36 protein-coding genes and 3 pseudogenes are annotated in these 47,365 nt (G+C 67.1%); 22 read left to right on the plus strand and 17 right to left on the minus strand.

The annotated features are described in order from the left end of the window. Positions 1-143 precede the first annotated feature (143 nt). The 4 genes from ACYDAT_RS08285 to ACYDAT_RS08300 form a co-directional block, all read right to left on the minus strand. Positions 144-599 carry a cupin domain-containing protein gene (locus tag ACYDAT_RS08285; RefSeq protein WP_461449537.1) on the minus strand — a complete coding sequence of 152 codons (456 nt, stop codon included), beginning with the start codon at positions 597-599 and terminating at the stop codon, positions 144-146. A gap of 185 nt (positions 600-784) precedes the next feature. After that, on the minus strand, positions 785-2,296 hold the full coding sequence (locus ACYDAT_RS08290; protein WP_461449539.1) for a tryptophan halogenase family protein: 1,512 nt from the start codon (positions 2,294-2,296) through the stop codon (positions 785-787). Positions 2,297-2,410: 114 nt separating this feature from the next. Next, positions 2,411-5,314, minus strand: a complete 2,904-nt coding sequence (locus ACYDAT_RS08295) for a TonB-dependent receptor (RefSeq protein ID WP_461449541.1) — start codon at positions 5,312-5,314, stop codon at positions 2,411-2,413. Between the two features lie 274 nt (positions 5,315-5,588). Beyond that, positions 5,589-7,280 (minus strand): alpha-glucosidase, encoded by a 1,692-nt coding sequence (locus ACYDAT_RS08300; protein ID WP_461449543.1) that lies wholly within the window; start codon positions 7,278-7,280, stop codon positions 5,589-5,591. 260 nt (positions 7,281-7,540) lie between these two features. Between ACYDAT_RS08300 and ACYDAT_RS08305 the strand changes: the two are divergent. From ACYDAT_RS08305 to ACYDAT_RS08355, 11 genes and pseudogenes are all read left to right on the plus strand, one after another. After that, positions 7,541-8,932: pseudogene (locus ACYDAT_RS08305) on the plus strand (sugar porter family MFS transporter); the annotation flags it as partial. Between the two features lie 392 nt (positions 8,933-9,324). Continuing rightward, entirely contained in the window at positions 9,325-11,097 is a 1,773-nt protein-coding gene (locus ACYDAT_RS08310; RefSeq protein ID WP_461449545.1) for an autotransporter assembly complex protein TamA, read from the plus strand. Positions 11,098-11,107: 10 nt separating this feature from the next. After that, a complete protein-coding gene (locus ACYDAT_RS08315; RefSeq protein WP_461449547.1) occupies positions 11,108-14,854 on the plus strand; it encodes a translocation/assembly module TamB domain-containing protein in 3,747 nt (1,248 codons plus the stop codon). A 1-nt stretch (position 14,855) separates the two neighbouring features. Beyond that, complete coding sequence (locus ACYDAT_RS08320; RefSeq protein WP_461449549.1) at positions 14,856-15,608, plus strand: transcriptional regulator; 753 nt, start codon at positions 14,856-14,858, stop codon at positions 15,606-15,608. Continuing rightward, the gene (locus ACYDAT_RS08325; RefSeq protein ID WP_461449551.1) at positions 15,592-16,044 is read left to right on the plus strand and encodes a hypothetical protein; all 453 of its coding nucleotides are present in this window, start codon (positions 15,592-15,594) and stop codon (positions 16,042-16,044) included. Before ACYDAT_RS08320 ends, ACYDAT_RS08325 begins: the two co-directional genes overlap by 17 nt. 18 nt (positions 16,045-16,062) lie before the next feature. After that, a pseudogene (locus ACYDAT_RS08330) lies at positions 16,063-16,386 on the plus strand (hypothetical protein); the annotation flags it as partial. A gap of 125 nt (positions 16,387-16,511) precedes the next feature. Next, positions 16,512-16,670, plus strand: a pseudogene (locus ACYDAT_RS08335) (type II toxin-antitoxin system HicA family toxin); the annotation flags it as partial. Positions 16,671-17,046: 376 nt separating this feature from the next. After that, positions 17,047-17,706 (plus strand): class I SAM-dependent methyltransferase, encoded by a 660-nt coding sequence (locus ACYDAT_RS08340; protein WP_461449553.1) that lies wholly within the window; start codon positions 17,047-17,049, stop codon positions 17,704-17,706. Next, on the plus strand, positions 17,703-18,155 hold the full coding sequence (locus tag ACYDAT_RS08345; protein ID WP_461449554.1) for a GNAT family N-acetyltransferase: 453 nt from the start codon (positions 17,703-17,705) through the stop codon (positions 18,153-18,155). Before ACYDAT_RS08340 ends, ACYDAT_RS08345 begins: the two co-directional genes overlap by 4 nt. Before the next feature lie 77 nt (positions 18,156-18,232). Beyond that, positions 18,233-18,430, plus strand: coding sequence for a type II toxin-antitoxin system HicB family antitoxin (locus ACYDAT_RS08350; RefSeq protein ID WP_461449556.1), 198 nt, complete (start codon positions 18,233-18,235; stop codon positions 18,428-18,430). Next, on the plus strand, positions 18,427-18,681 hold the full coding sequence (locus tag ACYDAT_RS08355) for a helix-turn-helix domain-containing protein (protein WP_461449558.1): 255 nt from the start codon (positions 18,427-18,429) through the stop codon (positions 18,679-18,681). Before ACYDAT_RS08350 ends, ACYDAT_RS08355 begins: the two co-directional genes overlap by 4 nt. 31 nt (positions 18,682-18,712) lie before the next feature. Here the strand turns inward: ACYDAT_RS08355 and ACYDAT_RS08360 are convergent, their stop codons facing one another. From ACYDAT_RS08360 to ACYDAT_RS08380, 5 genes are all read right to left on the minus strand, one after another. Then, the gene (locus ACYDAT_RS08360) at positions 18,713-19,435 is read right to left on the minus strand and encodes a cytochrome b/b6 domain-containing protein (RefSeq protein WP_461449560.1); all 723 of its coding nucleotides are present in this window, start codon (positions 19,433-19,435) and stop codon (positions 18,713-18,715) included. A gap of 53 nt (positions 19,436-19,488) precedes the next feature. Continuing rightward, a complete protein-coding gene (murD, locus tag ACYDAT_RS08365; protein ID WP_461449562.1) occupies positions 19,489-20,856 on the minus strand; it encodes a UDP-N-acetylmuramoyl-L-alanine--D-glutamate ligase in 1,368 nt (455 codons plus the stop codon). Next, positions 20,853-22,211 (minus strand): UDP-N-acetyl-alpha-D-muramoyl-L-alanyl-L-glutamate epimerase, encoded by a 1,359-nt coding sequence (murL, locus tag ACYDAT_RS08370; RefSeq protein ID WP_461449564.1) that lies wholly within the window; start codon positions 22,209-22,211, stop codon positions 20,853-20,855. The genes murD and murL overlap by 4 nt, the downstream gene beginning before the upstream one ends. Positions 22,212-22,431: 220 nt before the next feature. Then, complete coding sequence (locus ACYDAT_RS08375) at positions 22,432-24,969, minus strand: bifunctional aspartate kinase/diaminopimelate decarboxylase (protein ID WP_461449584.1); 2,538 nt, start codon at positions 24,967-24,969, stop codon at positions 22,432-22,434. A gap of 300 nt (positions 24,970-25,269) precedes the next feature. Then, positions 25,270-26,763 (minus strand): leucyl aminopeptidase, encoded by a 1,494-nt coding sequence (locus ACYDAT_RS08380; protein WP_461449566.1) that lies wholly within the window; start codon positions 26,761-26,763, stop codon positions 25,270-25,272. A gap of 87 nt (positions 26,764-26,850) precedes the next feature. On the opposite strand from ACYDAT_RS08380, the gene lptF reads away from it, so the two are divergent. From lptF to ACYDAT_RS08395, 3 genes are all read left to right on the plus strand, one after another. Next, positions 26,851-27,963, plus strand: coding sequence for an LPS export ABC transporter permease LptF (gene lptF, locus ACYDAT_RS08385; RefSeq protein WP_461449568.1), 1,113 nt, complete (start codon positions 26,851-26,853; stop codon positions 27,961-27,963). Next, on the plus strand, positions 27,960-29,081 hold the full coding sequence (gene lptG, locus ACYDAT_RS08390; protein ID WP_461439562.1) for an LPS export ABC transporter permease LptG: 1,122 nt from the start codon (positions 27,960-27,962) through the stop codon (positions 29,079-29,081). The genes lptF and lptG overlap by 4 nt, the downstream gene beginning before the upstream one ends. A 180-nt stretch (positions 29,082-29,261) precedes the next feature. Next, complete coding sequence (locus ACYDAT_RS08395) at positions 29,262-31,658, plus strand: PKD domain-containing protein (protein ID WP_461449570.1); 2,397 nt, start codon at positions 29,262-29,264, stop codon at positions 31,656-31,658. Between the two features lie 426 nt (positions 31,659-32,084). On the opposite strand, the gene ACYDAT_RS08400 is transcribed toward ACYDAT_RS08395, so the two are convergent. From ACYDAT_RS08400 to nirK (ACYDAT_RS08425), 6 genes are all read right to left on the minus strand, one after another. Beyond that, positions 32,085-33,095 (minus strand): class I fructose-bisphosphate aldolase, encoded by a 1,011-nt coding sequence (locus ACYDAT_RS08400; RefSeq protein WP_461441460.1) that lies wholly within the window; start codon positions 33,093-33,095, stop codon positions 32,085-32,087. A gap of 79 nt (positions 33,096-33,174) precedes the next feature. After that, positions 33,175-33,666 carry an energy transducer TonB gene (locus ACYDAT_RS08405; RefSeq protein WP_461439565.1) on the minus strand — a complete coding sequence of 164 codons (492 nt, stop codon included), beginning with the start codon at positions 33,664-33,666 and terminating at the stop codon, positions 33,175-33,177. Between the two features lie 194 nt (positions 33,667-33,860). Beyond that, a complete protein-coding gene (pyk, locus tag ACYDAT_RS08410) occupies positions 33,861-35,333 on the minus strand; it encodes a pyruvate kinase (protein ID WP_461439566.1) in 1,473 nt (490 codons plus the stop codon). Between the two features lie 97 nt (positions 35,334-35,430). Further along, positions 35,431-36,018, minus strand: a complete 588-nt coding sequence (locus tag ACYDAT_RS08415) for an SCO family protein (RefSeq protein ID WP_461439567.1) — start codon at positions 36,016-36,018, stop codon at positions 35,431-35,433. Between the two features lie 2 nt (positions 36,019-36,020). Continuing rightward, a complete protein-coding gene (locus tag ACYDAT_RS08420; RefSeq protein ID WP_461441461.1) occupies positions 36,021-36,797 on the minus strand; it encodes a formylglycine-generating enzyme family protein in 777 nt (258 codons plus the stop codon). Between the two features lie 61 nt (positions 36,798-36,858). After that, positions 36,859-38,307 (minus strand): copper-containing nitrite reductase, encoded by a 1,449-nt coding sequence (nirK, locus tag ACYDAT_RS08425; protein WP_461449572.1) that lies wholly within the window; start codon positions 38,305-38,307, stop codon positions 36,859-36,861. A 164-nt stretch (positions 38,308-38,471) separates the two neighbouring features. On the opposite strand from nirK (ACYDAT_RS08425), the gene ACYDAT_RS08430 reads away from it, so the two are divergent. The 6 genes from ACYDAT_RS08430 (at position 38,472) to ACYDAT_RS08455 (ending at position 45,132) form a co-directional block, all read left to right on the plus strand. Further along, positions 38,472-39,227, plus strand: a complete 756-nt coding sequence (locus ACYDAT_RS08430) for a helix-turn-helix domain-containing protein (protein WP_461449574.1) — start codon at positions 38,472-38,474, stop codon at positions 39,225-39,227. Positions 39,228-39,327: 100 nt separating this feature from the next. Then, entirely contained in the window at positions 39,328-41,655 is a 2,328-nt protein-coding gene (locus ACYDAT_RS08435; RefSeq protein ID WP_461449576.1) for a nitric-oxide reductase large subunit, read from the plus strand. A gap of 62 nt (positions 41,656-41,717) precedes the next feature. Further along, a complete protein-coding gene (locus ACYDAT_RS08440) occupies positions 41,718-42,374 on the plus strand; it encodes a glutathione S-transferase family protein (RefSeq protein ID WP_461449578.1) in 657 nt (218 codons plus the stop codon). Between the two features lie 218 nt (positions 42,375-42,592). Next, positions 42,593-43,690, plus strand: coding sequence for a copper-containing nitrite reductase (gene nirK / locus ACYDAT_RS08445; protein ID WP_461449580.1), 1,098 nt, complete (start codon positions 42,593-42,595; stop codon positions 43,688-43,690). A 51-nt stretch (positions 43,691-43,741) separates the two neighbouring features. Beyond that, a complete protein-coding gene (locus tag ACYDAT_RS08450; protein ID WP_461449582.1) occupies positions 43,742-44,545 on the plus strand; it encodes a formylglycine-generating enzyme family protein in 804 nt (267 codons plus the stop codon). Further along, entirely contained in the window at positions 44,542-45,132 is a 591-nt protein-coding gene (locus ACYDAT_RS08455) for an SCO family protein (RefSeq protein WP_461440218.1), read from the plus strand. Before ACYDAT_RS08450 ends, ACYDAT_RS08455 begins: the two co-directional genes overlap by 4 nt. 74 nt (positions 45,133-45,206) lie before the next feature. Here ACYDAT_RS08455 and ACYDAT_RS08460 read toward each other — a convergent pair whose 3' ends face one another. Then, complete coding sequence (locus ACYDAT_RS08460) at positions 45,207-45,449, minus strand: thioredoxin family protein (RefSeq protein WP_081129870.1); 243 nt, start codon at positions 45,447-45,449, stop codon at positions 45,207-45,209. Positions 45,450-45,576: 127 nt separating this feature from the next. On the opposite strand from ACYDAT_RS08460, the gene ACYDAT_RS08465 reads away from it, so the two are divergent. Together ACYDAT_RS08465 and ACYDAT_RS08470 are read left to right on the plus strand one after the other, a co-directional pair. Continuing rightward, positions 45,577-45,999: a hemerythrin domain-containing protein gene (locus ACYDAT_RS08465; protein WP_461449586.1), complete on the plus strand. Its 423-nt coding sequence runs from the start codon at positions 45,577-45,579 to the stop codon at positions 45,997-45,999. Between the two features lie 88 nt (positions 46,000-46,087). Further along, entirely contained in the window at positions 46,088-46,534 is a 447-nt protein-coding gene (locus ACYDAT_RS08470; protein ID WP_081127065.1) for a biotin/lipoyl attachment domain-containing protein, read from the plus strand. Between the two features lie 238 nt (positions 46,535-46,772). Here ACYDAT_RS08470 and ACYDAT_RS08475 read toward each other — a convergent pair whose 3' ends face one another. After that, positions 46,773-47,234: a carboxymuconolactone decarboxylase family protein gene (locus tag ACYDAT_RS08475; protein ID WP_461441468.1), complete on the minus strand. Its 462-nt coding sequence runs from the start codon at positions 47,232-47,234 to the stop codon at positions 46,773-46,775. Between the last annotated feature and the right edge of the window lie 131 nt (positions 47,235-47,365).

Raw genomic sequence — 47,365 nt, forward strand, 5'->3', positions numbered from 1 at the left:
GCCTGGGCCTTGAAATCATCGGTATAGATACGACGCGGAATCGATTGCATGGTGAGCTCCAAGTAGCGGGAAAAGTATCGCTTCTTGGGCTCCGGTATGACGGGGCAGCTTCATCCTGCGGGTGATCCCTGCGGGCGTAGTGTTCAGTACGGCGTGCCGTCGCGATGCGTGAAATGCCGTGCGCCGCGCGGCAGGTCGAGATCGATGTCGGGGTAGTGCGCGCCGTCGCCGTCGGGATTGCGCGTGCCGACCTCCAGGATCAGCGCCTCGCGCCCGCTGCGATTCTGCAGGTGATGCGCGTTCGCCACGCCGGCCTTGAAGCCGGCGCAGTCGCCGGCACACAGCCGTTCCTCGCCGGCGCCGGTGACCAGCACCACCTCGCCCTCCAGTACGTAGATGAACTCGTCCTCGGTCTCGTGCCAGTGGCGCTGGCTGGACCACTCGCCTGCGGGCAGGCGCAGCAGATTGACGCCGAACTGACTCAGGCCGGCGGCGTCGCCCAGCTGCCAGCGGTGCCGCGCGCGGCAGGGTTGATCGTAGGGCGCCGGATAGCGGGTGCCGTGCCGGACCGGGGCTGTGTCGAGGTTGATCTTGGCCATGCGTGTGCGCTCCGCGTGGAGACTGTCAGGAAACCAAGATCAGGGTACCCGAGGAAGCCGCGATGCTTGTGGCCACGGCGGCGGCGCGATCGGCCGGCGGTGGCGTCGATGCGGGTGAGCCGCATGTCGAACAACGGGTCGCCCGGGCAGCGGACCGCGGTCATCGCCAACCCTGTGACCCTGGATCAGGCCGCAGCCGCCGCCATGCAGTGTTCGGCGACGAAGTCGGCGTGACCGGGCATGCCGGCCACCGCGCGCTGGATCAGCGTGCGCAGGTTGCCCATAAACTCGCGGAACTGCGTGGGCTCCAGGGCGTCGGCCAGGCGATGATAGGCCTGCGGCTCGATGCCCTGCCCCAGCAGCACCTGCTGCCAGCCCACCTCGGTGAACAGCTCCTCGCCGTCGCGGAAGATCTGCCCGCAGGCGCGGAATACCTCGATCTTCTGTTGCAGGGCCTCGGGCCGCGCGATGGCCGCGCAGTGGCGCCAGAACGGCGTGTCGCGGCGCTCGCTGGCGGTGTAGTGCAGGATCAGGAAATCGCGGATGCGCTCGTACTCGAAACGCGTTTGACGGTTGAACTCGGCGCACAGCGCGGCGTCGAATGCGCGATCTGGAAACAGCTTCAGCAAGCGATCGACGCCCGACTGCACCAGATGGATGGTGGTGGACTCCAGCGGCTCCATGAAGCCGGCCGCCAGACCCAGCGCCACGCAGTTGCGCGCCCACACTTGCTTGCGCATGCCGGCGGTGAAGCGGAATGGGCGCGGCGCGCCCAGCGCCTCGCCCTCCAGGTTGGCCAGCAGCGTGGCGGCGGCTTCGTCATCGCTGATGAATGCGCTGCAATAGACATGGCCGTTGCCGGTGCGGTGCTGCAGCGGAATGCGCCACTGCCAGCCCGCCGGTCGCGCGCTGGCCTGGGTGTAAGGCCGCATCGGCGGCACGCGCGCACTGGCCACGGCCAGGGCGCGATCACAGGGCAGCCACTGCCGCCAGTCGTCGTAACCGGCATGCAGCGCGCCTTCGATCAGCAGCGCGCGAAAACCCGAGCAGTCGATGAACAGCTCGCCGGCCACGCGGGTGCCATCGACCAGCTTCACCGCCGCGATGAAGCCGTCCTCGCCGCGCAGATCGACATCGACGATGCGGCCCTCGCGGTGCGCCACGCCCAGATGCTCGGCCACCCGGCGCAGATGCGCGGCGTACAGGCCGGCATCGAAATGGTAAGCCCAGCGCACGCCCGTCAGCGGGCTGCCGCCGACATGCTCCATGCGCGCGAAGCGGCCGGCGGCGGCGGCCTGCGCATTGAGTGAATAATCCCACAGGGCATGCGTGCCGCCTTGCGCGCGCTCACGCAGCCAGTAATGCTGGAACGGCACCCCACCCTGCGGCAAGCCGATGTCGCTGAAGGCGTGGATGTAGGAATGGCCGGGGCGCAACCAGTCGTTGAACTGGATGCCCAGCTTGAACGTGGCGCGCGCGGCGCGCATCACCTCGTTTTCGTCCAGCCCCAGGAACGCATTGATATGGCGTATTTGCGGAATCGTCGCCTCGCCCACGCCGATGGTGCCGATCTCTTCGGACTCCACCAGCTCGATGCGCGCCGTCCCGCCCAGAGCCTTGGCCAGCAGCGCCGCCGTCATCCAACCCGCGGTGCCACCGCCGACGATCACGATCCTCTCGATGGGTTGCGCACTCATGCCCTTGCTCCACGCCCGGCACGCCATCCTATGCCGACCTGTTCATGTCCGACCATGAAGAAATCAAAAAAGCCCCGCCGTGAAACGGCGGGGCGTGTTCCCAAGCACACGCAATCACTGGAACTTGTAAGACACCAGGGCTTCGTAGCTGCGACCGTAGTTTTCCCAGATCAGCACCTGACGCGGATCGTTGTTCTGATAGGTGACGAAGCGCTTGTTGGTCAGGTTGGAACCCTGCAGGATCAGCGTCATGCCCTTGAAGCGGCCGCTGTTGAATGCGTAGCTCACCTGGGCGTCGTAGGAACTGCCGCCCTGGATGGTCTGCAGGATGCGCGTGGCGCTGATGCCGCTGACCTCGCCCAGGAAGCTGCTGCGGTAGCTGCGGCTGACACGCGCCTGGAGACCGCCACGCTGGAAATAGACGGTTTCCTGGGTCACCCACTTCGACAAACCGGGCACCGTGATCGGCGTCGTGTTACCGGCATAGACCAGTGAGCTCTTGGTGTAGTCGGCGCTGAGGATCACGCCGAAATCATTCAGCACAGGCGTCAGCAGCTTCAGCGGAACGCTGGCCGTGGCCTGCGCGCCCTTGACGTTGCCAGAACCGTTGTTGACCGGCCCGGAGACGATGCCCAGCGGCGTACCCAACTGTTGTTGCTCCGCAGGGCTCAGATAGCTGCTGATGAACGGGGTGAAATTGGCCAGGTAGGCTGCATTGGGATTGATGTAGTCGTGCAACTCCAGGAAGTAGGCCGAGGCAGCGACATAGCCCTGATTGCCCTCGAAGTAGTGCTCCAGACTGATGTTGTAGTCGTCGGCCATGGTCGGCAGCAGTTTGGGATTGCCGCCCGACGCGCTGAAGTAAGCCTGGTTCGGGTTGGTCGAAAGCAGTTGCGTGATGTTGGTGTTGATGCTCATGCTGGCGTTCATCTGGTCCATGCGCGCGCGTGCCATCACCCGTGCCGCGCTGACGCGCAAATCGGTGTTGTCGGTCAGCCCGAAGATCAGGTTCATGCTGGGCAGATAGCGCGTGTAGCTGGTGCCACCGGAAACCGGCACCAGTTGGACTTGCGCACCATGGCCGCCTACGCCGTTACTGGGTGTCACACGCTGGCCGCTGGCACCCTGCAGCGTATGCGCCACCTGCAGTCCGAAATTGCCGGTCAGCGGGATCGGACCGACGTGCGTATCGAGGTTGAACTGGACATAGGGCGTCGTGTCGATCTCATGCACCTTCCAATTGGGTGGCACCCCGATGGAAGACAACGACGTGGGGAACACGGTGTAGTAGCCGTTGTTGAGCAGGTACAGCGGGTTGTAGCAAACCTGCGGACCCACTCCCATGAACGCCAGCGGATCGCAACTGCCGCCATTGACCAGCGCCGCCGCGGGGATGGGCGCCGTCTGCGCGCCGATCGGCACGGTGGTGTAAGTCTGGCTGCCGTTGGGCAGGGTCAGGAAGTACTGGTCGAGGTTGTAGGTCTTGTTGCGCGTCTTGCGGTCGATGCCGAATTGCACGCTCGAGAACGGGCCGCTCTCGAAATCACGCTTGAGGCCGGCGCGCAGATCCGCGATGTAGTCAGTCGTGCGCGGCGCGTTGATGAAGCCAGCCTGCACGATCGACGGAGAGGCACCCGCACCCCAGCCCTGCGGATCGGTCAACACGAACTGGTTGGACGCATAGTTCAACGTGGGATTGAAATACAGCAGGCCGCTGCCGAGCTCGGTGAAGCCGATGGTGTCGGTGGCGCCATTGGCCGGGGTATATCCGGTGCCGCTGTAGGACTCCATCAGAAAGCTGCGGCGATTGGCGCGCGAGTAGTTGGCGTCGACATCGGCCGACCAGTCTTCGTTGATGCGGTACTTGTTGTTCCAGTCGATGTTGTAGACCCTGGCGTAATTGCTGTTGTAGTCGTTGCGCACCACTGCCTTGACGTTGTTGTAAGTGCCGCTGGTGACGAAACCGTTGTTGACGGTGTAACCCGGCTGCAGGTGCGCCGCGCTCCAGAACAGCGGGAACTCGATGCCTTTCGCCTGCTGGTCCTCACGGAAGTCGTCGTAAGTCGTGGTCAGCGTGCTGGTGAAGTTTTTCGACGGGCGCCACTGCAAGGTACCCAGCAGACCGGTGCGGCCGAGCAGATCGGAAAAACCGTAGTTCTTGTCGCCGCCCACCACCACCGGGCCGCCGTTGCTGACATTGGGATAGCCCCACGGCTGCTGGTGCTCGATCTGCGTGGGACTCTTCTGCAAGTCCACGCCCAACGCCACGCCGAAGGTGTTGTTGAAAAACTGGTCCGCCCAGATTCCGTTGACCGAGTAACCCTGGTTGCTGAAACCCGGCGAAAGCGTGGACTGGCTGTTCCACATGTACCCCGCATTGAAGGCCGCGATACTGTGGGGCTCGTCCAGCGGCTGGATGGTGCGCAGGTCCACCGTGCCCGCCAGGCCCTGGCCCATCAGGCTGGCCTTGGGTGTCAGGTACACCACCACGCTGTTGAACCAGCTCGCCGGGTACTGGTCGTATTGCACGCCGCGGCTGTTGCCGGTACTGACTTGCTCGTTGCCGTTGACCAGCGCGGTGCTGAAGTCCGGACCGAAGCCGTGGATGGACACCACCTGCGGACGGCCGTTGAGCGTCTGCACCGCCAGGCCCGGCATGCGGCCCAATGTGTCGGCGATACTGATGCCGGGCAGCTTGCCGATCTGCTCGGCCGAAACCGCTTCGACGATCTCGCTGGAGTAGCGCTGGATGGCGGTTGAATTGGTGATGCTGCTGACGAAACCAGTCACCGCGACCACGCCCAATTGCTTGGCCTTGGCTTCTTCTTCCTTCTTGGTCTCGCGTGCGCTGGTTTTGGCGCCGGTCTGTTGCGAATCCTGGGCACTGCCCGCGGTCGCGGCGGCAGTATCACTCGCGTTCCGCGGTAGCGGCGTCGGCGCCGCCTGCGCCATGCCATAGGCACAGACACCGATCGAGGCCAGGGCCATGGCGAGTACGTTGCGCTTGAGCTGGATCATTTCCCCCTCCGGGAATCATGTTGGGCAGTGCGGGCGGTGCGCAGCTTGCACTGGCATCGCGAGTTGTTGCGCGGGCGCATGCGATTGGTCACGCCGGCGTTAAATGGATGGTAGGACTCGCGGCGCGCGCTGGAAGACCTGTGCATACGTATTCATGCCGCGCACCTTGGGAATCCGACCATGTCGTGCGCGGCGGTCACGCGCATGCATGCTGGCCACGCGAACCAACGCGCGGATGCGGATGCAGCAAGTCGCTCGGCGCGCCGCGCACGGCTCAGGCGCCGCGCGCGAACAGCACGCCGAACGCGGGCAGATGCGCCGTGTTGCGGTCGATGCGGCCCGCATCGGGACCGGCGTGGGCCAGTGCCTGCCATGCGCCCGCGGGCAGCGTGACGCTGCGCGGGTTGGAATCGAGATTGAACAACACGAGGATTTCATCGCCGCCCGCGCTGCGCACGAAACCCAGCAGCGGCTCCGGCAGATCGAGCAAACGAATCGCGCCGCCGCGCAGCGCCGGCTGCCGCTTGCGCCACGCGACGAATGCGCGAAAACGTTGCAACGGCGACTGCGCGTCGCGCTCCTGTACCGCGACCGCGAGACTTCGATGCGCCAGAGGCAGCGGCAACCACGGTGCGCCGTTGGTGAAGCCGGCCTTGTCGCTGTCGTCCCATGGCATCGGCGTGCGGCAACCGTCGCGACCCTTGAAGTTGGGCCAGAACGCGATGCCATAAGGATCGCGCAACGCCTCGAACGGCACCTCGGCCTCGGGCAAGCCCAGCTCCTCGCCCTGATACACGCAAATCGAGCCGCGCAGGCACAGCGCCAGCACGCTCATTTGCGTGATCTGCGCGGAGCTGGGATTGGCGCCGCCCCAGCGCGTGGCCACGCGTGCGACATCGTGGTTGGAGATCGCCCAGCATGGCCAACCCGCGCGCAAGCTGGCTTCCAGCGTGCTGACGGTTTCGCGCACATGGCGCGCGGAAAATTCCTCGGTCAGCAACTCGAAGCTGTAGCCCATGTGCAGGCGCCCGGGCTGGGTGTATTCGGCCATCGTCGCCAGCGAATCCTCGGACGCGATCTCGCCTAGCGCGGCGGTTTCTGGATAGCGCTCGAGCAGCGCGCGCAGTTGCTCCAGAAACGCCAGGTTCTCGGGCTGGGTGTTGTTGTACCAGTGGTACTGGAACGCATACGGATTGTCGGCGCTGAAGCCGCGCCCTGTGCGCGCGTGCGCCGGCTTGGGCGGGTTGTCGCGCAGCAGCGCATCGTGAAAGCAGAAGTTGATCGCATCCAGACGCACGCCATCGACGCCGCGCTCCAGCCAGAAGCGCACGTTGTCCAGCGCCGCCGCGCGCACCGCCGGGTTGTGGAAGTTCAGATCCGGTTGCGCATCGAGGAAATTGTGCAGGTAGTACTGCTGGCGGCGCGGCTCCCAGGTCCACGCCGGGCCACCGTTGTTGGACAACCAGTTGTTGGGTGGCGTGCCATCGGGCTTGGCGTCGGCCCACACGTACCAGTCGGCCTTGGGGTTGTCGCGGCTTTGGCGGCTTTCGCGAAACCAGGCATGCTCGATCGAGGTGTGGCTGAGCACCTGATCGATCATCACGCGCAGTCCGCGCGCGTGCGCCGCGGCCAGCAGCCGATCGAAGTCGTGCAGCGTGCCGAACAGCGGGTCGACGGCATGGTAATCGGCGATGTCGTAGCCGAAATCGGCCATCGGCGATTTGAAGAACGGCGCGATCCAGATCGCATCCACGCCGAGGCTGGCGATGTAGTCAAGACGCGCCAGGATGCCGGGCAGATCGCCGACGCCATTGCCGTCGCTATCGAGAAAACTGCGCGGATAAATCTGGTAGATCACCGCGCCGCGCCACCACGGCGTGGCCGCGGTGGCGGCATGTCGCGCGTTTTCACCCTGTGCGGTGGCGGCGGCATTCGCATCGGCGAGCGCGGTAGGTTCGACGGCCATCGGTTCCCCGTGAAGACCCGCACGCGATCATCGGGCGCGAGCCGCAGTGGTTGCGGGAATCCATGCCCATGTCGACTGGCGTCCCGATGGTCTGCACTTTAGCCGCGTGCACTACACTTGCCGCCGCTGATGAATACGTATTCATCGCCTGCGCGAGCGAGTACGCCCGCCACGCACACCACACTGCTATATAACGCCAGCGTCGCGGCGGCAGGCGCCGTACAGCGTCAACGCGCAGCGCCCCCCCCCTCGAGGAATCCACCATGAGTGCAGTCATGTCATCCAGCGCCGCGCAAGCGCGCCGCCACATTGTGTTCACCGCCACCCTCGCGGCGCTGGCGGGGCTGATGTTCGGGCTGGATGTGGGCGTGATCTCCGGCGCGCAGCAGTTCATCCAGCGCGATTTCGCCATCGACGACCGCGCTATCGAGCACATCGTCAGCAGCATGATGCTGGGCGCGGCCCTCGGCGCGGCATTGGCGGCATGGCTGTCCGGCCACTTCGGACGCAAGCGCTCGCTGATCTTCAGCGCGACGCTATTCGTGATCGGCTCCGCGCTGAGCGCGGCGGCGTGGTCGCCCGATTCACTGATCGGCGCGCGCCTGGTGCTGGGCCTGGCCATCGGCGTGGCCGCGTTCACCGCGCCGCTATATCTGGCCGAGATCGCGCCCGAGGACAAGCGCGGCGCGATGATCTCGACCTACCAGTTGATGATCACCATCGGCATCTTTCTGGCATTCCTGTCCGATACCGCCTTCAGCTACAGCGAAAGCTGGCGCTGGATGCTGGGCATCATCGCCCTGCCCGGCGCGCTGTTTCTACTCGGCGTGCTGAGCCTGCCGGAAAGCCCGCGCTGGCTGCTGATGCGCGGGCGCAAGGACGATGCCCGCCAGGTGCTGGGCAAGCTGCGCGGCGACGCCGCCGTGGTCACGCGCGAGGTCGCCGCGATCGAGGAACAATTGCGCACGCCGCAACAGGGCTGGCACCTGTTTCTGCAGAACCGCCATTTCCGCCGTTCGGTGGGCCTCGGCATCCTGCTGCAGGTGGTGCAGCAGCTCACCGGCATCAACGTGGTGATGTACTACGCGCCGCGCATCTTCGCCGACATGGGCTATGCCACCAGCGCGTCGATGTGGTTCACCGCCGTGGTCGGCCTGACCAACGTACTGGCCACCTTCATCGCGATTGGTTTCGTCGACCGCATCGGGCGCAAGCCGATCCTGTACGCCGGCTTCGTGGTGATGGCCGTGGGTCTGGGCGTGGTCGGGTTGCTGATGCATCTGGGCATGGCCACGCAGGTCGAGCGCCTGTTGGCGGTCGGCATGCTGCTGGTGTTCGTCATCGGCTTCGCGTTTTCGGCCGGTCCCCTGGTATGGACGCTGTGCTCGGAGATCCAGCCGCTGAAGGGCCGCGACTTCGGCATCGGCGTGTCCACCGTCACCAACTGGGTCGGTACCTTCCTCGTCGGCGTCACCTTCCTGACCCTGCTCAACCACCTTGGCCACGCCTACACGTTCTGGTTGTACGCCGGCTTCAATGTGCTGTTCCTGCTGTTCACCTGGGCGCTGGTGCCCGAGACCAAGGGCGTCACCCTCGAACACATCGAGTGCAAGCTGATGGACGGCGCACCGCTGCGCGATATCGGGCGCTGAGCGATCGCGTCACTGCGTATATCTCGGCATCACACCGCGACCCGGTACACTCGGCGCATCGAAGGAACCGATCGCCGAGCGATGCGCCGCAAGCTGTCCAGCACCCCGGTGCACCGCGAAAAACCCCGTGTTCGTCGTTCCCGCGCAGGCGGGAACCCAGGCCTGTTTCCGTGGATGACCCACTTCGCTGTTGCTGAAGCGCCTCCCGCCTGCGCTGGGATGACATTGGCGGGGGATTGGCCCCCTCTCCCCTCGGGAGAGGGTTGGGGTGAGGGTTGGCTTGCGTGGCGGTTGTGGCAAGCGCCGTACCCTCACCCCCCACCCCTCTCCCGGCGGGAGAGGGGGAGTCAAGCGCGGGCATGACGGGGCAGATGCATCCGCACGCGCGTCGCATGCGACGGATTTCCGCCTGCGCGGGAATGACGGGTTATTCAAGGCGTGTCCTGCTGTCCCTCCTGATGCTGTTGCTGCCGGCGCTGGCGCAAGCTGGCGTGCGCATCGAGATCAGCGGCATCGACAAACCGCTGGCCGCAGCGTTGCGCGCCAATCTGGCGCTGACGCCCTACGCCGATCGCGCGGTCAGCGAGGCGCAGATGCATCGTCTCTACGCCAGCGTGCCCGGCGAGGTGCGCAAGGCGCTGCAACCCTACGGCTATTTCGATGCACGGCTCGTTGCGGGCAGCTACAAGCGCGTGGCCGGCAAGACCGCCGATGAAAACTGGACGGTGACGCTGCGCATCGCCACCGGCACGCCGGTGCGCGTCACCGCGCTGCATCTGGACATGCCCGCTGACGCATTGAAACTGCCAGCGATACGGCGCAGCGTGCGTGCGTTCGCGCCCAGGACCGGCGCGGTCCTCGATCAAGCCATGTACACGCGCTCCAAGCAGGCGGTGACGGCCGCGCTGCAGGCCGATGGCTTTCTCGACGCCAGGGCCACGCAGCATGAGATCGCGGTGAATACCGAAACGCACAGCGCAGTGATCACGCTGGCCTGGGCGCCGGGGCCGCGTTACAGACTGGGCGCGGTCACCTTCACCGGCTCGCAGTTCGTGTCCGGATTTCTGCAGCGCTACGTGCCATGGCGCGTGGGTGAGTTTTACAGCCAGGACGCGCTGCTGCAGTTGCAACAGCGTCTGACCGGCGCGGATTATTTCGCCATGATCGAGGTGAACCCCGAGCCGCGACAAGCGCGAGAACTGGTGGTGCCGGTCGCGGTGCAGGTGACGCCGGCCAAGCGCACCGTGTACAGCGCCGGCGTGCTGTATGGCACCGACACCGGCGCCGGCGTGGAGAGTGGCGTGCGCCGCCGCTGGCTGAACCGCTACGGGCACAAGGCCGCGCTCAATACGCTGCTCACGCAGCATCTCAAAACGGCCAGCCTCATCTACACCATTCCGCGCCCCGGGCAGGACAACCGGAATTTCAATTTCGGCGCCAACTGGCTGGATGAGAACACCGCGACCTCGCGCTCGCGCACCTTGGGACTGGCCGCCAACGAGTCGCGCGAATGGCATGGTTTCAGCAGCAGCTTCGGACTGAATGCCCTGTCCGGCGATTACGTCGTTGGCGGCGAGAACGGCAACTCGACGCTGCTCTATGCCGAGGCCAGTGTGATCCGGAAAAAAGGCGCCAATCCCATCTACGTGCGCAACGGCTGGGCGGTGAGCGTCACCGCCCGCGCCGGCGCGCCGCTATCCACCACCGCGTTCACGCAGATGACCCTGGATGGCACCTGGATACACACCCTGGCGCCGCGCAATCGCATCATCCTGCGCGGCAGCGCCGGCGCCACCTGGGTGCGGAACTTCAACGCGCTGCCGCCGCAACTGCGCTTCTTCGCCGGTGGCGATCGCTCGATCCGCGGCTACGGCTACCAGACCATCGGCCCGCGCAACGCGCAAGGGTTGGTGATCGGCGGCCGCGATCTGCTGGTGGCCAGCGCCACCTTTGAGCACTACTTCCTGCCCAAGTGGGGCGTGGCGCTGTTCGCCGACGGCGGCGATGCCTTCAACGGCAGCGATTTCCAGATGCACCAAGCCGTCGGCTTCGGCCTGCGCTGGATCTCGCCGGTGGGACCGGTGCGCGTGGACTTCGGCTTTCCCATCGACGATCGCTACGCGCACGGGATGGGTTTGAACATCAGCATCGGACCCGATCTGTGAGTGCCCATCGATGAGTGCGTCCGTGGACACACCGCGCGACCCCGCCGCCGCGACCACACCGCAGCCGCGCAAGCATCGTCTGCGCTGGCTGCTGGCGCTGCCGGGCGCAGCCTTGTTGTTGCTGATCGCGGCCAGTGTCTGGCTGCTGGGCACGCAAAGCGGGCTGGACTTCACCCTGGCGCGCGCACGTGCGCTCACGCATGGCGCGCTCACGGTGCAGCAGGCGCAAGGACGATTGTGGGGGCCGCTGCGACTGCGCGGCGTGCGCTGGCGCGGCGCGGATGGATTGCGCGTGAGCATCGCCGCGGCGCGGCTCGACTATGCGCCGCTGGCGCTGCTGCGCAAACGCCTGGACATCACGCGGCTCGACGCCAGCGGCCTGCGCGTCAGCCTGCCCGCGCCGCAGCCGTCCAGCAACCAGCCGCTGGATCTGCGCGCGCCGCTGGACATCCGCATCGCGCAAGCCACGCTGCGCGACGGCGTGATCCTGCGCCAGCAACAGCGCGTGCTGGTGCTGACCTCGCTGAGCCTGCGCAATGCGGCGTGGACTGACTCACGCCTGGCGCTGGGTGCGCTCACGCTGGATTCGCCACGACTCGCGCTGCGCGCGCAAGGGCACGTCGGCTTCGACGACGGCTGGCCCGGCGAGTTCAGCGCGCAACTGCGCGTGCCGCGCCGGCCGCATGCGCTGGCGCTGACGCTGGGCGCGCGCAGCGACGGCCGCACCGCCACACTGGTGGTCACAGCGCAGTCGCCCATCGCTGCCACATTGCGCGCACGACTGGCCACGCGCGCGCCGTATGCGTGGCAGGGTGCGCTGAGCGCACCGCGCTTCGCCTTGGCCATGCTGCTGCCGGGCAACGCGCACACGCTGGCGCTGAATCTGCAGGGACACGGCGACGCCGCGCAGGCCATGCTTGCCGGCACGCTCGATATCGATGCCTGGCCGCTGCTGATGCGCACGCTGGACGTGCGGCGCGCAGGTCACACGCTGGTGCTCAGGCAACTCGCGCTGAACTCGCCGCGCGTGCCCGGAAGCCTCGACGCACAGGGCCGTATCGCACTCACCGCACAACCCGTCACCGCCGATCTGACTTTGCGCTGGCAAGGCGTGCAACTGCCGGCGGCGCTGGTCGGGCAAACCCTGACCAGTGCCGGCAGCGCGCGGTTCCGGGGCAGCGCGCAGGCTTACCGCGTGCAGTCGGGCTTCAGCCTCAGTGCCAACAGCACGCGCCGCGCGCAATTCAGGCTTGCCTTGCACGGCGACACGCACACGCTGGATGTGGACAGCCTGCGCCTGCTGCAGGCGCGCGGCGGGCTGGACATCAAGGGCGACCTGGCACTGACCGCGCCGCATGCTTGGCGCATCGCCGCCACCGCCACGCACTTCGATCCGGCGCCGCTGGCGCCAGCGTGGCCGGGCGATCTGAGCTTCGCCCTCGGCAGCAGCGGCCAACTCGATGCGCGCGGCGCCGCCGGCACGCTGGTCCTGCACGATCTGCGCGGCACGCTGCGCGGGCGCGCGCTGCGTGGCAGCGCCAATCTCGGCGTGCGGGGGCGGCAGTTGCCGCGGGGCACGCTGGATCTGGCCTCGGGCGCCAGCACGCTGCGCTATGTCGGCACCAGCGCTGGCGCCAGCGCGCGCATCGACGTGCGCAGCCTCGCCGATTTTCTGCCGCGGGACAGCGGCCGCATCCAGGGCACGATCGCCGCGCGCGGCACCTGGCCCAGGCTGGATATCGATACCCAACTTGTGGCCAGCGATCTGCGCTACGCCAGCCTGAGCCTCGCCAGCGCCACGCTGCGCGCACGCGTGCATGACTTGACCGCGCCGCGCGGCGATGCGCAGCTCAGCGCGCGTGCGCTGCAGCTCGGCACGCGGAGGCTGGACACGCTCGACGTGCGCGTCGCCGGCCGCCAGCAGGCGCTCACCCTGCATGCGGATGCCAGCGGCACGCTGGGCCGCGTCGCGCTCGACGCCAGCGCCGGCGGCACCAGCGCGCGGGATTGGCAGGGCGAACTGCGCAGCCTGCAACTCACGCCCGCGCGGCAAACCGCGTGGACGCTGCGCGCGCCGGCCGCGTGGCGTTATCACGCCGGCGCCTTCAGCCTGGCCGATGCCTGTCTGGCGCAGGCCGCCGCGCAACTGTGCGTGGCCGGCAGCCGCGCCGCGAACGGCAGCGGCACGCTCGATTACCGCCTCAACGCACTGCCGCTGGCCAGTCTCGCCGCGCTCGCCACCCTGCCCGCTGGCCTGCGCGTGCAAGGATTGCTCGATGGCGCTGGCGCACTCAGCTTCGATGCCGCCCTGCATCTGCGTGGCCACGCGCAACTGCAATCGCCCGGCGGCAACCTGAGCCTGCCCGGCTACGCCGCGCAACCGCTGGGTTGGCGTGATTTCAGCGTGCAGGCCACGATCGGCGCGCAGTCCGGCCAGTTCAGCGCGCACGCGGCGCTGCTGCCGGCCGGCACGCTGGATGCCAACGCCACGCTCAGCGGTGCGCAGCAGGCGCTGACCGGGCGCATCCGGTTGACCCTGCCGCAGTTGCACATGATCGAGCCCTTCGTGCCGCAATTGGCGCGCGTCGAGGGCACGCTGAGCGCCGACTTCGCGCTGGCCGGCACGCTGCGCGCACCCGCACTCAACGGCGCCGCCAACGTCAGCGGCTTCACCGCCGAGCTGCCGCTGCTGGGCCTGCACTTCAAGCGGGGCGCCATGAGAATCTCGCGCGCCGCCAATGGCGCGCTCAGCATCGATGGCAGCCTGCAATCCGGCGGCGGCACACTGGCCATGCAAGGTACGGGCACCACGCAGGATTTCGCGCTCACGCTCAAGGGCCAGAATATCCTCGCCGCCGATCTGCCCGCCGCGCGCGTGCAGGTCAGCCCTGATCTGCGCTTCACGCGCAGCGCAACGGGCTACGTGCTGGACGGCTCGGTGCTGATCCCCAGCGCGCAATTGGACCTGGCCAAGCTGCCCGGCGCCGGTGCCGCGCAGTCCTCGCCCGATGTAGTCATCGTCAACGCGCCGCCGCTGGCCAAATCGGCGCCGCTGCCGCTGCGCGCCAGCGTACTGGTGCAACTGGGCGATGCGGTGAAGCTGCGCGGCTTTGGCCTCGACGGCAAGCTGAGCGGACAACTGCGCGTGGACGAGCAACCCGGCCGCGCGCCCACCGGCCGCGGCGAGATTGGCGTCAGCGGCACCTACCGCGCCTACGGCCAGGATCTCACCCTGAAGCAAAGCCGCCTGCTGTTCGCCGGCACGCCGCTGGACAACCCCGGCCTCGATCTGACCGCCGAGCGCGTGCTGCCCGATGTCACCCCTGGTCTGCGCATCACCGGCACCGCGCAGCAGCCGGTGCTGCAGGTGTTCTCGACGCCGGCGATGCAGCAGAGCGAGGCGCTGTCGTACCTGATCACCGGCAAGCCGCTGTCGGCGCTGAAAAGCGGCCAGGGCAACATGCTCAACTCCGCCGCGCAGGCGCTGGGCAGCGCCGGCGGCAACCTGCTGGCCAAGGAAATCGGCGCGCGCATCGGCGTGGATGCCAGTGTCGGTGACAACACCAACCTCGGCGGCGCCGCGCTGACCGTGGGCAAATACCTCTCGCCGCGCCTGTACGTGGGCTACGGCGTCGGCCTGTTCACCCCCGGCCAGATCGTGACCCTGCGCTACAAGCTCTCGCGCCTGTTCGATTTCGAAGCGCAGTCCTCGGCGCTGTACAACCGCTTCAGCCTGAAATACCGGGTGGAAAAGTAGTGTGGCCCAGGTGCGCATCGCGCGCGGCGCGCCCGATGCGGCGGCAGGCACCCGCATCCAAAACTTGCATCTGCCCATATTGGGCAATCTCGTGCCCAGTATGGGTATCAAGTCGGCCCGCCATCACCGCCAGCCCCGGATCAGCGAAGCCGCGGCGTTGTACGCCAGTGCCAACCTGTCCGACGCGCTGTTCACCACCACCCAGCAGCGTGTGCTGGCCTGTCTGTTCAGCGCGCCCGGCCGCAGTTACACCGTGAGCGAATTGATCCAGACCACCGGCGCCGGCAGCGGCGCGGTGCAGCGCGAACTGGCGCGCCTGACCGGCAGCGGTCTGCTGACCATGGCGCAGTCTGGCAACCAGAAGCGCTACCGCGCCAATCCCGATTCGCCGATCCACGACGAGCTCGCCGCCATCGTGCGCAAGACCTTCGGCCTGGCGGCGCCACTGCGCGCGGCACTGGCGCCGCTGGCCGATCGCATCGATGCGGCCTTCGTGCATGGCTCGGTCGCCAAACGCAGCGATACCGCGGCCAGTGACATCGACCTGCTGATCGTTTCGGACCCGCTCACCTATGCCGACGCCATGACCGCCCTGCACCCGCTGATGCAGCGACTTGGGCGCGAGATCAACCCCACGCTCTATAGCCGCGATGAACTGCGCAAGCGCATCGCCGCCGGCAACAGCTTCGTCACCCGCGTGCTGGCACAACCACGACTCTGGCTGATCGGGAGCGACGATGCCCTCGCCGCTTGAGCACCTGACCGGCACCGGCAAACCGCTGCATGCGGAAGCGGCTGACGCCGCCGAAATCGCCGGCCTGATCCGCTCCGGCCTGGCCCGCCTGGCGGATGCCCGCAACGAAACGCTCGCGCCGGAAAGCCGCTTCGACCTGGCCTACAACGCCGCACGCGCCCTGTGCCTGGCCGCATTGCGCAAGCATGGCTACCGCGCCCGTCACCGCTACATCGTGTTCCAGGTTCTGCCGCACACACCGGGGCTCGGCCCCGAGGTCTGGCGCGTACTGGCCAAGGCCCACGACCTGCGCAATTTGACCGAGTACGAAGGCCATGTGGATGTCCAGCCACGGCTGCTGCGCGATGTGCTCGCGGCCTGCGCGACGGTGGCCGCGACACTGCATGCAGCCAGCAACCGCCACGACAACCCCGACCTGCCGCCGGGCAGGTCCTGACCGGAACCAGGAACACGCATGCCCACCTTGAACTGGATCGGCAAGGACGCCGTCGTCACCCATCACCAGGACGTGCCCTACCGGCTGCTGGAGCCGGTGGCGGAGTTGTCCTGCGGCGATGGCGTCCAAACGGGCGCCGACAGCGGCGCCGATTCGCCGGGAGCGAATCGGCGCGCCAGCCCCGCAGGGGTGAGGCGCATGGATGCGTCGAACAACCTGATTGTGCAAGGCGACAACCTGCTGGCGCTGAAGGCGCTGCTGCCGCGCTACGCCGGGCAGGTGAAGTGCATCTACATCGACCCGCCGTACAACACCGGCAACGAGGGCTGGGTCTACAACGACAACGTTAACTCGGCGCAGGAAGCCATGACCAAGGCCGAAGCGCTGGCCCTGCGCGTGCTCGCCGAACGCCTTGAACATGGCGAGGCGCAACCGCTCGACATCAGCATCTCGGTGTCCGCCGCAGCATGAGCCAGTGGCCTTCGACCAAGGCCAAACGCGTACTGTCCGCCTTGCTCCGGCTTGGCTGGACGATCAAGCGCCAGTCCGGTTATCACCGCACGCTCGCCCGCGAGGGCTGGCCCGATTTCGTCTTCGCATTTCATGATGGCGAGGAACTGGGCCCGCGCATGCTCGCGCATGGCCAGACACACCGGGTTGCAGCCGGAAAACCTGTGATGCGAGGGCAGCAAACCCTGCCGACCCCGCGCGCTCGCACACATGCACCGATCCAATTCAATACGCCGCCACCGCCTGGCCCCAGCGCACGATGGCCCAGAGCAGCAACGCCAGCGCGGACGCCAACAGCAGCGCGCCACTGATGTTGACGAAGCGCAGGACGGGGTCGCGGCGCATCGGTGTCACCTGGCGCGAAACGTCCGCCATTCCGCCCCAAGTGCGCGACTTGTTCAGGCCAATGCCTGATCGTGCACTACGCATTCCGATTGACAGCCCCGCGGCTCGATACGAGCATCCGGCAAAACGAGACTTCGGCTTAGTCCCATGCTGGCGCCAGATTCTTCCATGCAGTCGTACTACGCCGCGCGCGCATCCGAATACGACGCTGTGTACCGGAAGCCCGAGCGCCAGGCCGACTTGCGCGCCATCGAAAGCTGGTTGCCGCCGCGCTTCGCGGGCCGCAGCGTGCTGGAGATCGCTTGCGGCACGGGCTACTGGACGCAATTCATCGCACCGAATGCCGCGGCGATCGTGGCGATGGATTCTGCCCCCGAGACCCTACGCATCGCAGCGAGTCGCATAGCCGCAGCCACGGTGCGTTTCATCACCGGCGATGCCTGGATGCTGCCATCCGATCTCGCCACGTTCGATGCCGCGTTCGCGGGCTTCTGGTTCTCGCATGTTCCGCGCAACCGGCGCCGCGAATTCCTGCTGGGCCTGGGCAGGCACCTGCGCCCGGGCGCGCGGGTCGTGCTGCTGGACAACCGCTACGTCGAAGGCAGCAGCTCGCGCATCACCGAACAGGACACAGATGGCGACACCTGGCAAACGCGAACGCTCGCCGATGGTTCGACATACCGTGTACTAAAAAACTTCCCCACCGAATCCGAATTGCAGACCGCGATCGCCGGACTCGGCACGCACGGCGCGCTCACGCTATGGCCGCACTACTGGGCATTCGAGTATGTGGCGGTACGCGCGTGACCGCGGACATCGCCATGCGCATCCGCGCGGCAGGCATCGATGACAGCGCACTGCTGTTGCCGCTGCTGCATGAGTTGGGCTATCCGGGCACGCCGCAATCGGTGTCCGCGCAGATGGCGATCTACGCGGGCAGCAACGCCTCGCGCGTGCTGGTGGCCGATGGTGAAGCCGGACGTCTCGCGGGACTGATCGCCGGGCACCGGATTCCGCTGCTGCACCAGCCCGGCAACCTGGGCCGCATCACCGCGCTGGTGGTGGCGCGCGACGCGCGAGGGCGCGGCGTCGGCACGGCCCTGCTCGCCGCCATCGAACGCTGGTTCGCGGCGCAAAACTGCCTGCGCCATGAGGTCACCAGCGGCGATCAGCGCGCGGCCGCGCACCGGTTCTACGCGTGCAGAGGCTACGTATCCGATGAGCGTCGCTTCATCAAGCGCAGCCCTGCGTCTTGATGCGGCGTGGTTTGCACGCCGACGTTGCGCCACATCAGGATACTGACGCCAGACTCCACGCAGTTCAGGAGGCTCCAATGAAATTCACGCTCGATTGCGAACGCGAAGATGACGGCCGTTGGCTGGCCGAGGTCGCACAACTTCCCGGCGTACTCGCCTACGGAAACTCGGCGCAGGAAGCCATGACCAAGGCCGAAGTGCTTGCCCTGCGCGTGCTCGCCGAACGCCTTGAACATGGCGAGGCGCAACCACGACGACCTGAAACGCTGACATGAGTAATTACATCCCTGCCAAAACGCGCATTGCCGTGACACCTGGCGAGTCGGTGCGCATCATTCGTGAGTTGCAAGGTTTCAGCCAGACGCAGCTTTCCGCGCGCTGCGGCATTCCGCAAACCACGATTTCCAGCATCGAGAACGGGCGCGTCAATCTGGGTGTCGAACGCGCGAAAATCCTTGCACGCGCGCTGCGCTGCCATCCGGCCGTGCTGGTGTTCCCGGGTTGGCAAGTGGATTCGGCAGCCTGATGCGATGCTGCGCAGGCGTCCTCTGGCCAGATCAATACGCCGACACCGCCTGCCCCCAGCGCACCACGGCCCACAGCAGAAACGCCAGCGCGGCGGCCAGCAGCAGCGCGCCGCCGATGCTGACGAAGCGCAGGCCGGGGTCGTGGCGCAGGCGTTTCCAGCCGGTGATCATGGCGACGACCAGGTTGTTCTCGCGGCGCACCAGCACGTGCAGCAGCACGGCGGCGATATGCAGGCCGATGAAGGCCAGCAGGATGTTCTGATTGATCTCGTGGATGCGCGTCATCAGGCGCACGGTGGCGTCGGACACGCGCCCGCTGAGCGGGCCGAACACGGTGATGGCGTCGCTGGCGAACAACCCGCTGACGCCCTGGATCAGCAGCAACGCCAGCAGCGCCAGTACCGACAGCGCGCCCAGCGGGTTGTGCCCCAGCGGATGCCCGAACTTGCGCCACAACGTGCCGCGCATGTACGCCGCGATGCCGCGCGGGCCATGCACGAACTGGCTGAAGCGGCTGCTGTCGGAGCCGACGAAACCCCACAGCACGCGCACGCCCACCAGCACCAGGATCGCGTAGCCGAAATAAAAGTGCCACTGCATCGACAGCCAGCCCCATTCGGCGGTGGCGTATTGCAGCAGCACCAGCAACACCAGCGCCCAGTGGATCATGCGCGTGGTCAGATCCCACACGCGGTAGCGCTTCAGCGGCGCGGTGTCGCCCCCGGGGGGCTCGGGTTGGTCGCACTCGTTCATCGTGGAATTCCGTGTTGTCTGGATTGGTCCGAGTCTAGCCGCGCGCGCGGCGCTCAGGCGATGCCCAGCCCGCCGATTTCGCCCGGCGTCGCCGGATCGAAGCCGGCCAGTTCGGCGAAGCGTCGGCCGCGCGCGGCGTAGTCGCGGAACTGATCGAAGCTGGGCGCGCCGGGCGACAGCAGCACCACGCCACCCGGCGCGGTGAGCGAGCGCGCCAAGCGCAGCGCCGCTTCGAGATCGTCCGCGCATGGTGGTGCCAGGCCCGCCACGTGCAGCGCGGCGGCGATGCGCGCGGCGTTGGCGCCCTGCGCGATCACCGCATGCGGCGCATGCGCCGCCAGCCAGGTGGCGAACGGCGCCCAGTCGAGGCCGCGTTCGTGGCCGCCGAGAATCAGCGTCACCACCGCGCCGGGCAGGCTTTCCAGCGCCGCGCGCGTGGCATCCGGCGTGGTGCTGATGGAATCATCGATCCAGGTGAGCGCATCGCGCGCGCCCAGCCACTGCAGGCGATGCGGCAGGCCGCGGAAACGCGCCAGCGCGGGCGCCGCGGCCACGGCATCGCCGCCGAGTATCTCCAGCGCGCCCAGTGCCGCGCAGGCATTGCGCGCGTTGTGCGCGCCGGGCAAGGCGAATTGCGCGAGGTCAAACACGCGCGTGTCGGCGCGCCATAGTGCACCCTGCGCCACGTGCCAGCCTCGCGCCTCGCCGTACAGCCTGCGCGCGGGATGCACTGCGGTGGCATCCAGCAGCGCCGGCTGCGCGGCATCGACCAACAGCGTGCGCGCGGCGGCGGCGAGGCGCAGCTTGTCGGCGCGGTAACGCTGCGGCGTGCCGTGCCAGTCCAGATGTTCCTCGTGCAGATTGGTGATCACGCCCAGCGTCAGCGGCCCGCTGTCGCCGGTCTGAAAACTGGACAGCTCCAGCACCCACAGCGCGGCGTCATCATCGAGCAATTCCAGCAGCGGCAAACCGATGTTGCCGGCCAGCGCGGTGCGCCAGCCCAGCGCGCGCGCTAGATGCGCCAGCAGCGCGCTGGTGGTGCTCTTGCCCTTGGTGCCGGTGACGCCGACCACGCGCGCCTCCGCGCGCTCGCCAAACCACAGCGCGGTGCCGGAGATGAAGCGCGTGCCTTGCGCCTGCGCGGCGGCGATCTCGGGCCGATAGGCGCTGATGCCCGGTGATTTGATCACCCAGTCGAATTGCGTCAGCGCGGCGGCATCGGGCGCGGCACCGAGCACCGCGAGCGCGGGATGTTCGGCGCGCGCCACGGCGGCCTCATCGGCGCCACACCACAGCGTCAGCGGCTGCCGCGGCAGGCGTAGCGCCAGCGCGCGCAGCGCGGCGCGGCCTTCGCGGCCATAGCCCCACACCGCCACGCGCCGCCCGGCGAGATCGGCGAAACGCGGCAGCGGCGTGTTCACGCGCGCAGAAAATCCAGCGCCGCGCGCAGGCGCGCGGGCACGCCATGCGCGCCCGCAGGCGCGAGCCACGGCTCCAGCGCCAGCGCACCGGCATCGAGCTGCGGCAGGATCTCGCCGCGAAAGCGCGCCACCAGCGCGTCCTCGCGCCACTCCGGACGCCGTGCCAGCGCGGCCATCGCGGCACGCGCCTCGGCGCCCTCGCCCACGCACTCGAAAGGTTTGTGATCGCGATATTCCAGCAGTGCATCGAAGCCCGCGCTCTGGGTGTCGTCATCGAGCAGATTGCGCCCGAAGATCGCCAGCAGACGCGGCTTGGACAGGAACGGCGCCAGCGCCAGAAACACGAAATGGCACTTCGGACATTGCCCGCACCAGCGATCGGACGGCTGTGGTCCGAGGATGCGGAAGTTGCGATTGCAACTGGAGAACACCTCGAAATACTGCGGCAGCTTGGCGAATGTGCGCGTGATCGCGAGTTCGGCATACGGACGCAACAACGAGCAATAGCGCAGATCGGCCGCCACCGTGCGCCGCACGAGGCGCGCGAAGTCACGCTCGAAATCCCAACCCTTGCTCCACTGGTGATTCACCTGCTGACCGTCGTATTCGAGCGTGGCGCTGGACGCCGAGCGCTCGTTGGCGAAGGCGATGCTGTCGTGGCCGTACAGGATCGCCGCGCACGCCAGGATCGCCGAATTCACCGCGGTCACCGGCACGTGACCGTTCCACGCGCCCATGCGGTTGTAGGCGAACAATTCCGGCGCCAGCGTGCGTTCGATGTTCAGCTCCGGCAGTCCGGTGCGCGCCGCGCAGGCGGCGATCAGCGGCGAATTGCCCACCCAGGCCGCGGTGCATTCGGCGCCGATCGTGCGCAGCGCCTCGATCGCCACCAGCGAATCCTTGCCGCCGCCGATCGGCACCAGCGTGCGCGCCGGCAGGCCCAGCGCAGGCGCGGCGACTGCGGCGGCATTGTGCACCCGCCAGTGCATGCGCCCACGCAAATCCAGTCCGTTGCGATAGGCGAACTCGGCCAGGCCGTGCGTGTACACAGCGCGCAGCAGATCGAGCATGGCGCCGTCCACGCCAGCGCCATCGATCACCAACTCGGGCGCCACCCCGGCCTTGTAGTAACTGACCCCGGCAAGCAGATGCAGCAGGCGCAGCGCGCACTGCAACGCCTCGGCGTGAGTGCCGGCGAGTGTTGGCGCATTAGGGAAACGGATGCGCTCGACCAGCTCGGGACCGTCGTCGAAGGCATAGCGCAACAGCGCCTCGCCCTGCGCGTAATCGCAGCCGACAAAGCGGAACGTGCGCGCCTGGCGCGGATCGGGCAGTTCAGTCACGGGGCTGGGCATGGGCATTCATTCGTTGTTGCGCGGGAGGATGTTCGCCTTGGCACTGGCGCGGCATCGCGCGCGTGAGTGAACGCGTGCATTTTCCCTCTCCCCCTGCCCCTCTCCCGGGGGGAGAGGGAGGAAGAACATGCGTTCAAACGCATGGCGCCAGCGCGCACTCGCGCACCCTGCCCTTCTTGCAGCGAAAAAGCGGAACAAAACAACGCAGGCGCGCGCGCAGTCACTCGAACACCTCCTCGACCGGCAACCCACGCAAGTTGTAGTTCGAGGCCATGGCGGCGCCATACGCACCGGCGTGCTCGATCAGCATCACGTCGCCTTCCTGCGCGACGGGCAGGCGCCGATCGCTGCCCAGCACATCGCCGCTTTCGCAGATCGGGCCGACGATCTGATACAGCACCTCGGCTGGCGCATCCAGGCGCGTCAGATTGACGATGCCGTGGCGCGCGCCGTACAGCGCCGGACGCAGCAGCGTGTGCATGCCAGCGTCCACGCCCAGATAGGCGCGCGCGTCCTTGCCCTTGAGCTGGGTGACGCGCGCCAGCAGCACACCGGCTTCAGCCACCAGAAAACGTCCCGGCTCCATCCACAGCTCGAACTGCGGATAGGCGCGCTTGATCTCGCCGAGCCCGGCATCGAGCGCGGCCAGATCCAGCGGCTGCTCGCCGGCGCGCTGCGGCAGGCCAAGCCCGCCGCCGATGTTGAGCGCGCGCAGCGTGCCGATGCGCTCGCCCAGGCTGGCGAGTTGTGCGTACACGCCTGGCCAATGCGTGGCGTCGAGCACGCCCGAGCCCAGGTGCGCGTGCAGCAGCACCACGCGTGCGCCGATGCCCCGCGCCAGCGCGAGAAATTCAGCAAGATCAGTCAGCGGCAATCCGAATTTGCTGGCGTTGCCGCCGGTGCGCACTTTCTCGTGGTGGCCGACGCCGCTGCCCAGATCCACGCGCAGTCCGATCTCGCGACCGGCGAACAACGCGCCCCACTGCTGCAGCGGATGCAGCGCGTCCAGCGTGACCAATTCGCCGGCGTCCAGCGCAGCAGCGTAATCGGCGCGCGGCGCGAAGTTGGGCGTGAACAGGCGCGGTGCCCGCGGCGCGGCGGCGCGCGCGGCATCCAGCTCGCCCGGTGCCACGCATTCGAGGCCGAAACCTTCCGCGCCGAGCGCCGACAACAGGGCTGGATGTGGATTGGCCTTGAGCGCGTAGTGCCAGCGATCCACCGCACCGAGTGCACGCAGCGCGCGCGCGCGCGCGCGCACCGTGGGCAAGTGATAGATGTAGCGTGGCGTGCCGCGCGCGGCCGCATCCAGCAAGCGCGCGCGTGCTGCCTGCCACCACGGCGCGGGCTGCGCCGCGGGCGCGGGCGCATACAGCGCCTGCCAGCTCGACCCGCACAGCGCGACGTCATCGGCGCGCAGCGCGCCGGAGTGCAGCAGCAGCGCGTGCAGGCGCGGCAGCAGCGCATCGGCGACGGCTTCGTCGACGACGAAAGTGAGATTGAGGTTGTTGGACGACTGCGAGATCAGATGCACACGCTGGCTGCCCAGCTCCGCGAGCAGGCCTTCGAGCCGATGCAGCATGCTGCGCATGCCGCGCCCGACCAGGGTGATCGCCGCGCACGGCGCGATCACCTTGACCCGGCATACCCGCGCGAGATCGGCGGCCAGCGCCGCCAGCGCGTCGGAATCGAGCAGGTTCTCGGTGCTGTCCAGCGACACGGTGACGTTGGTCTCGGCCGAGCCGATCAGATCCACCGACAAGCCATGACGCTTGAACTGCGCGAACACGTCGGCGAGAAACCCGACCTGCTGCCACATGCCGATGGATTCCATCGCCACCAGGGTGATGCCCTTGCGCATGCTCAGCGCCTTGACGCTGGGGCTGGCGCTGACCGCCTCGGCGCCGATCACCGTGCCGTCCAGCGCGGGGCGCTCGGTGTCCTTGATCCACAGCGGCACGCGCGGCGCACGCAGCGGCGCGAGGCAGCGCGGATGCAGCACCTTGGCGCCGGTGGTGGCGATCTCCTGCGCCTCCTCGTAATCAAGCTGGCGCAGCAGGCGCGCGTCCGCGACCTGGCGTGGATTGGCGCTGAACATGCCGGCGACATCGGTCCATATTTCCACGCGCGCCGCGCGCAGCAGCGCGCCGAAGTGCGCGGCGGACGTGTCGGAACCACCGCGTCCCAGCAGCACGGTGGCGCCGGCGGCGTCGCGCGCGATGAAGCCCTGCGTGATCAGCACCTCACCGCGCCGCGCCAGTGCGGCGGCCACGGCCGCATCCGGCGCGGTTTCCAGCGTCGCCGACAAGCGCTGCACGCGCTCGCTCTGGTTGGGTTGCGCGTGCGCGTGCAGCACGCCGCGCGCGTCCAGCCAGTGCGCGCCGAGAAAATCCGCGCCCAGCGCGCTGCTCAGCAACTCGCCATGCGCCATCACCGCGGCCTGCCAGGGCAGCGCACCTTGCGACGACGCAGCCTGCGCCAGCAGCGCATGCAGGCTTTGCAACTGCGTGCGCCATGCCGCTTCGGGCGCAAGCCCCAGCGCGGCGGCCAACGCGGCGTGACGCGATTCGATCCGCGCCCACACCGCCAGACGCCGCGTGACATCAAGCTCGGCGCACACGCCCTTGAGCGTGTCGGTCATGCCCGACAACGCCGACACCACCACCAGCACGCGCGCGCCCTCGGCGCGGCGCGCGGCGGCGAGATCGCGAATGGTCTTCCAGCGCGCCGTGGTCGACACACTGGTGCCACCGAACTTCAGCACGATCCACGGGGCGGAAACAGGCAACGGTAGCGGTTCGGACACGATGGCATCGCAAGCAAAAGCAACACGCGAGTGTTGCCGCTGGCCGCGCAAATGGCAACGGCTCGGGACCGAGGTTCGGGGTTCGGGGTTCGGGAATGAAGAGTGTTTCACCTTGTCATCCCGAGCACAGCGAGGGATCTCGGCGATGCAAGCGCCATGTACGCATGCAGCACCGGGATCCTTCAGCCCGCGGCTTCAGGATGACAGCGAAAAACAGGCCGCGATGCTTCCATGCTCCCGGTTACCCGTTACCGGCTACCGGCTATCCGCATCCGCCGCCGCGCGATCGATCAACCATTGCGTCAGCAGTGGCACCGGGCGCGCGGTGGACATGCCCTTGCGGCCTTCGCTCCAGGCGGTGCCGGCGATATCCAGATGCGCCCAGCGCCGGCCTTCGGTGAAGCGCGCCAGAAAACAGCCGGCGGTGATCGCACCGGCGCCCTTGCCGCCGATATTGGCGAAGTCGGCGAAGACGCTTTCGAGCTGGCTCTGGTAGTCGTCCCACAACGGCAGGCGCCAGGCGCGATCGAGCGTGTTTTCACCGGCGGCCAGCAGCTCGGCGGCGAGATCGTCGTGCTTGCTCATCAGGCCGGAGGCATGCTTGCCCAATGCGACCACGCAGGCGCCGGTGAGTGTCGCGGCATCGACGATGGCCTGCGGCTCGAAGCGCTGCACGTAAGTCAGCGCATCGCACAGCACCAAGCGCCCCTCGGCATCGGTGTTGAGCACCTCGACGGTCTTGCCGGACATGCTGGTGAGCACGTCGCTGGGGCGGTAGGCGTCGCCATCCGGCATGTTCTCGACCGCGGCCACCACGCACACGAGATTGACCGACAGCCTCAGCTCGACCGCGGCGAGAAACGCGCCGAGCACGCCGGCGGCGCCGCCCATGTCGAACTTCATTTCCTCGATGCCACCCTGCACTTTCAGGTTGATGCCACCGGTGTCGAAGGTGATGCCCTTGCCGACCAGCGCGTAGGGCTTGGCCGCGCCACCGCCGTTCCAGCGCAGCACGATGAGCTTGGGCGCATTGGCCGAGCCGCGCGCCACCGCGAGCAGCGAACCCATGCCGAGTTTTTCCATATCGGCGCGCTCAAGCACTTCCACGGTGACACCGGGATGCTCGGCGGCGAGCTGGCGCGCGCGTTCGGCCATATAGGCCGGGTTGCAGATGTTGGGCGGCAGATTGGCCAGTTCGCGCGTGAAGTCGGCGCCGATGGCCATGCCGCGCGCCTGCTCCAGACCCTGCGCAGCCGAGGCTGCCGCGGCGAACACCAGGCGCTTGAGGCGCACGCCCGGCCCTTGCGGCTTGAGCGTGGCGGTGTAGCGATAAGCGTGCTGCGCGGCGGCCAGCGCCTGCGTGCGCAGCTTCCAGGCCGCGTCCTTGCCGCTGACCTCGATCTCGCCAAGAAAACTCGCCGCGAGTTGCGCCGGCAGGCCAGTCAGCGCACGTGCGGCTTCCTGCGCGATGCGCTGGAAGCGTGCGACATCGAGCGCGCCCGGCTCACCCAGCCCGACCAGCAGCACGCGCTCGGCGCGCACGCCGGGCAGCGCGTGCAGCAGCAGGCTGTTGCCGGTCTTGCCGGTGCAGTCGCCGCTGGCGATCAGGCGCGTGATGTGGCCGCCGCTGGCGGCATCGACGCGCGCGGCGGATGCGCCCAGCGCGCCCTTGTCGTGCATGCCAACAACGATGCAGCCAGCTTCGCAAGAATCGGCTTCGAGGGAATCAAGACTGAATTCGAGGGTCATGGGGAAGCTCCTGGGAACATCCGCGCTTGCCAGCGCAAGCTACACTTCGTGATTGGGCCGCGGGCGCGGCGCGGGGCATGTTAGTCGATGTTGCGCATCCTCGATCGCTACCTGCTGAAGGAACTCGCCTTCGGCACGCTGGGCAGCGCGGCGCTGCTGCTGCTGGTGACCATCGGCGGCACGCTCTCGGATGTGCTCTCCAAGGTCGCGGCTGGGCGCTACCCGGCCAGCGTGATGTTTCCGGTACTGGGCCTGCGCGTACTCGATGCGCTCTCGGCGCTGCTGCCGGTGGCACTGTTTCTCGGCGTGCTGTTGGGCCTGGCGCGCCTGTACCGCGACAGCGAGATGCACGTGCTGAGCTCCTCCGGCATGGGGCCGTCCGGACTGTTGCGCCCGGCAATGCTGCTGGCGGTGCCGGTGGCGATCGTGGTGGCGGTGATTTCGCTGTGGCTGGGGCCGTGGTCGGCGGCGGCATCGCAAGCCATGGTCGACAATGCCAATCGCTCGGTCATCGCCGCCGGGCTGGAGGCCGGGCGTTTCACCGAACTGCCCGGCGGCAACGGCGTGATCTACACGCAGGAATTGAGCCCCGACGGCCAGCGCCTGACGCGCGTGTTCGTGGCCAGCGAGCGCGCCCGCCCCGGCGGCGCGCCCGAGGTCAATCTGGTCACCGCCGCGCGCGGCAAGATATTCATCGATCCGCAAAGCGGCGACCGTTTTCTGGCGCTTGTCGACGGCCACCGCTACAGCGGCGTGCTGGGGCAGATCGACTGGCGCCTGCTCGACTATCGCCGCAACGATCTCTCGCTGGCCTCGGTCAACGCCGGCGCCAGCACTGCCGGTGCCGGCGCGCCGCATGAGCAGACCACGCTGACCTTGTGGCGCTCGGGCGTGCCCGCCGACCGCGCCGAGCTGGCCTGGCGCATCGCCGCGCCGGTGAGCGTGCTGGTGTTGGCGCTGCTGGCGCTGCCGCTGGCGCGGCAGAATCCGCGCGAACCGTTTTACGGGCGCCTGCTGCTGGCGCTGCTGGCGTATCTGGTGTTCGCCAACACGCTGGGTATTGGCCGCGCCGAGATCATGGCCGGCCGCCGCGGCGGTGACTGGCTGATGGCGCTGATCGAGATCGCGATCACGGCGTTCGCGCTGCTTTGGTTCCGCCGCCAGCACAGTGAGCGCCGCGTGCGCGGAGCGCGCGCATGAATGTGTCCTGGCTGCCGCCGCTGCCGCGCCTCAAGCGCGCCGACAAACTGCTGATCGCCGGCGTGCTCGGGCCGATCGTGCTGGTGTGGGTGCTGCTGGTGGGCTTCGATGCGTTTCTGCAGTTCGCGCGCCAGTTGAGCAATCTCGGCCGTAACGGCTACACACTGGGGCAGGCCGCGTATTTCATCATGCTGACTTTGCCGCGACGCTCTTTTGAAATGTATGGCAACGCCGCACTGATCGGTACGTTGCTCGGTTTGGGCGGGCTCGCCGCCAGCAACGAACTGACCGCGCTGCGCGCCGCGGGCATGTCGCGGCTGCGCATCGGCGGCGCCGTGTTGACGTTGGTGGCGCTGCTTAGCGTAATCGCACTGCTTGACGCCGAGTACGCCATGCCGCCGGCCGAGGCGCGCGCGCAGGGCATCCTGCTGGCGCTGACCGCGCGCAATATCGCCGCGGCCACCGGCACCGGGCTGTGGGCGCGCGACGGCGACGACATCGTCAACGTACGCAGCGCGCTGGCCACGCACCAGGTCATGGGCCGCGGCATCGATCTGCGCGACGTGCGCATTTACCAGTTCGATGCGCAGGGCCGGCTGCTGTCGATACGCTGGGCGGCTGGCGCCAATTATCGCGACGGGCACTGGCAACTCGAACACCTGCAACAAACCCGCTTCGGCGCAACTGGCGCCACGCGCAGCGTGCTGCCCACGGCGATCTGGAAGACCGGCCTGAGCCCGCGCCTGCTGGAACTGTCGGTGCTCAGCCCGAACACGCAGGCGATCAGCGATCTGCTGCGCAACATCGAGTATCTGCACGGCAACGGCCTCGACGCGCGCGTCTACACCGATGCGTTGTGGCAGCGCCTGTTCTATCCGCTGAACGTGCTGATGCTGGTGTTGTGCACGCTGCCGCTGGCCTTTGGCACGCTGCGCGCGGGCGGCCTCGGCAAGCGCCTGCTGATCGGTCTGCTGATCGCGGTGGGCTGGTTTTTTCTGCAGCGCGCGCTGGTCAATCTGGCGATCGTGTACAGCGTGCCGGCGTGGCTGGCCAATCTGGGGCCGATTCTGCTGCTGGCCGGGGTGGCAACCTGGGTTTTCCGCCGCCGCCATGCCTGATTCGAACAAGGCTCCGCGGCGGCCTGTGAAACCGTATGACACGTCCCGGCACGTCCAGCGTTGGTGTGGCTACACTCGCGCCAACCGTACGGTTCAGACAGGGATGCCGTGTTGACCCCCATCGACCACGGCGGCAGGCTTCGTCAAACTTGACCGGACATGCCCAAGGGGGGCGAACCCATGCAGCATCGACTGAAGTACGCATTGATCCTGGCCGCACTGCCGCTGTTGGCCAGTGCCGCCATGGCGCCAACCACGGCGCCCAAGACACCCACCACGCCCGCGCCAGCAGTGCTGGCCAAACTATCGCCGCAGATCGCGCACATCGCCGCCACGGTGGGTACCACCGAAGGCCGCGCCCTGCAGACGCGCGCGCTCACCGCGCAGCAGCAGCCCTACGGCCCCGCGCCACTGGCCGCGCGTTTCAACAGCAGCGGCCAGGTGCAGGTGTATTTGCACTACGACGCGCAGCAGGGCGCGCCGGCGCCGGCCACGCTGCAAGCGCTGGGCGCCACACGCATCCTCACCAGCCCTGAACTGGGCGTGGTGCAAGCTTGGGTGCCGAGCAGCGCGCTGTATCGGATCGCCGCGCTGCCGCAGGTCGCGCGCGTCACCATTCCGCGCTATGCCGTACCGGCGCGCAATCTGGCGCCGATCGGCGCCAAGCCGCGCATGGGCTCGGTGGATACGCAAGGCGATGCGTTGCTGGGTGCCGCGCAGTTCCGCACCGCCACCGGCCTCGACGGCTCCGGCATCTCGGTCGGCATCATCTCGAATGGTGTCGGCACGATCTCGGGCAGCACCTCCAGCGACATCACCCAGGACCAGGGCACCGGCGATCTGCCCACCAGCCCGGCGCCGTATGTCGATACCGCCGTCAACGGCGGCGGCAGCGGCAATGAAGGCGCGGCGATGATGGAAATCGTCTACGACATGGCGCCCGGTGCCGCGCTGGGCTTTTGCGGCCCCGCCACCACAGTGGATTTCATCACCTGCTTGAACAACTTCGCCGCGGGCAATGGCGGCTTCAAGCCGACCATCATCGCCGATGACCTGGGCTTCCCCGGCGTGGCCATGTTCACCGATGGCAGCTTCGCCACCGCGGTGAAGAACTTCGCCATCGCCAACCCCAATATCCAGTTGCTGACCGCGGCCGGCAACGATGCCGAGCAGTTCTGGTCCGGCACCTGGAACCCGATCACGATCAACACCACCATCAGCCCCTCTTCGACCAGCAACAGCAACGCCTACACCTACACGCAGGCGCAAAACTTCGGCACCGCCGGCAACCCGCTGCCATACATGAGCTTCCCGGTCGCGGCCAGCGATACGGTGACCTATATCGTGGAGTGGGATGACACCTGGCCGCTCAATCCGACCAGCAGCACGCCCAATGATCCCAATGACTACGACGTGTTCCTGACCGATAGCAGCGGCAATATCCTCGCGTGCAACATGGGCATCACCCCCAGCCCGGCGCCGACGTCGTCGTCGCCGCCGCCCGCGCCCAGTTATTGCAACCTTGGTAGCAACTACGGCACGCTGACCTCGCCCGGGCCGCAGCCGGTGCAGGGCAACCAGTACGTCAACGGCAGCACGCAGCAGACGCTGCAACTGCATATCTACAAGCGCAACGGCACGCCGGGCCAAAACCTCAAGGTGCTGGTCTTTGCCAACAACCACAGCTTTCAGTTGATCCCCAACACACCGGCCGGCAGCATCTATGGCCAGTCGGCGCTGCCGGCACCCTACGAGCTCACCACCACCGCGATCAGCGCCGCCGACGCCGCGGCCAACAACGACAGCATCGAGCCCTATGCTTCGGAAGGCCCGATATTTTTCTCGCAGCCCTCCACCGGCACCAGCACGCGACAAAAGCCTGACTTCACCGCCGTGGATTGCGTTGATGTCACCGGCGTCGGCGGCTTCGGGCAGAACAACAACACCACGCCTCCCAGCGCGACCTTCTGCGGCACCTCGGCCACCCCCGAGGCCACGGGCGCCGTGTTGGCATTGCTGAAGGGCGCTTTCCCCGGCAACACCCTGACGCCCTCCGCGATGCTGCAAGCCGGCGCGCAGGCACTGACCAGTTCGGCCAGTAACGGCAGCGGCAATCCCAACGGCGTGTTCGGCTACGGCATGGTCAATGCCTACAACTCGGCGGCGGCGATCGCGCCCAAGCCCGCCGCCACGATCAGTGCCCCCGCGGCCAACACCACCACCATCCAGCCCGGCGGCACGGTCAGCTTCAACGGCAGCTGCTCGGCCAACGGCGCGCCCGGCAGCATGGCGTTGAGCTGGGCGTTCGGCACCGGCGCCAGTCCCAGCACCTCGACCAGCGGCAGCGTCACCGTGACTTACGCCACGGCCGGCACCTACACCGCCACGCTGACCTGCACCAACAACGCCTTCAACACCAGCACGACGGCCACGCGCACCGTGACCGCGGCAGTACCCCCGCCGCCGCCCGCAGCAGGTGGTGGCGGTGGTGGCCTGGGTCTACTGAGCTTGAGCGCACTGGCTGCGCTGGGCGCCGGAGAAGCCATGCGCCGGCGTCGTGCCAACCCGAGCATCTGAGTCACCCCGGCGCGCTTGCACGCGCACGAAGAGACAAGAAGAAGGCGGGGGCGATCCCCGCTTTCTTCACTACTGCAGCCATGAGCCATCGCCGCGGCTCGCATCAATCCCACGCGAATCCGTGATCGTGGTTCTTTCGTGAACTGCCCAGCGTGAACTATCCGGGCAGGCACTGGATTCGATCCGCATCCTTCGGCAACGGTATCGGCCCGGGTCGGAACCGCACGTATCGCAGGGGCTGGAAGGATGGTTGCAGATGCGACTTCAGCGACCCGATGGCCACCGTCGAGCCGCGCTTCGACTGATCGATATGCAAATCCATGCGTTCTACGTCGTTTGCGCGACAGAACGCACCCCAACAAAACGGGCGCCATCAAGGCGCCCGTTTTCATCCGGCGCCGAGCAGCGCACCATGATGCGTCCCGCTCAGCCGCCGCTGCGCCATTGCCCCAGCGCGGCCAGACCGTTCTCGCGCGCGCGCTGCGCGACGGTCTTTTGCGCCTCGGCGTACTTGCCCTGCATGTCCTTGCTCCACAGCTTCAACGCCGCCTGCTGCATGGCGCGGCCGTAGCTGAAGCTCAGTGGCCACGGATGCGGACCCATCTGGTTCATGGCATTCAGGTGCGCGGTGGATTGCTCATCGCTCTGCCCGCCGGAAAGAAACACGATGCCCGGCAACAGCGCCGGCACGATGGACTTGAGACAGCGCACTGTCGCCTCGGCGACTTCCTCGACATCGACCTGCTCCTCGCAATCCTTGCCGGGAATGACCATGCTGGCCTTGAGGATGGTGCCCTCGAGCATGACATTGTGCTCGTACAGCGAGGCAAACAGCGAGCGCAGCACCGCCTCGGTCACCTCGTAGCACACGCCGATGTCGTGATCGCCGTCCATCAGCACCTCGGGCTCGACCACGGGCACGATGCCGGCTTCCTGGCACAGCGCGGCGTAGCGCGCCAGCGCGTGGTTGTTGGCCTCGATGCAGGTCGAGCTGGGCATGTCGTCGCCGATATGAATCACCGCGCGCCACTTGGCGAACTGCGCGCCTAGCCGCACGTACTCGGCAAGGCGCTGGCGCAGTCCGTCGAGACCCTCGGTCACCACCTCGCCTGGGAAACCGGCCAGAGGCTGCGGCCCCTTATCCACCTTGATGCCCGGCAGGATGCCCGCCGCGCGCATGACCTCGGTGAAGAGCTTGCCGGCGCGCGTCGACTGGCGAATGGTTTCGTCATACAGAATCGCGCCGGAAATGTGATCGGCGAGGCCCGGTGTGGTCAGCAGCAGCTCACGGTAGGCGCGGCGATTTTCCTCGCTGTCGGCGATGCCGACGGCATCGAAGCGCTTCTTGATGGTGCTGTTGGACTCGTCGATGGCGATGATGCCCTTGCCCGGCGCCACCATGGCCTGGGCGATGTCTTCCAACTGTTCGATGCTCATTGGCAAGTCTCCGCGTCACAAGATGGGCGCGGATCAGAACCCGCGCAGCCACTCAGTATAGCGACGCGCGGCGCGGCACTCAGCGCGGCGCGTAGCCCGGCAGCACGCAAGGTTCCAGATAGTGCTTGCGTTCGGCGGCGATGCGCGCGCGCGCGGCAGGCGGCGTACCGGCCTGCGCCTGCGGCAGATTGAATGGCACGATCAGATAGCTGGCGATCGGCTGCTGCACGGTATTGGCCGCCGCCGGCCGGTAATGCATCGACTCGATCATGCTGACCGCGGACGGGCCCAGATCGCTGGGCGGCGCCACCCTGGCCGCGCGCACGTCGAGGGTCTTGCCGTTGCTGCCGATGATGAAGCTCACCGCCACGCAGCCCGGCTTGTTGATATTGGTCCCGGTGTACGGCAGCGTGACCTCGACATGGCTGCTGTCGACCACCCAGTAGTGGTCGATGTGCTCGGGAATGACACGCTGGACATTTTGCGCCAGCGCCAGCGCGGGCAGCAGGGCCAGCGCGACGCCAATCAGCGCGACGCGTGCCCGCCACGTGGCGGAATACATGCAGATCATGGGCGTTCTCCGCGATGCGAGGACACCAGCATAGCCGCAGGTGCGCGCGCCGCGGCGAAGTTCCGCAGCGCGGTTCAGTGCTGCATCGGCGTGCCAGTCATCCTCCGCGCAATCAGGGCATGAAACGTGCGCGCGGCTATCGAGAATATCGGCCACGCGACGATTACGTATGAACTACTCGATCCACGCCGAGATCAAAGTTCGCGCGGATTTTCCACATCGCCCTGCGCGCCCACCGAGAGCAGCTTGAGCGTGTTGGTGCCACCGTGGCGCCCCACCTCGCCGTGGGTCAGCAGCACGCGCGATCCGCTGCCGAGCAGGCCCAACTCGGTGAGGTGTTGGATCGCCGCGCGCACCAGTGCCGCGGAATCGTCACCGACATCACCGCTGCTGAACGCCACCGGCTGCACGTCGCGCAGCAGGCGCATGCGCCGGCGCGCGGCGGGATTGTGCGACAGCGCGTAGATCGGCACCGTGGAGCGGTAGCGCGAAAGCCACTGCGCGGTGGCGCCGGATTCGGTCAGCGCGACGATAGCCGTGGCGTCGATGCGGTTGGCCAGGTCCATGGCCGCGTGGGCGATGGCCTGGTCGCTGCGATCCAGGCGCTGCGCGCCCGGCCAAGAGGCGTAATCCTGCGCCTGAAACTGACGCTCGGCGCCCAGGCAAATGCGGTGCAACGCGGCCACGGCCAGATCGGGATGCGCGCCCGAAGCGGATTCCTGCGACAACATCACCGCATCGGTGCCATCGAGGACGGCATTGGCCACGTCCAGCACCTCGGCGCGCGTCGGGATCGGCGCGCTGACCATGCTTTGCAGCATCTGCGTGGCGGTGATCACCGCGCGGTTGCGACTGACTGCCTGGCGGATGATTTTTTTCTGCAGGCCGGGCAATTCGGCGTCACCGATCTCCACGCCCAGATCACCGCGCGCGACCATCACCGCGTCGGAGGCATCGATGATTTCATCCAGCACCGGGATGGCATCGGCGCGCTCGATCTTGGCCACCAGCCAGGCATCGCCGCCGGCTTCGCGCAACAGGCGCCGCGCTTCCTCGATATCCGCCGCCGAGCGCACGAAGGACACCGCGAGAAAATCGGCCTCCATCGATGCGGCCAGGCGGATATCGGCGCGATCCTTGTCGGACAGCGCGTCCACGCTGAGCCCGCCGCCCTGGCGGTTGAGGCCCTTGCGATCGGATAGCACGCCGCCGACGCGCACCGTGCAGCGCACCTCGGCGCCGGCGACTTCGCGCACATCCAGCGCGACCAGGCCGTCATCCAGCAGCAGCACGTCGCCACCATGCACATCGCGCGGCAGTCCGGTGTAGCTGACGCCGACGCGCGTGGCATCGCCGGGCGGCGCATCGAGCCGGCAATCGAGCACGAAGGGCATGCCTTCCTGCAGCCGCACCGGCCCGTTGGCGAAACGCTCGACGCGGATCTTGGGGCCTTGCAGGTCGGCGAGGATGCCGATCTCGCGACCGCTGGCCGCGGCCCAGGCGCGCACGGCCTCGGCGCGGCGCCGATGGTCCTCGGGCTGGCCGTGCGACAGGTTGAGGCGGACCACGTCCACGCCCGCGGCCAGCGTGCGCGCCAGGGCTTCAGGCGCATCGGTGGCGGGGCCGAGGGTGGCGACGATCTTGGTGCGGCGCAGGAGGGTAGTCATCGCGCAAAGCTAACACGGCGCGGCGACGAAACGACATATCGGCGCAGTGGCATCGCGGATGCGTCGGTGGTGGCCTGCGTTCGCGCGATGGCATCCGTCAATGCGCTGCGACCATGACCATGGCCGCCACGAACGCCGGGTCCGGCTTGCCCGTCGCATCGGTGGTGGCAAGCACGCGCCCCTCGCCATCCAGCAGCGCGACCACGGTGTTGTGCGCGTAGCCGCCATCGGGCAGCGGCCGGTAGGCGATGCCGAGCACCCCGGCCAGCGCGCCGTAGTCACCGCTGATCGGCGTGGTCAGCCGATACAGCGGCGCGCTGAGGTGATGGTTGGCGGCAACCCGGGCCAGCATCGCCACGTCGTCGTGTTCGGGATCGAAGCTGACCAGCACCACGGGCAGCGGCGCGGCGCCCCGGGCGGCAACGGCCTGCTCGATGCGCTTGATGTTTTCGATCAGCAGCGGGCACGCCATCTTGCAGGAGCCGTAGAACATGCTCACCAGACGCGGTTCGCCACGCAGCGAGGCGAAGCTGAAAACATCGCCCTGCTGATCGCGCAGCATCAACGCCGGGATCCGGTACACCGAGTTGTCGGGCAGCGGCGCGGCGACAGGCGGAGCCGCGAGCGTCAGCGGCGCGAACAACGCAAGACCGGCGAAGCGCAGCAGCAGACGGGGGATACACATGGTCATTCTCCGGGCAGATCACGAACACAGCGGAAGCCGACGCGCGGCGCGTCGTCGGCGGGTTTGAGCGCGGTCAGGGCGGCGACGCGCATCATCAGCGCGAACTGGTTCTTGTCGGCGAAGGCCAGCGCCGAGCCGCCGCACAGCGCCAGCGAGGGGCCGGCGCCGGGCACGCGCGCATCGGCATTGGGAAACATCGCGGCGTAATCGCCGGTCCATTCCCACAGCAGGCGGTTGAGATCGCGCACGCCCCAGACGTCGGCGGGACGCTGGCCGATGCGACCGGGCCGGTTGCCGGTGGCCGCCTGGATCGCGTCGAGGATGTCCTGGTTGCGCGCCGGATCCTGGCGCGCATCGCGGCGCGTGGCGTCAGTGGCGGCGACGTATTCCCACTCGTACCAGGTGGGCAGCCGCGCCTGCTCGCTGGCGCAAAAGGCGCGCGCGGCAAACCAACTGACGCCGGTGACCGGCTGCTCGGGCCGCGCATCGGGACCGAGTGTCAGCGGACCCTGCCATGCGGCCAGATACTGCGGCCCGGCAAACAGTGGCGACACCCGGCCGCGCCGCCACTCGGGATGCGTGCGCACGAAATCCAGGAACTCGGCGTTGGTCACCGGCTCGACGCGCATCGCGAACGGTTTGATGGCGATGCGCGCCGCGGCGCCGTCGACGGCCAGCGCGCTGCCGAAGACACCGCCGGGAATGTTGACGTAGTCCGCCGCGGCGACGGCGGACGCGGTCGCCAGCAAGGCCAGCAGCAGGCCGACTCCGATGCGCATGATCACTCCCGGATCCCGTGAAAGCCGGTGGCGCCACCGCAGCGGCACCACCAGTGCATCATCACCGCGGCTTGTCGCCCGCGCGCACCGCCTTGACCTCGGCTGGCATGATGGTGCCGCCCTTGTTGTTGAAGTTGTTCAGCACGTAGGTCAGCACGTGCGCGATCTCGTCATCGCTGAGCTGCGCGCCGAAGGCCGGCATCACCGACTCGTAGCCGGTGTTATTGACGGTGATCTTGCCGCTGAGCCCGTTGAGCACGATACCGATGGCACCCTTCGGATTGGCGTTGAGGTAGTCCGACATCGCCAGCGGTGGGAACGCGCCCGGCAGGCCCATGCCGTTGCCCTGATGGCAGGCGGCGCAGATCTGTCCGAACACGCGCTTGCCGTCGGCCATGGCGTCGTTGACCGACGCGGCTGCAGGCGGCGCGGCAACCGCCGCGGTCGGCTTCGCTCCGGTGGGGATCGGGCCGCTGGAGACCTTGTCGTAGATCGCCGGCGCGGCCGGACCCGTGACCACCAACTGACCCAGCGCGCCCTGCATGAACGCGCGCGTGATCGAGTGATCGACCAGCAGGAAGGTGCCCGGCACCAGCGTCTTCATCTCGACCGTGACCGCGCCGCCGGCCGGGATCAGCGTGGTCTGCACGTTGTGGTTGACCAGCGTGCCGCCCTCGACGTTGACGTTGTCGAAGATCTGGCCGATGACGTGGAAGCTCGACACCAGGTTGGGACCGCCGTCACCGACGAACAGGCGCACCGTGTCGCCCACCTTCGCGGTCAACGCATTGGCACCGGTCAACGAACCCTCGCGACCGTTGAACAACACATAGGTCGGCTGCTCCAGCAACAGCTTCTGCATGTCGAACGTCTGCAGGCCGGGCGCGTGATAGGCGCCCGTCGTGTAGAAGTCACCCTGCACCACGTAGTACTCGCGATCCGCCTTCGGCAGCCCCTGCGGCGGCTCGACCAGGATCAGGCCATACATGCCGTTGGCGATATGCATCGGCACCGGCGGCGTGGCGCAGTGGTAGATGTACAGGCCCTCGCGCATGGCCTTGAAGGTGAACACGCTCTCGTGGCCCGGCGGCGTCATGCTCAGCGCCGCGCCGCCACCCGGACCCATCACCGCGTGCAGATCGATGTTGTGCGCCATGTGCGAGTCCGCCGCGTTCTTCAGGTGCAGTTCGACGGTGTCGCCCTGGCGCACGCGGATCATCGGCCCCGGCACGGTGCCGTTGAAGGTCCAGAAGTCGTAGCGCACGCCGTCGGCGATCTCCTTGACGACCTCGCGGGTTTCCAGGCGCACGATCACCCGCGCCGGGTAGTCGCGATGGATCGGCGGCGGCACGGCGGGCGGCGCGAGCATGGCCTCCTCGATCGGCGCGCCGCGCGGCGGACCGAGATCGGCGGGATCCTTGGCGGGCGCGGCGCCCGCGGGTGCCGCATGCGCGCCAAGAAGGACGAGGCCGAGGGCAAGAACGATGACTGGGATCGATGGGTGCCGCATGGTCCGCTCCTGATCGCGAAAATCGCGTAAGACGATCGTAATGACTTGCGTCGGGTAATCTCTTGACCCAGATCAACTCCGTGGCAATCCGCCGCGGTTCGGACCTGGATCCAGCACCGTGCTTGCTAGACTGGCGCCCGCCGCGATCGCGAAGCCAGGCTGCCATGACGCTGCACCCACACCGCCTCACTGATCGCGACAGTCCCATCGCCGACGACGGCGATGAAGTGCGCTTTTGCAGCACCTGCGCGTTTTCCGGCGCCTGCACGCGCGCCGGCTACGACAAGGTCGCGCTGCGCGATCTGCATGTTCTGGTCGAACACGTGGGGCCATACCGCGTGGGCGAGCCCGTGTTCCGCCGCCACGACCCGTTCCGCGCGATCTACGCGGTGCGCGCCGGCACGGTGAAGACCGTCGCGATCGATGCCGAGGGCAACGAGCAGGTGCTGGGCTTTTACATTCCCGGCGAAGTGGTCGGACTCAATGCCATTTATCCCGAGCACTATCCCTGCGACGCCACGGCGCTGGAAACGACCTACTTCTGCCGCTTTTCATTCAGCGCGATCAGCGCACTGGCCACGCGCCTGCCGGGTCTGCAGCGGCAATTGTTCCGCCTGTTGTCCAAGGAGCTGGGCATGACCTCGCGCCTGGCAGGCGACCATGCAGCCGACGAGCGCGTGGCGGCATTTCTCATCGATCTGGCCGAACGCTACGCCACGCAGGGTTTTCCGGCGCGGCGTCTGCATCTGGCCATGTCGCGCAGTGAAATCGCGGATTACCTGCGCCTGGCCGCGGAAACCGTCAGCCGCATGCTGACCCGGTTTCGCGACCTCGGGTTGATCGCCATCGACGGGCGCGAGGTGGAGATCGTCGATGCCGCACGGCTGAATGCGCTGGCGCGCAACGTGCTGGAACGCTGACTGCGGCGTTGTGCCACGGTATTCCTGATCCAGATCAGGAACCCGCCTCGACATGCCGCCTAGCATTCCATTCACCTTACACGCGAATCAGGAGTGCGTCATGTCCACCAATGCACTGCCGGCAGCACAAGCCGGACCGCAGGACCGCACCAGCAAGGTGCTGATCTGGATCATGGTCATCGTCACCGTCGTCTGCTGGGCGGCGATGGTGGTGGCCACCGTGGAAACTTACGAGCAGGCCGCGCCGCTGCCGCAGAAGATGATCACCGCGAGCGGCGCGACGGTGATGAGCTACGACAGCATCGTCGCCGGCAAGTCGGGCTTCCAGAAGGCCGATCTGATGGACTACGGCAGCCTGTATGGCATGGGCTCGTACTTCGGCGAGGACTACACCGCCGAATACCTGGTGCAACTGGGTAGGCAGGTGCAGGAGAACCTGGCGCAGGAACGCTACGGCAAGCCCTACGCGGCGCTCGGCGCCGACCAGCAGTCCGGCATCACGCGCAGCATGCGGGTCGAGCTGAAGGGCATCGACCTGAGCCGGCCGGTGGTGGTGCTGCCGCAGGCGGTGGCCGACGCCATCGCCACGCTGCGCACGCGCATCGCGCAATCACTGCTGACCGACAACTTCGCCAAAGGCTACACGCGCGCGCACGCGCTGGATGACACCAGCGCCGCGCATACCGCCGATTTCCTGCTGTATTCGTCGCTGACCACGGTGGCGCTGCGGCCCGGCAAGGACTACTCGTGGACGGTGAACTGGCCGGCCGAGCCGCTGGTCGGCAACAGCCCCACCAAGGCTACTTTCATCTGGACCTGGGCCTCGTTCACCCTGGTGTTCTTCGCCATCGGCGCGGTGCTGGTGATCTTCCGACTGTGGATCGAGCCGAAGTCGCCCGGCGAGACCTACGAGCCGACATTGCAGGGCTTTGCCGAACCCACGCCCAGCCAGAAGGCGCTGTGGAAGTATTTCCTGGTGGTGGCCGGGGTGCTGCTGGTGCAGATCCTGGCCGGCACGATCATGGCGCACTACTACAGCGAGCGCGCCAGCTTCTACGGCATCGACGTCGACCGCTGGCTGCCATTCGACTTCTTGCGCAGCGTGCACCTGCAGGCGGCGATCGTGTGGATCGGCGTGAGCTGGATCGGTGCCGGGTTGTTCCTGGCGCCGCTGATCGGGCGTGGCGAACCGGCCGGGCAGCGCCATCTGGTCAACCTGATCTTCTGGGTGCTGGTGGTGATCGTCGCCGGTGCGCTGATCGGCGACTACCTCGGCATCATGGGGCTGATCGACAAGCACTGGTTCTGGTTCGGCAACCAGGGCCTGTCCTACCTGGAACTGGGCCGCTTCTGGCAGATCCTGTTCTTCGTCGGCCTGGCGGTGTGGAGCCTGGTGCTGCTGCGCGCGTTCTGGCCCACGCTGAAGGCGCTGTTCCGGCAGGGTGGATCGTTCTACAGCCTGTTCCGCATCGAGCATTTGCTGTGGTACAGCACGCTGGCGGTGGCGGTGATCTACGTGTTCGGCATGATCCCGCTGGCCTCGCCCAACCCGTCCTTCACCATCACCGATTTCTGGCGCTGGTGGGTGGTGCACCTGTGGGTGGAGTGGGCGTTCGAGACCTTCACCGCCGCGGTCACCGGCTACTTCCTGATGAGCCTGGGGCTAGTCTCGCGCCAACTGGTCGAGCGCGCCGTGCTGTTCGAGTGGATCCTGATCCTGCTCAGCGGCATCCTCGGCACCGGCCACCACATGTACTGGGTGGGTGAACCCAGCCTGTGGATCGGCGTGGGCAGCATGTTCTCGTTCCTCGAAGTGCTGCCGCTGTTCCTGCTGGTGATGGAGGCCATCGACCAGCGCCGCCATATCGCCGAACAGAAGGACTTCCCATACCGCCTGGCCTACCTGTACATCCTCGGTTCGGCGTTCTGGAACTTCGTCGGTGCCGGCGTGTTCGGCGGCGGCACGCTCAACGCGCCGCTGGTCAACTACTACGAGCACGGTACCTTCCTCACCCTCAACCACGCGCACACCGCCATGTTCGGCGCCTTCGGCCTGCTGGCCATCGGCCTGGTGTACATGGCGTTGCGCTACTTGAACGGTGATCGCGCATGGAGCGACCGCCTCGGCGTGTGGGCGTTCTGGCTGTACAACATCGGCATGGTGCTGTGGATCGTGCTGAACTTCTACCCGATCGGCTGGCCGCAGCTCGAGGCGGTGTACACCCACGGCTACGCCTACGCACGCAGCATGAAGTTCTACGACACCACGCTGTTCTGGCAGTGGATGCGCATGCCCGGCGACATCGTGTTCGCCGCCGGCGCCGTGCTGATGGCCTGGGACTTCATGCGCAAATTGTGGATGCAACGCCAGTTCGCACGTGCCGGCATGGCGACCGCCGCAATCGCACTGGTGGGTCGGGATCGCTGATTGATCGCGATGCCTCCTGGCGAGAGCCGCCCTCACGGCCCTCGCCCTTTTCTGGAGCCACCATGCTGCTCTACGACGCCGACAGCCCCGCCCCGCGCTGCTTGCGCATGTTCCTGATCGAGAAAGGGCTGCAATTGCCCGCAGCACACGTCGATGTCTTCGCTGGCGAGAACCGCGCACCCCCATTCCTGACACTGAACCCGGCTGGCCAAACCCCGGCACTGCGACTCGACGACGGCCGCGTGCTGGCCGAAGCCGTGGCCATCGCCGAGTACATCGAGGAGCTGCACCCGTGGCCGGCGCTGATCGGCCGCAATCCAGCAGAGCGCGCCGAAACCCGGCAGTGGTGGCGGCGTGTCGAGCTCAACATCACCGAGTTCATCCACAACGCCTATCACTATGCCGAGGGCCTGGTGCGGTTCCGGAACCGCATTCCGGTGGCGCCCGAAGCCGCGGTGGGCCTCAAGCGCATTGCGCAGGACCGCATTGCCTGGCTGGATGGCCTGATGGCGGACGGCCCCTGGCTGTGCGGCGAACGTTTCAGCGCCGCCGACATCTGGTTGTACGTGTGGCTGGATTTCGGCAACGCCGTGCAACAGCCCTTCGACACCACGCTGCCGCGCATCGGGCCATGGTTCCGCCGCATGGCGGCGCGACCCAGTGCAACAATCAGCAGACCGCCACTGATCGCATCCCCATCACCAGCTTCACCTGGCTGAGCGGTTGCAGCAGCGCAGGCGGAGCCCATCTGCCGCGTCACCACCGCCCGTGCAAACCGCTGCGCCGGCGCCCGGATGCGCTGGGTTGTCATCTCTCACTGCTGATCTACGCGCCATCACTGCGACAGCGCGCCGCGGCGGCGCCTGATCCAGATCAGCGGCCACGCGAAGGCTCCGATCAAACTCACAAGCGTGAGATCCAACCCACGGAGCACTGTATGAAACGCATCCTCGCAAGCGCCATCACGCTGGCACTTTGCTGTGCCGCGCTCGCCAGCACGGCCCATGCCTCGCCGTTACCGGCAGGCTGGACCTGCACGCCCGCCCTGTGCGGCGCGCCCGAAGGCAAGCCCATCGTCGAGCAGTTGCTGCCGCCTCCCGAGGTGCCAGCACCGATCACGCGCCATTACCCGGCGAAAGTGATCGTCAACCTGGAAGCCAGGGAAGTGGTCGGCACGCTGGCTGATGGCGTGAAGTACGACTTCTACACCTTCAACGGCACCGTGCCCGGGCCGATGATCCGTGTGCGCGTGGGCGACACCGTCGAGATCCGCCTGAAGAACGCGCACAGCGATCACATGCCGCACAACATCGACCTGCACGCGGTAATGGGCACCGGCGGCGGCGCGGCCAATTCGATCGTGATTCCGGGCCACGAGGGCGCCTTCGAGTTCAAGGCGCTGCACGCCGGGTTCTTTGTCTATCACTGCGCCATGGCGCCGGCTGCGGTGCACATCGCCAACGGCATGTATGGCGCGATCATGGTCGAGCCCGCCGACGGATTGCCCAAGGTCGACAAGGAGTTCTACGTGATGCAGGGCGAGTTCTACACCCAAGGCGCCTACATGCAGCCTGGCCTGCAAGCGCTGGACATGACCAAGTTGCTGGACGAGCAGCCCACCTACGTGGTGTTCAACGGCGCCGTCGGTTCGCTCACCGGCGACCACGCCCTGCATGCCGAGGAAGGCCAGACCGTGCGTTTCTTCTTCGCCAACGGCGGACCCAATCTCACCTCCAGCTTCCACATGATCGGCGGCATCTGGAACACCGTGTGGCCGTGGGGCGGCTCCAACGAAGACCACAATGTGCAGACCATCTCGGTACCGCCCGGTGGCGCGGTGATCGCCGACACCAGGCTGGTCGTGCCCGGCACGTTCATGCTGGTCGACCACGCCGCCGTGCGCATGTTCAACAAGGGCGCGCTGGGCCAACTGGTGGTCTCCGGACCCGAGCAACCGACGCTCTACCGCGCGCTGTGGAACAGGCCGTTTCCACCCGCTGGCGCCATGCCGGCTGCGGCATCGAGCACACACTGAGCGCATGGCCACTGCGCGCGGCCACCCCGTGCGCACGCCGAGCCGGCGATCATGTTGCGCACGCTCACAGGATTGCTGATGTTGCTGGCTGCGCTGCTGCCGCGGCCTGCGCCGGCGAATGCCGCGGCTCCGCGCTTCGTGATCGTGCCCGGCGGCCCGTTGGTCAGCAGCCTGCTCGATGGTACGCAGGCAGTGACCGTACGGATCGCACCCTTCGCGATGATGGACGAGCCCGTTACCGAGGCACAGTTCGCCGCCTTCGTGCGCCAACACCCCGAGTGGCAGCGCGGCCACATTGCACCGCTGTTTGCCGGACCCAACTACCTCGCCGGCTGGCTGACGCCCGCCGACCCGGGTGATGCGCAAGCCGCGCGTCACCCGGTCACCGGCGTGAGCTGGTTCGCCGCGCGCGCCTACTGCGACAGCCTGCATGCCGAACTGCCCAGTTGGTATCAGTGGGAATATGCCGCCGCAGCCAGCAGCAGCAGTCGTGACGCGCGCGCGAACATGACCCGCCGCAACGCCATCCTGGCCGCGCTCATGCGCGCGACGGGACAACGCCCCGGCTTGATCGGCCAGCGCCCGGCCAACGTTTACGGCCTGCGCGATCTCAACCGGCTGATGTGGGAATGGGTGAGCGACTATGGCGCCATGTTTCCCGAAGTCAACGGCGATGTTGGCAGTGCCGGCTCCGGTTCGGTCCTGCGCTTGTGCGGTGGCGCCGCGCTGGCATTCCGCGATCCATCCGACTACGCGCTGGCCGAACGCGTGGCCGCGCTGTCCATGCTCGCTCCCGCGGACTCGTCGCCGTTCGTGGGTTTTCGCTGTGTTCGCAAACCTGGAGATACCCCATGAGAAACATGTTCGTCCTACTGTGTGGTGCTTTGCTTGGCACCTGCACCCTGGTTACCGCTGCGGCATCCGCGCCAGCGTCATTGCCGGCGACCTCGGTTTATCGCATTCCACCGCTGACGCTGATGAACCAGGACGGGCGCACCTTCACCTTCGCCAGTCTCGCCGGCAAGCCGCGTCTGCTGGGTATGTTCTATGCCTCGTGCCAGATGGCTTGCCCTGTGGAAATCGAGACCCTGAAGCGGGTCGAAGATCAGGTCGTGAAAGCAGGCGGCCAGCCGATCCCGGTGCTGCTGGTCACGTTCGATCCGGCGCATGATGATCTCGCGGCACTCAAGAAAACCGCTGCAGAACACCACGTCAGCGCGCCGGAGTTTCAGCTCAGTCGTGCGCTCAGCGGTGACATCGGCATGCTCGGCGGCGTACTGGGCGTGAGCTGGCGCCCGTTGCCGGGCGGCGGCTTCCAGCACAACGTGGTCGTCGCGCTGCTGGATCGCGCGGGACGCATCATCGCGACCGATCCGGCCAACGGTCGCGCCGATCCGGCCTTCGTCGCGGCCATCGTGCGCGAGGAGCGGGCCACCCGCTGATGCAACGCATGCCTCTGCCCCGCCTTGCCGGCAGCTCGCGCTGCAAAGGCTGCGCGCGCCAACGCATGCGGACCTCAGACGCCCAGCACTTTCAGTACATCCGCAAGCGGTTGTGCGCCTACCATCTTGAGGACGTCATCGATGACCACCGCGGGGACGGTCCTGATGCGCAGTCGGCTCGCCACTTCACGGCCTTTGCGTTCCGCGACATCCAGGATTTCGAACTCCATGGGCACCCGCTGTGCGGCTTCGGTCCAGATCTTTTCCGCTTGCGGGCAAGTAGGACACCACTTGGATACCAGAAGTTGTACTTTCACGTTCACCGCTCCCGCGCGACGGTCAAGCTCATCCGCACCACTGCTGGCCCGACTGCTCGCGCCGCCACCCAACCTTTCACCCACCCGACCAGCCAAGGAGTATTCCGTGGAAAGCATAGAACAGATCATGCGCCATGATCATGAGCGCCTGGACGTGCTGCTGGAGACTGGTGCCAAGGCGGTGCACGAGGGTCACTGGCGTGAAGCCGCGGATCTATTGCAACGATTCCGCCATGGCCTCGTGGACGGCCACATGGTGGTGGAAGAGACGCTGCTGTTTCCGGCTTTTGAGACGCAACCGGGCAATGCCGAGCCTGCGCTGACCGCGATATTGCGCAAGGGGCACCAGGATCTGCGCGTGTTCATCCAGGAGATGGCTGAAGCCATCGCTGCGCACGACGATGAAGAATTCGCTGCATTGCTGAGAACGGTACGCGCCCTGCTCAAGCAACATGACAGCAAGGAAGAATCCGAGCTTTATCCCCATCTCGCCGCAATCATGCCGGATCAAGGCCGCGCTGCGAGCGAACTTCTGCTGAGCTTGCAATAGGTCGCCACAGATCGGTGCGCAAGCTGATGGACGTCGGATATCGACGCGCACCATCGTGGGCGATGTGTTGTAGTGCGGAGCAATCGATATGAACGAATTTCATGGCTGCGAAATACCTGCGAACCTGTTTTACGACCTCGACTATGTCTGGGTGCGTCCTGAACACGATGGCACCCTCACCCTCGGAGTCACCGATCCTGCCCAGGCCATCGCGGGCCGCCTGCACTATGCGCGCATCAAGAAACTGGACGTCCACGTGGATGCCGGGCGCCATGTCGCCACGCTGGAAAGCAGCAAGTGGGTGGGCGGCGTGCCGAGCCCTTGCGCCGGGGTGATCGTGGCGCGCAACGAAGCGCTGCTGGAAAAGCCGCATCTGATCAATATCGATCCCTACGGCGATGCATGGATCGCGCGCATCAAGCCTGATGACGCGGCGCATGCGCTGGACCATGTCACCACCGGTGCGCAGGCCGTTGTCGCGCTCGAAGCCTGGATCCAACGCTATGACGTGCAATGCATGCGCTGCTCGGATTGAGGGTCGCCCGCATGCTGTGCTCGACTGCACCCATACCGGCCTGGATTCAAACTCGATCAGCGGCAATCAATTCGATCTTGATGCTCTCTGCCGCTGATGCGACCAGTCTCTCAAGCTCTCGCTCTAGATAGATTGATGCACTGTTGCCGAGTGACATCCGCGGGTCGCCATCACGGTGGTGGCGAGCGACATCGCAACTTTCCTTGACTGTTGGGGGCGTGTGTCTTGCCGGACAGTGCTACCCGACCGGCTGGGCGACATAGCCTCCCACATCCGCACGAAATGCAATCGCCAGGCGGTTCCAGCCGTTGATGGCGATGATGGCCAAGGTCAGATCGACCATCTCCTTCTCATTGAAATACGCCCGCACATCGGCGTATAGCGTGTCGGATGGCTCGTTCATGGAAACTTGTGTCACTGCCTCGGCCCACGCCAGGGCGGCTCGCTCGCGCTGTGAATAAAAAGGTGCTTCGCGCCACGCCGGCAGCAGGTACAAGCGCTGTTCGGTTTCACCAGCGGCGCGGGCATCCTTGCTGTGCATGTCCAGACAGTAGGCGCAGCCATTGATTTGCGAGACGCGCATCTTCACCAATTCAAGCAGCGCATGTTCCAGCCGCGCGCGGCGTACGGCAGCTTCCAGGCCCAGCATGGCCTGGTAGGCATCGGGTGAAGCTTTGCGATAGTCGATACGGGTATTCACGAACGCCTCCTGGGAAACAACATCACCACAACGTGACGCTCCGCTCGGCGCGCGGCGGGCTCACGCGAAGTGTCCGGCGCTGACGCTGTCGCCGCGCATGAAGTGTTCCTGCAAGTACTTCTCGCCTTCGT

The sequence above is a fragment of the Metallibacterium sp. genome (assembly GCF_054637675.1).

Excerpts from the sequence above, each read along its gene's own strand:
- murL (WP_461449564.1), bottom strand. The coding sequence starts at position 22,211 with ATGCCCAGCCCCGTGACTGAACTGCCCGATCCGCGCCAGGCGCGCACG.
- ACYDAT_RS08295 (WP_461449541.1), bottom strand. The coding sequence starts at position 5,314 with ATGATCCAGCTCAAGCGCAACGTACTCGCCATGGCCCTGGCCTCGATC.
- ACYDAT_RS08455 (WP_461440218.1), top strand. The coding sequence starts at position 44,542 with ATGAGAAACATGTTCGTCCTACTGTGTGGTGCTTTGCTTGGCACCTGC.
- pyk (WP_461439566.1), bottom strand. The coding sequence starts at position 35,333 with ATGACTACCCTCCTGCGCCGCACCAAGATCGTCGCCACCCTCGGCCCC.
- ACYDAT_RS08340 (WP_461449553.1), top strand. The coding sequence starts at position 17,047 with ATGCTGGCGCCAGATTCTTCCATGCAGTCGTACTACGCCGCGCGCGCA.
- nirK (WP_461449572.1), bottom strand. The coding sequence starts at position 38,307 with ATGCGGCACCCATCGATCCCAGTCATCGTTCTTGCCCTCGGCCTCGTC.
- lptF (WP_461449568.1), top strand. The coding sequence starts at position 26,851 with ATGTTGCGCATCCTCGATCGCTACCTGCTGAAGGAACTCGCCTTCGGC.
- ACYDAT_RS08415 (WP_461439567.1), bottom strand. The coding sequence starts at position 36,018 with ATGTGTATCCCCCGTCTGCTGCTGCGCTTCGCCGGTCTTGCGTTGTTC.
- nirK (WP_461449580.1), top strand. The coding sequence starts at position 42,593 with ATGAAACGCATCCTCGCAAGCGCCATCACGCTGGCACTTTGCTGTGCC.
- ACYDAT_RS08440 (WP_461449578.1), top strand. The coding sequence starts at position 41,718 with ATGCTGCTCTACGACGCCGACAGCCCCGCCCCGCGCTGCTTGCGCATG.
- ACYDAT_RS08450 (WP_461449582.1), top strand. The coding sequence starts at position 43,742 with ATGTTGCGCACGCTCACAGGATTGCTGATGTTGCTGGCTGCGCTGCTG.
- ACYDAT_RS08360 (WP_461449560.1), bottom strand. The coding sequence starts at position 19,435 with ATGAACGAGTGCGACCAACCCGAGCCCCCCGGGGGCGACACCGCGCCG.
- ACYDAT_RS08470 (WP_081127065.1), top strand. The coding sequence starts at position 46,088 with ATGAACGAATTTCATGGCTGCGAAATACCTGCGAACCTGTTTTACGAC.
- ACYDAT_RS08350 (WP_461449556.1), top strand. The coding sequence starts at position 18,233 with ATGAAATTCACGCTCGATTGCGAACGCGAAGATGACGGCCGTTGGCTG.
- ACYDAT_RS08300 (WP_461449543.1), bottom strand. The coding sequence starts at position 7,280 with ATGGCCGTCGAACCTACCGCGCTCGCCGATGCGAATGCCGCCGCCACC.
- ACYDAT_RS08420 (WP_461441461.1), bottom strand. The coding sequence starts at position 36,797 with ATGCGCATCGGAGTCGGCCTGCTGCTGGCCTTGCTGGCGACCGCGTCC.
- ACYDAT_RS08285 (WP_461449537.1), bottom strand. The coding sequence starts at position 599 with ATGGCCAAGATCAACCTCGACACAGCCCCGGTCCGGCACGGCACCCGC.
- ACYDAT_RS08400 (WP_461441460.1), bottom strand. The coding sequence starts at position 33,095 with ATGAGCATCGAACAGTTGGAAGACATCGCCCAGGCCATGGTGGCGCCG.
- ACYDAT_RS08435 (WP_461449576.1), top strand. The coding sequence starts at position 39,328 with ATGTCCACCAATGCACTGCCGGCAGCACAAGCCGGACCGCAGGACCGC.
- ACYDAT_RS08310 (WP_461449545.1), top strand. The coding sequence starts at position 9,325 with ATGCGACGGATTTCCGCCTGCGCGGGAATGACGGGTTATTCAAGGCGT.
- ACYDAT_RS08380 (WP_461449566.1), bottom strand. The coding sequence starts at position 26,763 with ATGACCCTCGAATTCAGTCTTGATTCCCTCGAAGCCGATTCTTGCGAA.
- ACYDAT_RS08355 (WP_461449558.1), top strand. The coding sequence starts at position 18,427 with ATGAGTAATTACATCCCTGCCAAAACGCGCATTGCCGTGACACCTGGC.
- ACYDAT_RS08465 (WP_461449586.1), top strand. The coding sequence starts at position 45,577 with ATGCGCCATGATCATGAGCGCCTGGACGTGCTGCTGGAGACTGGTGCC.
- ACYDAT_RS08290 (WP_461449539.1), bottom strand. The coding sequence starts at position 2,296 with ATGAGTGCGCAACCCATCGAGAGGATCGTGATCGTCGGCGGTGGCACC.
- ACYDAT_RS08430 (WP_461449574.1), top strand. The coding sequence starts at position 38,472 with ATGACGCTGCACCCACACCGCCTCACTGATCGCGACAGTCCCATCGCC.
- ACYDAT_RS08325 (WP_461449551.1), top strand. The coding sequence starts at position 15,592 with ATGCCCTCGCCGCTTGAGCACCTGACCGGCACCGGCAAACCGCTGCAT.
- lptG (WP_461439562.1), top strand. The coding sequence starts at position 27,960 with ATGAATGTGTCCTGGCTGCCGCCGCTGCCGCGCCTCAAGCGCGCCGAC.
- ACYDAT_RS08395 (WP_461449570.1), top strand. The coding sequence starts at position 29,262 with ATGCAGCATCGACTGAAGTACGCATTGATCCTGGCCGCACTGCCGCTG.
- ACYDAT_RS08405 (WP_461439565.1), bottom strand. The coding sequence starts at position 33,666 with ATGATCTGCATGTATTCCGCCACGTGGCGGGCACGCGTCGCGCTGATT.
- ACYDAT_RS08315 (WP_461449547.1), top strand. The coding sequence starts at position 11,108 with ATGAGTGCGTCCGTGGACACACCGCGCGACCCCGCCGCCGCGACCACA.